The organism is Shewanella sp. SM32, from assembly GCF_025654235.1.
Classification (GTDB): domain Bacteria; phylum Pseudomonadota; class Gammaproteobacteria; order Enterobacterales; family Shewanellaceae; genus Shewanella; species Shewanella oncorhynchi.
Window position 1 is genome coordinate 115,343 of the sequence record NZ_JAKKRO010000002.1, and the last position, 57,671, is coordinate 173,013.

At 45.7% G+C, this 57,671-nt stretch carries 48 protein-coding genes; 25 read left to right on the forward strand and 23 right to left on the reverse strand.

What is annotated here, in order from left to right; all coding sequences use genetic code 11:
- Positions 1-104: 104 nt before the first annotated feature.
- Positions 105-2,147 carry an FAD-dependent 5-carboxymethylaminomethyl-2-thiouridine(34) oxidoreductase MnmC gene (gene mnmC / locus L5M10_RS01405; RefSeq protein ID WP_263254707.1) on the forward strand — a complete coding sequence of 681 codons (2,043 nt, stop codon included), beginning with the start codon at positions 105-107 and terminating at the stop codon, positions 2,145-2,147.
- A gap of 78 nt (positions 2,148-2,225) precedes the next feature.
- On the opposite strand, the gene L5M10_RS01410 is transcribed toward mnmC, so the two are convergent.
- The 6 genes from L5M10_RS01410 to prmB all read right to left on the reverse strand — a co-directional run bounded on the left by L5M10_RS01410 (position 2,226) and on the right by prmB (position 7,934).
- Entirely contained in the window at positions 2,226-2,999 is a 774-nt protein-coding gene (locus tag L5M10_RS01410; protein WP_263254708.1) for an RNA methyltransferase, read from the reverse strand.
- Entirely contained in the window at positions 2,989-3,273 is a 285-nt protein-coding gene (locus tag L5M10_RS01415; RefSeq protein WP_011788898.1) for a YfcL family protein, read from the reverse strand. Before L5M10_RS01415 ends, L5M10_RS01410 begins: the two co-directional genes overlap by 11 nt.
- A 4-nt stretch (positions 3,274-3,277) precedes the next feature.
- The gene (locus L5M10_RS01420) at positions 3,278-4,456 is read right to left on the reverse strand and encodes an ATP-NAD kinase family protein (protein WP_263254709.1); all 1,179 of its coding nucleotides are present in this window, start codon (positions 4,454-4,456) and stop codon (positions 3,278-3,280) included.
- A 60-nt stretch (positions 4,457-4,516) separates the two neighbouring features.
- Positions 4,517-5,692 (reverse strand): MFS transporter, encoded by a 1,176-nt coding sequence (locus tag L5M10_RS01425; RefSeq protein ID WP_263254710.1) that lies wholly within the window; start codon positions 5,690-5,692, stop codon positions 4,517-4,519.
- A gap of 78 nt (positions 5,693-5,770) precedes the next feature.
- Positions 5,771-6,865, reverse strand: coding sequence for a chorismate synthase (gene aroC, locus L5M10_RS01430; RefSeq protein WP_263254711.1), 1,095 nt, complete (start codon positions 6,863-6,865; stop codon positions 5,771-5,773).
- A 124-nt stretch (positions 6,866-6,989) separates the two neighbouring features.
- Positions 6,990-7,934, reverse strand: coding sequence for a 50S ribosomal protein L3 N(5)-glutamine methyltransferase (prmB, locus tag L5M10_RS01435; protein WP_168824248.1), 945 nt, complete (start codon positions 7,932-7,934; stop codon positions 6,990-6,992).
- Between the two features lie 80 nt (positions 7,935-8,014).
- On the opposite strand from prmB, the gene smrB reads away from it, so the two are divergent.
- Complete coding sequence (gene smrB, locus L5M10_RS01440) at positions 8,015-8,545, forward strand: endonuclease SmrB (RefSeq protein ID WP_263184859.1); 531 nt, start codon at positions 8,015-8,017, stop codon at positions 8,543-8,545.
- 114 nt (positions 8,546-8,659) lie between these two features.
- Here smrB and sixA read toward each other — a convergent pair whose 3' ends face one another.
- Complete coding sequence (sixA, locus tag L5M10_RS01445; protein WP_028761045.1) at positions 8,660-9,130, reverse strand: phosphohistidine phosphatase SixA; 471 nt, start codon at positions 9,128-9,130, stop codon at positions 8,660-8,662.
- A 169-nt stretch (positions 9,131-9,299) separates the two neighbouring features.
- Between sixA and L5M10_RS01450 the strand changes: the two genes are divergently transcribed.
- The 3 genes from L5M10_RS01450 (at position 9,300) to L5M10_RS01460 (ending at position 17,096) form a co-directional block, all read left to right on the forward strand.
- A complete protein-coding gene (locus tag L5M10_RS01450) occupies positions 9,300-12,089 on the forward strand; it encodes an insulinase family protein (protein WP_263254712.1) in 2,790 nt (929 codons plus the stop codon).
- A gap of 284 nt (positions 12,090-12,373) precedes the next feature.
- On the forward strand, positions 12,374-16,633 hold the full coding sequence (locus tag L5M10_RS01455) for an EAL domain-containing protein (protein ID WP_263254713.1): 4,260 nt from the start codon (positions 12,374-12,376) through the stop codon (positions 16,631-16,633).
- A 109-nt stretch (positions 16,634-16,742) separates the two neighbouring features.
- Positions 16,743-17,096: a hypothetical protein gene (locus L5M10_RS01460; protein ID WP_263192184.1), complete on the forward strand. Its 354-nt coding sequence runs from the start codon at positions 16,743-16,745 to the stop codon at positions 17,094-17,096.
- Between the two features lie 298 nt (positions 17,097-17,394).
- Here L5M10_RS01460 and L5M10_RS01465 read toward each other — a convergent pair whose 3' ends face one another.
- From L5M10_RS01465 to fadI, 3 genes are all read right to left on the reverse strand, one after another.
- A complete protein-coding gene (locus L5M10_RS01465) occupies positions 17,395-17,595 on the reverse strand; it encodes a hypothetical protein (protein WP_263254714.1) in 201 nt (66 codons plus the stop codon).
- Positions 17,596-17,975: 380 nt separating this feature from the next.
- Positions 17,976-20,096 (reverse strand): fatty acid oxidation complex subunit alpha FadJ, encoded by a 2,121-nt coding sequence (gene fadJ, locus L5M10_RS01470; RefSeq protein ID WP_263254715.1) that lies wholly within the window; start codon positions 20,094-20,096, stop codon positions 17,976-17,978.
- A gap of 5 nt (positions 20,097-20,101) precedes the next feature.
- Positions 20,102-21,412 (reverse strand): acetyl-CoA C-acyltransferase FadI, encoded by a 1,311-nt coding sequence (fadI, locus tag L5M10_RS01475; RefSeq protein ID WP_014610833.1) that lies wholly within the window; start codon positions 21,410-21,412, stop codon positions 20,102-20,104.
- Between the two features lie 262 nt (positions 21,413-21,674).
- Between fadI and L5M10_RS01480 the strand changes: the two genes are divergently transcribed.
- The 17 genes from L5M10_RS01480 (at position 21,675) to L5M10_RS01560 (ending at position 43,409) form a co-directional block, all read left to right on the forward strand.
- The gene (locus L5M10_RS01480) at positions 21,675-22,631 is read left to right on the forward strand and encodes an AAA family ATPase (RefSeq protein WP_263254716.1); all 957 of its coding nucleotides are present in this window, start codon (positions 21,675-21,677) and stop codon (positions 22,629-22,631) included.
- Positions 22,632-22,655: 24 nt separating this feature from the next.
- Positions 22,656-23,609 (forward strand): DUF58 domain-containing protein, encoded by a 954-nt coding sequence (locus L5M10_RS01485; protein WP_263254717.1) that lies wholly within the window; start codon positions 22,656-22,658, stop codon positions 23,607-23,609.
- 2 nt (positions 23,610-23,611) lie between these two features.
- A complete protein-coding gene (locus L5M10_RS01490) occupies positions 23,612-24,256 on the forward strand; it encodes a DUF4381 domain-containing protein (protein ID WP_263254718.1) in 645 nt (214 codons plus the stop codon).
- Positions 24,250-25,269: a vWA domain-containing protein gene (locus L5M10_RS01495; RefSeq protein ID WP_263254719.1), complete on the forward strand. Its 1,020-nt coding sequence runs from the start codon at positions 24,250-24,252 to the stop codon at positions 25,267-25,269. The genes L5M10_RS01490 and L5M10_RS01495 overlap by 7 nt, the downstream gene beginning before the upstream one ends.
- Complete coding sequence (locus L5M10_RS01500; RefSeq protein ID WP_263146186.1) at positions 25,269-27,305, forward strand: VWA domain-containing protein; 2,037 nt, start codon at positions 25,269-25,271, stop codon at positions 27,303-27,305. Before L5M10_RS01495 ends, L5M10_RS01500 begins: the two co-directional genes overlap by 1 nt.
- Complete coding sequence (locus L5M10_RS01505; protein ID WP_263254720.1) at positions 27,299-29,020, forward strand: BatD family protein; 1,722 nt, start codon at positions 27,299-27,301, stop codon at positions 29,018-29,020. The genes L5M10_RS01500 and L5M10_RS01505 overlap by 7 nt, the downstream gene beginning before the upstream one ends.
- A gap of 72 nt (positions 29,021-29,092) precedes the next feature.
- Positions 29,093-29,656 carry a sigma-70 family RNA polymerase sigma factor gene (locus L5M10_RS01510; RefSeq protein WP_263254721.1) on the forward strand — a complete coding sequence of 188 codons (564 nt, stop codon included), beginning with the start codon at positions 29,093-29,095 and terminating at the stop codon, positions 29,654-29,656.
- On the forward strand, positions 29,649-30,353 hold the full coding sequence (locus tag L5M10_RS01515; RefSeq protein ID WP_263254722.1) for a DUF3379 domain-containing protein: 705 nt from the start codon (positions 29,649-29,651) through the stop codon (positions 30,351-30,353). The genes L5M10_RS01510 and L5M10_RS01515 overlap by 8 nt, the downstream gene beginning before the upstream one ends.
- A gap of 157 nt (positions 30,354-30,510) precedes the next feature.
- Positions 30,511-31,962: a sodium/proline symporter PutP gene (gene putP, locus L5M10_RS01520; RefSeq protein ID WP_028761059.1), complete on the forward strand. Its 1,452-nt coding sequence runs from the start codon at positions 30,511-30,513 to the stop codon at positions 31,960-31,962.
- 353 nt (positions 31,963-32,315) lie between these two features.
- Entirely contained in the window at positions 32,316-33,632 is a 1,317-nt protein-coding gene (locus L5M10_RS01525; RefSeq protein ID WP_263146179.1) for an OmpP1/FadL family transporter, read from the forward strand.
- Positions 33,633-33,735: 103 nt separating this feature from the next.
- Positions 33,736-34,122, forward strand: coding sequence for a VOC family protein (locus L5M10_RS01530; RefSeq protein ID WP_028761061.1), 387 nt, complete (start codon positions 33,736-33,738; stop codon positions 34,120-34,122).
- A gap of 143 nt (positions 34,123-34,265) precedes the next feature.
- Positions 34,266-34,982, forward strand: coding sequence for an SIMPL domain-containing protein (locus L5M10_RS01535; protein WP_028761062.1), 717 nt, complete (start codon positions 34,266-34,268; stop codon positions 34,980-34,982).
- Positions 34,983-35,158: 176 nt separating this feature from the next.
- The gene (locus L5M10_RS01540) at positions 35,159-36,172 is read left to right on the forward strand and encodes an efflux RND transporter periplasmic adaptor subunit (protein WP_212601835.1); all 1,014 of its coding nucleotides are present in this window, start codon (positions 35,159-35,161) and stop codon (positions 36,170-36,172) included.
- A 36-nt stretch (positions 36,173-36,208) separates the two neighbouring features.
- Entirely contained in the window at positions 36,209-39,451 is a 3,243-nt protein-coding gene (locus L5M10_RS01545; RefSeq protein WP_263254723.1) for an efflux RND transporter permease subunit, read from the forward strand.
- Positions 39,452-39,494: 43 nt separating this feature from the next.
- Positions 39,495-39,707, forward strand: a complete 213-nt coding sequence (locus L5M10_RS01550) for a DUF2892 domain-containing protein (protein ID WP_011788872.1) — start codon at positions 39,495-39,497, stop codon at positions 39,705-39,707.
- A 108-nt stretch (positions 39,708-39,815) separates the two neighbouring features.
- Complete coding sequence (locus tag L5M10_RS01555; protein ID WP_263254724.1) at positions 39,816-40,232, forward strand: rhodanese-like domain-containing protein; 417 nt, start codon at positions 39,816-39,818, stop codon at positions 40,230-40,232.
- Between the two features lie 720 nt (positions 40,233-40,952).
- The gene (locus tag L5M10_RS01560) at positions 40,953-43,409 is read left to right on the forward strand and encodes a S8 family serine peptidase (RefSeq protein WP_263254725.1); all 2,457 of its coding nucleotides are present in this window, start codon (positions 40,953-40,955) and stop codon (positions 43,407-43,409) included.
- Positions 43,410-43,492: 83 nt separating this feature from the next.
- Here the strand turns inward: L5M10_RS01560 and L5M10_RS01565 are convergent, their stop codons facing one another.
- The 10 genes from L5M10_RS01565 to L5M10_RS01610 all read right to left on the reverse strand — a co-directional run bounded on the left by L5M10_RS01565 (position 43,493) and on the right by L5M10_RS01610 (position 51,970).
- Positions 43,493-44,038: a YaeQ family protein gene (locus L5M10_RS01565; protein ID WP_113941666.1), complete on the reverse strand. Its 546-nt coding sequence runs from the start codon at positions 44,036-44,038 to the stop codon at positions 43,493-43,495.
- 176 nt (positions 44,039-44,214) lie between these two features.
- Entirely contained in the window at positions 44,215-45,126 is a 912-nt protein-coding gene (locus L5M10_RS01570) for a bifunctional precorrin-2 dehydrogenase/sirohydrochlorin ferrochelatase (RefSeq protein WP_131523170.1), read from the reverse strand.
- Positions 45,127-45,145: 19 nt separating this feature from the next.
- Positions 45,146-45,505 (reverse strand): rhodanese-like domain-containing protein, encoded by a 360-nt coding sequence (locus L5M10_RS01575; protein WP_131523169.1) that lies wholly within the window; start codon positions 45,503-45,505, stop codon positions 45,146-45,148.
- 128 nt (positions 45,506-45,633) lie between these two features.
- Positions 45,634-45,951, reverse strand: coding sequence for a DUF2007 domain-containing protein (locus tag L5M10_RS01580; protein WP_028761071.1), 318 nt, complete (start codon positions 45,949-45,951; stop codon positions 45,634-45,636).
- A 235-nt stretch (positions 45,952-46,186) separates the two neighbouring features.
- Positions 46,187-47,134 carry a protein translocase subunit SecF gene (gene secF, locus L5M10_RS01585; RefSeq protein ID WP_028761072.1) on the reverse strand — a complete coding sequence of 316 codons (948 nt, stop codon included), beginning with the start codon at positions 47,132-47,134 and terminating at the stop codon, positions 46,187-46,189.
- A gap of 12 nt (positions 47,135-47,146) precedes the next feature.
- Positions 47,147-48,997, reverse strand: a complete 1,851-nt coding sequence (secD, locus tag L5M10_RS01590) for a protein translocase subunit SecD (RefSeq protein ID WP_263254726.1) — start codon at positions 48,995-48,997, stop codon at positions 47,147-47,149.
- Between the two features lie 17 nt (positions 48,998-49,014).
- A complete protein-coding gene (yajC, locus tag L5M10_RS01595) occupies positions 49,015-49,347 on the reverse strand; it encodes a preprotein translocase subunit YajC (RefSeq protein ID WP_007649452.1) in 333 nt (110 codons plus the stop codon).
- A 27-nt stretch (positions 49,348-49,374) separates the two neighbouring features.
- On the reverse strand, positions 49,375-50,499 hold the full coding sequence (gene tgt, locus L5M10_RS01600; RefSeq protein ID WP_006082277.1) for a tRNA guanosine(34) transglycosylase Tgt: 1,125 nt from the start codon (positions 50,497-50,499) through the stop codon (positions 49,375-49,377).
- Between the two features lie 161 nt (positions 50,500-50,660).
- Positions 50,661-51,698 carry a tRNA preQ1(34) S-adenosylmethionine ribosyltransferase-isomerase QueA gene (gene queA, locus L5M10_RS01605; protein ID WP_198572755.1) on the reverse strand — a complete coding sequence of 346 codons (1,038 nt, stop codon included), beginning with the start codon at positions 51,696-51,698 and terminating at the stop codon, positions 50,661-50,663.
- Between the two features lie 62 nt (positions 51,699-51,760).
- Positions 51,761-51,970, reverse strand: a complete 210-nt coding sequence (locus L5M10_RS01610; RefSeq protein ID WP_131523167.1) for a hypothetical protein — start codon at positions 51,968-51,970, stop codon at positions 51,761-51,763.
- Positions 51,971-52,177: 207 nt separating this feature from the next.
- Here L5M10_RS01610 and L5M10_RS01615 point away from each other — a divergent pair, with 207 nt between their 5' ends.
- Together L5M10_RS01615 and L5M10_RS01620 are read left to right on the forward strand one after the other, a co-directional pair.
- Positions 52,178-52,807 carry an acyl carrier protein phosphodiesterase gene (locus L5M10_RS01615; protein ID WP_263254727.1) on the forward strand — a complete coding sequence of 210 codons (630 nt, stop codon included), beginning with the start codon at positions 52,178-52,180 and terminating at the stop codon, positions 52,805-52,807.
- A gap of 69 nt (positions 52,808-52,876) precedes the next feature.
- Positions 52,877-53,548, forward strand: coding sequence for an RluA family pseudouridine synthase (locus tag L5M10_RS01620; RefSeq protein ID WP_113941674.1), 672 nt, complete (start codon positions 52,877-52,879; stop codon positions 53,546-53,548).
- A gap of 98 nt (positions 53,549-53,646) precedes the next feature.
- Here L5M10_RS01620 and L5M10_RS01625 read toward each other — a convergent pair whose 3' ends face one another.
- The 3 genes from L5M10_RS01625 to L5M10_RS01635 all read right to left on the reverse strand — a co-directional run bounded on the left by L5M10_RS01625 (position 53,647) and on the right by L5M10_RS01635 (position 55,499).
- The gene (locus L5M10_RS01625; RefSeq protein WP_263254728.1) at positions 53,647-54,087 is read right to left on the reverse strand and encodes a hypothetical protein; all 441 of its coding nucleotides are present in this window, start codon (positions 54,085-54,087) and stop codon (positions 53,647-53,649) included.
- 384 nt (positions 54,088-54,471) lie between these two features.
- Positions 54,472-54,939: a DUF3617 domain-containing protein gene (locus L5M10_RS01630; RefSeq protein ID WP_263254729.1), complete on the reverse strand. Its 468-nt coding sequence runs from the start codon at positions 54,937-54,939 to the stop codon at positions 54,472-54,474.
- Positions 54,940-55,082: 143 nt separating this feature from the next.
- Complete coding sequence (locus L5M10_RS01635; protein WP_263254730.1) at positions 55,083-55,499, reverse strand: DUF4279 domain-containing protein; 417 nt, start codon at positions 55,497-55,499, stop codon at positions 55,083-55,085.
- 669 nt (positions 55,500-56,168) lie between these two features.
- Between L5M10_RS01635 and L5M10_RS01640 the strand changes: the two genes are divergently transcribed.
- Positions 56,169-57,548: a Gfo/Idh/MocA family oxidoreductase gene (locus tag L5M10_RS01640; protein ID WP_263254731.1), complete on the forward strand. Its 1,380-nt coding sequence runs from the start codon at positions 56,169-56,171 to the stop codon at positions 57,546-57,548.
- Positions 57,549-57,671 lie beyond the last annotated feature (123 nt).

A 57,671-nucleotide genomic window follows, 5' to 3' on the forward strand; every position in this document is an offset into this window, starting at 1 on the left:
ACTTTTCGCTGAGCCAATAGTATCTGTTTTGACTCAATTAAGTGGTCAGCTTTCCATAAAGGCGAGTAAAATAATGCCAATTATGAGACCGAGAGTAAATTTCTTTGACTGCAGAGCCCAATAAACCTTGCCAAATTAAGCGTGATTACCAGCAATTAATCAACCTTTATCCCGCAACAGCTCACACTGATGCACACTATCTCAGCAAGTTGAGCATTTATCAGCAGCGGGTATTTGAGGCTCATTCACAGCAAAAACTCTTAGTATTAGGGCAAATAGGTTTAGGCAACGGGCTTGAACTCTTATCTTGGTGGCGCACTCAGACAAATCCTAACCAACGATTACTCCTTAACGTATTCGAACCCAATCCGATTAATGCGTACGAACTTAAATTACTTTGGGATCAATCCGCCAGTTTAACCAAAGTGCCTGAACTTGAGCCACTTGCCCAACGCTTACTTCATACAGAGCCGACGGCTATTATAGGTTGTCAGAGATTAATTTTTGATGACGGTCGTACCACAATCGACCTGCACTTTGGTGATATTCAATCCCAGCTCTGTTCACTCATCCATTCTCCGCTTCACCCCGTTCAGCACTGGCTGGTATTGCCCCATCTACAAAATGGGTTAAATCAGCAGATCCATTGGCAGATGGCAAAACTCAGTGACGATGGCGCCACTGTGACAACTATTGGATTAAACGAATCAAGCGGATTAAGCGAAACACCTGTGAGCCGTTTCCAAGCCTGTGGCTTTGAGGTGAGGGATTTTACCTGCGCTGCAATACAGACAAACCATCAGCCTGATGCCATTTTGTTACACGAGCGCCACGTCTTACGCCAGCAAGATGCTAAAGCCTATGCCTTTAATCCTATGGCTGCAATCTTACCCTCGAATGCGCCCAGCTCGATTGCCATCATAGGCGGCGGGTTAGCCTCGGCGCATTTGGCACTGTCTTTGGCGGAACGCGGCCAAAGTACGCAGCTCTTTTGTAAAGATGCCAAGCTCGGCCAAGGCGCCTCGGGCAATCGCCAAGGGGCGATTTATCCGCTGCTGACACCGGAAAATGATGAATTAAGCCGCTTCTTCCAGCAGGCATTTTTATTTAGTCGACGTAGAGTACAGGCGCTGACTTCTGTCCCTGCCCCAAATCAAACGCCGATTTCCCATGATTTTTGCGGGGTATTGCAAACTGCCCACGATAAACGCAGCCAATTACGACTCGATAAAATTATTCAAAGCCAGAACTGGCCAAGTGAAATTGCCTATCGAGTCGATGCGCAGCAGGCCAATTCTCTTGCGAACATTAATATCGACAAATCAGGCTTTTTCTATCCGCTGGCTGGCTGGGTTTGTCCCTACGAATATGCCGAAGCCGCACTACAAAAAGCGCAGCAGCTTTCTGAGGTCAAACTCCATTTGGAGACTGAGATCCTTGAAATTGAGTATCAAAGTGAAGGTTGGTATTTAATCACCGCGAAGCATCGCTTTGGCCCCTTTGCACAACTTGTGCTCGCCAATGGCGCAGCGCTCACGCAATTTGATGCCAGCAACAAATTACAAATTAGCCCTTTTCGCGGCCAAGTCAGCCATGTACCCGCTCAATTTCAATTGAGTCAACTCGCGACAGTGCTGTGCGCAAACGGTTATTTGACCCCGAGTCACGAAGGACTCCACTGCCTTGGCGCGAGTTACGTTAAAGAACCTAAGCATTTAGATTTTTGCCCGCTGGAGCAGCAAGAAAACCTCGCCAAAATGCACGAGAGTTATCCTAATCAGTCTTGGCTTGAAGATATCGACATGAGTGGCAACAATGCCCGTGTTGGCGTGCGTATGGTCACGCGGGATCATTTCCCTATGATGGGCTGCGCGCCCGATGTGCCAAAAATTATTAAGGATTATGCAGAGCATCAACTCACGAAAGAAAGTCGCCGCTACTGGCAAACCACGCCAGCACCCGTGCATCAAGGGCTGTATATTCTTGGCGGGTTAGGCTCACGGGGGTTAAGTTCTGGGCCACTGGCCGCCGAATGTCTCGCGGCGCAGCTTTGCGGCGAACCAATACCGCTCGATAAAGCGACTCTGTGTAAACTCAACCCTAATCGTATGTGGCTGCGAAAGTTACTCAAGGGAAAATCCCTCTAGCTTTGCCATCGCCTGTGCAAATAAAAAAGGGATTAAGCCTTAGCTTAATCCCTTTTTTAAATGTTTTTTGTAAATCACTTAAGCTGCAGTAACAACAATAGTGTTATCACTGCTGCTAGGTTCAAGACAGCTAGGCTCTACACAACTAGCCTCAATATGTCGGGGCTTTCTCGATTCTCTCGCCACTTTTACCCGAGTACGATTGTTGTTATCACGACTCTGACGGATCAGCGCATCGCCGCTTAAGTTCGAAGGTAGACCAGATGCTAGGCTCGATGTCAGGCTTGCAGCCTCACGGTGGGATTTAGCCAATCTGTCGTATAGCAACACATTGACCGAAGCCGCAAGATTCATACAACCAACCGTAGGCACATACACTACAGCATCAGCCTTATCGATAATCTCTTGGCCAATGGTGCCATCTTCAGGACCAAACACATAAAAGGCTTTTGCGGGATGGACAAAATCCGGCAGCGGCGTTGCGCCCACCACCAAATCGACACAGATAAGCTGAGTGCCCGCCGGAATCGCGGCTAACAATGAAGTGACGCCCGTGAGCGGAATGCGCTCGCCAGCATCTTTAGTATCGACATGGTATTGCACAGCACCCGAACGCGCGGCTAACTCGTAGCGCCTGCCAGTGTAAAATACGCCATCGACGCCATAACAACCCGATGCGCGCATAATGCCACCGACGTTAACGGGCGTTTTAGGATTCACTAAACCGATAAATACCGCGCTAGCATCGAGCGTTTGCTCACAGGCTAATTCAGCACTCGGCATTTCTACACTCGTTACTTCGGTATTAGTCACGTGCTCGTTGTCAGTCATCGGCTGGGAGCTAGGCAACATCCAATTCGCCTATAATCTTTGCCTGCAGCTGTGCCCATGCCTGTTCAACCAAGGCATAATCGGCATCGTTTAATTCTTGGCGCGCGAGTGCTAGACAGTCGGTCATTTTTAGCATTAAAGCATCAAGATCCGTTTCACCCTGCGCTTCCAATTGGGATAACACTACGGCCACATGGCCCTGTAAGTAGCCACAGGCAAACAAAGCATCGTCATCACCATGACTAACAACGCTGGCGATCCACTGTTCTAATGCGTCTTCGTAATGCTCTAACATGGGTCTAACTCTCCATTAATACTGGATTGGCCGACACATCTGCTGCGACCAATAAATCTGGATTGGCCACCTGATACATGACGTAATCATGGTAGCCCGTCGTCACTTTATAATAGCCGCCAAGCTCGCTATCTAATTTAGGGTCGCCACTATCCACAATTAGTGGTCGTCCATCAAGTGCTTTTAGCTTAGTTTTTGTGGCAAGGATAATAATATTGTCTTTTCCGATGCGCCGAATGAGCTCGGGTGACAACTGTTGATTACCGCGCCCTAAGATATGGCCTTGGCCGCCAATCAGAGTGATCACCAACTTAGTCGGCTTATCTTGAGTCAGTTCAAGTAATTCATTCGCGGTTAAGTCACTGCCAACAAGGTTTTTATCTTGAATGAGATCAACACCGAGCAGGGTATTATCGAGGCCTAACTCTTCCATCACAAAGGCAACCGTACTGCCAGAGCCCATGATGTACAGTTCATCTTCCATTTGATTGATCACATCGGCGGCGATATCGGCCAGCACGAGTTCATCGACTTCCTTGCCGCCCATCTTCACCGCTTGCACATAACGCGGCTCGGCGGGCACTAAGAGCTCACCAAAGCGTTTAGCGCGCACTGTGCCTTGGCGAAAAGCCACTTCATCAATATCCATCACATCGGCGGACATCAAACTGACAAGTTCGCCATCGAGTAACATCTTGACCACCATGCCAGACGCATGGGGCGTAATACCGTAAACGCCGGAATGAATTTTAACCCCAGCAGGCACGCCGAGTACGGGGAGTTTATCGTCGATAGTGCCTCGTTCAAATACGGAGTAAACATCGCGGGCCGTGCCATCACCACCAGCAAAAAGGAGTAAATCCAGTGGTTCATCCAGCAGCGCACGCACAACGGCCTGCGTATCCAGCGCCTGAGTTTTATCCGGAGTTTGATATACCACTCGCATGGTAAAACCGAGTGTTTTAGCGGCGTCTTCACCCATGATGCCTGAAGCGGTAATTACTTCAATGTCATCACTATAATCACGAATTACCTCGAGGGCCTGCATCATACGCAAGGCGGCTTTGGGTTCTGCGCCTAAAGCGATCGCCTCTTCGGCAACGCCATCGCTGCCCTTGAGACCAACACTGCCACCTAAGCCTGCTAATGGATTGATAACTAACCCTAAACGAAACCGAATCACCCTTTACCTCACTTAACGCAATCTTTTGATTTTTTTATATTTTTATCTTAATGGATATGACTAGGCCGCATGGGCTGCAACACTCGGTTTATCCTTAGGAATAAAGAATACCGCCAGCATAGCGGCAAAAGCGCATACTGCGGCAAATACCCAAGACCAAACCGCCCCGCTACCATCGCCCCAAATATAGCCACAAATCCAAGTACCGAGCGCGCCGCCAACCCCAAAACTTAAACTGGCGTATAGGGCTTGACCTTGGCTTCTGTGACTCGCATCGAAATGTTTATGCACAAATTGAATCGATGCAGCATGGGTTAAGCCAAAGGTAAAGGCATGTAATAATTGGCTAAAGCCAAGCCACAACACGCTATCTACCCCAAAGGCAACCAATAACCAACGCAAGCAAGTCATGCCGATACTGACAATCAATAGGGTGTTAACACCATAGCGGCCGAGTAAACGCGGTGCGAACATAAACATCACGATCTCGGCCATAGCGCCAAGGGCGACAAATATGCCCGCCGAGGATTCGGAGTAACCCGCTTGCTTTAAATATAAAACGAAGAAGCCGTAGAAAGGTCCCGCGCTCATTTGCAGCAACATCGCCGAGACTAAGAACCAAATAATCGCCCGATTCCATTGCAATGGCGGCCGCACTTGGCTGGTGTCGCGCACTAAACGATTTGCTGGTAGTGGCAACGCACAGGCTAACATGCCGATAAATAATGACAAACCGATATAAGGCAACACCTCAGTGCCCCACTGACCAATGGCAAAGCCCGCACCGACAACAAGACAGATATAACCGACACTGCCCCAACTGCGAATTTGACCGTAGCGGCTGGCATTCTCGCCTAAGGTTTCTAAGGTGATCACTTCAAGCTGGGCGAGGATCGCATTCCAAAAGAAAGTATAGAGGGCCAAACTCAGCGCCATATACACAAAACCACCATGGTAGAAGAAACTCAAATACGCCAGCGCGGCGGCTCCCGCGCCCATTTTGATCAGCTCGGCGCGCATCCCCGTTCGGTCAGCCACTTTAGCCCACACATTCGGCGCAACGATGCGCGTCGCCATCAGGATGGCGAGTAAAAAGCCAATTTCTTGAGGATTAAAACCGCGATTTTCGAAGAAGACCCCAAGATAAGGGACCATAGTGCCGAGAATAGAAAAGAAGAAAAAATAGCAGGCACAAAGCCAGCGCAATTGCCGGCTTGTGCTAGAAGAAGTTGACATTAACGCATTCCATTTATCTCATGCTACTCATTGTATCGTTATCGCATACCAGCTATTTCATGCGCCTATCTCATACCCCTATCTCATTCCGAGAACGGGCGTGTGACTGCGTACATCCTGATTTTGCGCTCTGTGTCTTAATAAGTGATCCATCAACACAATGGCAAGCATAGCTTCGGCAATCGGTACCGCGCGGATCCCAACACAAGGATCGTGACGACCTTTAGTGACAACTTCGGCCATTTCACCCTGCGCCGTCATACTTTGACCTGGCACGCTGATGCTGGAGGTGGGTTTTAACGCAATATGGGCAATAATCGGCTGACCCGACGAAATCCCACCGAGTACACCGCCCGCATGGTTAGATTCAAAGCCTTGCGGCGACATTAAGTCACGCCCTTCGGAGCCCTTTTGCGTCACGACACCAAAACCATCACCAATCTCAACACCTTTGACGGCATTAATACCCAGCAGCGCGTGGGCGATATCGGCATCGAGTCTATCAAATACTGGCTCACCTAAACCCACTGGCACACCTGTCGCGATAACGGAGATTTTAGCGCCAATTGAGTCACCGGATTTTTTCAGCTCACGCATGTATTCATCGAGCGCTTCCAGCTTGCTAGCATCGGGGAAGAAAAAGGCATTTTGCTCGATTTGGTCAAGATCAATAGTCTGCGCACAAATAGGACCCAGCTGCGACATATAGCCGTAGATCTCGATACCGTGAACTTGCTTTAAATACTTTTTAGCCACAGCACCCGCCGCAACCCGCATCGCAGTTTCACGGGCTGAAGAGCGGCCACCACCGCGGTAGTCACGCATACCGTACTTTTGCTGGTAGGTATAATCGGCGTGCCCAGGGCGAAATAAATCTTTGATATTAGAGTAATCTTGACTGCGTTGATCGGTATTTTCAATCAAGAGTCCAATCGAGGTGCCCGTGGTTTTACCTTCGAAGACGCCGGATAAAATCCGCACTTCATCGGGCTCACGGCGTGCCGTGGTATATCGGGATGTCCCTGGGCGACGGCGGTCAAGATCGTGCTGCATATCGGCTTCGGTTAATTCAAGCCCAGGAGGGCAACCATCAATAATGCAACCCAGTGCAACACCGTGACTCTCACCAAACGTCGTCACTACAAAATTTTGACCAATACTGTTTCCAGACATCCGCTTTGTACACCTTAGGTTATTTGTTCATCGCTCCGCGCCCAGCGAGTACTGGACAATTTATTTTCCCGCTGCAAGCCTAACTGGCAGCGGGAAAAGTCTCAACCTAATTTGCTATCTTAGGCTATTGTGCGTCGCGATAAATACCAAATACCGACTGATTTTCAACCAGTTGATCGCGGGTCAATACGAATACGCCATCGCCACCATTTTCAAAGTTAATCCAAGTGAATGGCACTTCTGGGAACTGCTCAATCAAATGCACCATAGAATTACCGACTTCGACAACGAGCAAACCCGTTGGCGTGAGGTATTGCGCGGCATTGGCGAGTATACGTTTGGTTAAATCTAACCCGTCGCGACCTGAGGCTAAACCAATGGCAGGCTCATGGTGATATTCATCAGGCATGTCGCCAATGTCTTCAGCATCCACATAAGGTGGGTTTGAAACAATCAAATCATACTGAGGCCCTTCTGGGATGGCCGAAAACAGATCCGATTGCATCGGGAAAACTCTGTCCATCACACCTAAGGTTTCGATATTGATTTGCGCCACATCTAAGGCATCATCGCTGATATCCAGCGCATCGACTTCGGCGTCTTCAAATTCATAGGCACAGGCAATCGCGATACAAGCGCTGCCAGTACATAAATCTAAAATACGTGTGACTGGCTTGTTATATAACCAGGGGCTAAAACGGTTAGCGATCATTTCGGCAATCGGTGAACGTGGCACTAACACGCGCTCATCGACGTAAAATTCAAGCCCAGCAAAACGCGCTTTGTTGGTCAAGTAAGGCACAGGTAAGCGTTCTCTCACCCGACGAATGATCAACTCGACAATTTTATGCTTTTCACTGCTGGTCAAGTTACTTAAAATCACTTGCTGACCGATTTCTTCGGGTAAGTGTAAGGCATGGAAAACTAAGGCGATGGCTTCATCCCACGCATTATCAGTACCATGACCATAATACACATTGGCATCGTTAAAACGGCTCACGGCCCAACGTAACATATCGCCAATAGTACGTAATTCTGTCACAGCTTCATCTACAAAGATCTTATCCAAAACGTGCTCCCGCTAGTTTGTTCGCAAACATTGTAACTGAACTCTATTCAGAAACCATAGGATTCAATAGAATACCCGCCATGAATAAAGACGACGACAAAGAAGGCTTGGCGATGTTCTCAGCGCTTATTGATGGAATTAAACCCATCACGCAAAATAAGCGACACTTTCGCATGCCCTTAAAAAGCAAACAGGAAATAGAACTGAAAGAGCAGCAACTGCATGCTAACAGTTATTTCTCAGATACTTATCAGCCACTACTGCCTGTACAAGGGCCGATGCGTTGGTTAGAAGAAGGTGTTGACAGTTTAGAACTCAAACGCCTCAGACGTGGGGATTACCAGCCAGATTTACTGCTGGATTTACACGGCTATCGCCAATCAGAAGCCAAACTTGAGTTAGCGGCACTGATCCAAGCCTGCGTTAAACAGCAAAGCCTGTGCTGCTGCATTATGCATGGTTACGGCAGTGGCATATTGAAACAACAAGTTCCCATGTGGTTAGTGCAGCATCCTATGGTGAAAGCTTTCCATCAGGCCCCTAAAGAATGGGGCGGCGATGCGGCGTTATTAGTGCTGATTGATATTGGTGAGCAGCCGCATAGACGTTAACTCGCTATCGGCTTCAGAGATTAACGTTTCAGATTTAGAGATTTAGAGATTTAGCAAAACAAACGGCCCACATTAAGTGGGCCGTTTGTTTTGTAAATGGGATATAAATCTAGGCTAGCTAATGCTGTGAGGCGCATGTTGCCACACAATCGACGCTTGCTCGGCATGTTTATCAATGAGCGTAATGCCTGACGTCGCGAATAATGGCGGCTCAACGCCAGCCACTAACTCACTGACTAAGTAGCCCAGTAACGGCATGTGAGCAATCACGAGTACTTTATCCGCTTTGTATAACTCAGCATAAGCCACAACCAAGGCGGCTACATTGGCGGGATCGCCAGAAGGCACAAGATCATCGGCGACTAACCACTTACGCGGCTCAGGAAAATGCTGACTCAGTTCCTGCCACGTTTGCTGTGCTCGTAAGTAAGGACTAACTAAAACAAGATCGAAATCAGCCACACTGCGAGCTAGCCAGTTGCTCATCAACACAGTATGGTGCCTTCCAACATCGGTCAGTGTTCTGTCTCTATCAGACTGAGCATTAAATCCGGCGTCACCATGTCTCATCAAAAATAGCTGCATACTTCTCTCGCGACTCAAACTTGTTTTTGTTTTATCCCAATTGTAGCCCTAAAATCCGTTTCAACAAACCTCACAAGACTTAATCTTTAGTCGATAAACACAAGAGATATTTGCTAAAAACCATTAAGACTATCAATATATAACAAGCTATCGTTATCGGAGTGTCTCTTTGCAAGCCTCTCAGTCCATATATAAAAGTCCAAATGATCACCGCCAGTATCGTTATCTTGTATTAGATAATGCGCTCAGGGTGTTATTGGTTGAAGATCAAGATGCCAGCCAAGCTGCCGCATCTATGGCTGTAGGCGTGGGTCATTTTGATGATCCCGCAGATAGACCCGGCATGGCGCACTTTTTAGAGCATATGCTCTTTCTAGGTACTGAGAAATTCCCAGACTCAGGCGAGTATCACGCCTTTATTAATCAGCATGGCGGCAGCAATAACGCTTGGACGGGCACAGAGCACACTAACTTCTTTTTCACCATCAATGAAGAAGTGTTTGCCGACTCCTTAGACAGATTCAGCCAATTTTTTATCGCCCCAAAATTTGATTTAGATTTAGTCGATAGAGAACGCCAAGCTATTGAATCTGAATTTAGTTTAAAGCTAAAAGATGATATCCGTCGGACCTATCAAGTACTCAAAGAGACAGTCAACCCACGGCATCCATTTTCGAAATTTTCCGTGGGTAACTTAGTCACCTTAGGCGGAGAACAGGCACAGGTACGTAGTGAATTACTCGATTTCTATCAAAGCCATTACAGCGCCAACTTAATGACCTTGTGCTTAGTCGCTCCGCTTTCCCTTGATGAATTACAAGATTTAGCCTGCCACTATTTTAGTGGGATCCGAAACTTGAACTTAGTGAAAAACTATCCTCAAGTACCACTATTTTCAGAAAAAGAACTGTTGAGGCAAATCGATATTGTGCCGCTTAAGGAGCAAAAACGCTTAAGCATCAGTTTTAATTTCCCAGGAATTGATCACTACTACAAACGTAAGCCTTTGACTTATATCAGCCATATTTTAGGCAATGAGAGTCATGGCAGTCTGTTGTCGTATCTGAAAGAACAAGGATTAGTGAACAACTTGTCTGCGGGCGGCGGTGTAAATGGTTATAACTTCAAGGATTACAGTATCGGTTTACAGTTAACCGATAAAGGGCTAGGCAATCTCGATGAAATTATCAGCTGCTGTTTTGAGTATATTGAACTTATCAAAACCCAAGGCTTAGATGAATGGCGTTATTTGGAGCGTGCAAACCTGCTCAAAATGGCGTTTCGTTATCAAGAGCAAGTTAAATCACTCGATTTAGCCAGCCATCTCAGCATCAATATGCATCACTATGAGGTCGAAGACTTGGTCTTTGGCGATTATCGGATGGATGGGCTGGATATCCCTGAAACCATTGAGCTACTTGAGCTCATGGTGCCACAGAATATGCGCCTGCAGCTTATCGCCCAATCGGTTAAAACCGATCGTAAAGCTAACTGGTATCACACACCGTACAAAGTCCGCCCAATTGCGCCACAGTCCCTCGCTCGTTGGCAAGTGAACAATATTCGCCCTGAATTACAGCTACCGGCTGCAAATCCTTTTATTGTCGCCGACTCGATTGCCCGTCCGGATAAGAGCGATGTTGACGTGCCAGTGATAGTTGCAGAATCAACTGGATACCGCATTTGGCATAAGAAAGATGATGAGTTTAATGTGCCAAAAGGTCACATGTATTTATCGCTAGATTCAGAGCAGGCAAGTAAAACGCCAAGGCATGCCGCCCTCACCCGCTTATATGTTGAAATGCTACTCGATTATCTAACCGAGCCAACCTATCAGGCCGAAGTTGCTGGATTAAGCTATAACATTTATCCGCATCAAGGCGGAATTACACTGCATTTATCGGGCTTTACCGGCAATCAAGAAACGTTATTAGCGCTATTAATCCATAAAGCCAGAGAGCGCAATTTTACCGAAGAGCGCTTTGCCCTCATAAAATCTCAGCTTCTGCGCAGTTGGCAGAATCAAACACAGGCTAAACCGATTTCACAATTATTTACTAGCCTGACTGTTACGCTGCAAAAAAGCAGTTATGAACCAGCACGTATGGCTCAAATGTTGGAAGATATTAGCCTAGAAGATTTACATAACCATGTACGCGCCTTCTACGAAAAGATCTATCTTGAAGGGTTAGTCTACGGGGATTGGTTAGTCTCTGAAGCACAAGCTCTCGGCAAACGTTTAGAGCACATTTTATCCTTAGTTTCGACGCCGAGCGCCGAGTCCACCAGAGAATTAGTGAATTTAACAGGCCAAGGCACGTTACTGAGAGAACTCGCAATAGATCATCAAGATAGCGCAATTATTGTGTATTACCAATCTGCCGTGGCAACACCCGAAAAAATGGCGCTATTTAGCTTACTGAATCACACTATGTCGTCCACCTTCTTCCATGAGCTGCGTACTGAAAAACAGTTGGGCTATATGGTAGGCACAGGTTACCTGCCGCTCAATCGTCATCCTGGACTTATTTTCTATATTCAGTCACCCACAACTGGGCCCCTGCATTTATTAGAAGCCATCGACGAGTTTATTGCCGACTTTAATTATGCAGTGATGCAAATCACCAACGAAGAATGGGAAAGCACAAAGGTAGGTCTGATTAATCAAATCATGGAGCACGACGCGAACCTCAAAACTCGCAGTCAACGTTATTGGGTCAGTGTCGGCAATAGAGATTATCAATTTAACCAAAGAGAACTCGTCGTAGACGAAATCACTAAGCTCACCCGCACTGATTTACTCAAATTCATGATGCGTAAAATGCGTACTAAGCACAGCGATCGCTTAGTGTTATTTAGCACAGGTGAACAACACAGAACCCAAGCAGCGCTGATGTCAGACAAAATGATCACGGATCTTAAAGTTTTTAAGCAAACGGCAGAAAAGTTTAATTTCTAAACAAAAAACACTTTTGCTCACACATTTGTGAGCAAAGTTAGGTAAACAAACAGAACCGCTACAAATCAGTCCAACTATAGTCGTATCTTTCAGTGTTGGACGTAATCCTGATGTAAAACATGGCTAGCCCATGTTCTACCACTCCATCACTGAACAATTTTACTGCATCTACATGCTGTTAAAAGGATTTTCTGCGGACTCTACTTTGACAAACCGCTCACTTTCTGGAAAAGTGATGTAACACAATTGTTTCATGGCATCCTCGGATAATAAGAACAAACACTATGCCTAAAGCACTCTTTAAAATCGTCTTGCTCGCTTTTTTTAGCTTGCATGCATTCGAAGACGTAAACGCATCTCCCTTTTCTGATAAATCTCCAATTATTCTCCAATCACAATCTTTTGGTGTCCCAGAAGGACTTTCCCAAAGCACTGTTACGTCTATCGTTCAAGACAATGATGGTTATATATGGATAGGAACATTTAATGGATTAAATCGATTTGATGGGAAAAACTTTAAGCATTTTTATGCTAATGATACCAGAACAGGCCTTCCCAGCTCTTTTATTAGAAGTTTACTTATTGATGATAAAGGCATTTTATATGTTGGAACAGATAGTGGCTTAGTCGTATATGATAAACTTCAAGAATCCTTTTCTCATTATGGACTATCGGTAAAAAATTCTCCTGCTTGGAGCCTCAACTCAAGTGATAAGAGTTTAATTGTTGGAACTAACAAAGCAATTATAGATATAAATAGCAAAGAAAAAACATACGAACTTTCAAATAAAGGCCTAAGTGAAATCAAAAAAACGATAAAAGTAGGCGACGATTATTACATAAGAGATTATGCAGGTACGTTATTTAAGCTCACCCAGAATGAATTAAAAGAGATAGCTAAAAAAACAATTGATTTCGAGCAAGAAGATCACTCAACACTACTCATATCATTAAGTGATGGACTATATAATTATAAGGACAATAAAATATTAAAAATTGATCCACGAGTATTTTCTCAACTCACGAAACACAAAAACACTATTTATGGTATCACTAATAAAAATATAGTTAATATTTCTAAAAATAGCATTGTAGGACTTCTAGCCACAGATAGCACAGATAAAACATCTTCATTTTTTGCAACCGAAGATATGTTTATACTAGGAAGTATTGATCAAGGCATCACTATTGTAAAAAAAGTAAATAATTTAGTGCAGAAAACCAACTTAACCACCGATAGCACATGGCATCTTACAAAAAACACTAAAGGCTTTCTGGTTTCATCTGACTCTGAAAAAATAAATCTTTTTGATGAAAATTTAAACCTAATCAAAAGTTTCAGCACTCATACTCAAGGATACAAATACGCAGTTCTAAGTGATGATGGACTTTATTTTGGTACTAATGCAGGGTTATTTTTACTGAAAGATGATTCATCCAGGTTGATTAGCAAAAATATAATATCATCACTCTCTATTAATGAAAATAGTTTAACAATTGCTGCTGGTACACCTGATGGGAAAGTTTTAATCATCAAAAATGGTGAAATTACTAACAGCATTGATACAAAAAAGAATGAGCCAATTTTTGACGTAGAGTTAACATCTGACAACCTAATATATATAGCCGGACAAGATGGACTGAAAAAATATGAAAATGGGTTGTTAGAAAACTTAAACAATGAAATAACTTACAGCATCGAAAAAAGTGATAATGGCATTTACTTCGGAACATCAACATCACTGATGCTTTATAATGATACCAGTAAAAAAATTTCGAGAATACTTTCTAACAATAAAGAGATCTACGCTATTGTAGATAATGATGGTTTTATAACAGCCTCATCACTAAGTGAAGTCATTATTTTTGAAAAAAACAGTAAAGTATCTTATACCTTAAAAACATCAAATGGGAGTCAATATGAGTACAATGCTCCAAATGGTATTAATATAAACGGTAACACTCTACTTGCGGGGATCAGTGGAATTAGTCTAGTATCACCTAAAGATGTTGTAAGCTATGTAAAAAAAAGCAAGGTAAATAAAACAGAAATATCAGATTTCTTAGTATTTAATATAGTTCAAAATCAAGAAAGTAACTATCTAATACAATCAATCGCAGCATCTAATAAAATATCATTGAAATACTCTGACTATCCATTTTCGTTCAACTTTATATCTCCCATGTCAGACGACTCATCAACTAACTACTACTATAGGATGTTTGGCCTTTCTGATATATGGATACCTGCAAATGGAACAAACTCAGCAACATATACAAACTTATCTCCAGGAAATTATACTTTTCAAGTTTATGCGGTTAACTCACTTTCCGGTGAAAAAGCAGCAACAAAAGAGCTTGCTGTCATTATAACACCTCCTTGGTGGTCATCATTTCAAGCAAAATCTATTTATGCTGCAATTGTATTATGTATCTCATATCTAGTAATAAAAACGGTGCTACGTCGTAGAGAAACACAAAGACAGATTGTACTCAGCGAAGAAAGATTAAAACTTTCCCTTTGGGGAAGTGGTGATGAAATGTGGGACTGGGATATAGAAACTGGCAACATTTTTCGCTCCAATATTTGGGGAGCACTTGAATTTCCCCGTGATGGACATCGTTCAGGTAAATCGGATGAAGAGAGTAATATACATCCTATGGATCAAGAACGTGTTCGTGAAGCACTCAATAAGCATTTTTATGGTGAAACAGATCATTTTGAAGCCGCATATAGGGTAAAAGGCAAAGACGACAATTGGGTATGGATTTTAGACCGCGCCAAGATTGTAGAGCGGGATGACAAAGATAATGCCCTGCGAATGACTGGAACGATTAAAAATATTAGTCAATTTAAACAAAAAGAAGAGCAGCTGAAACTCTTTGAAAAAGCGATTGAAAATATTTCAGAAGGCATGTTTATCCTCGACAATGAATACCGTTTTGTCGAAGTCAACGAAGCTTGCTGTAAAATTTCATTACGTAACCGAAATGACTTTATTGGCAACTTACTCACATTTGATTTATATCCAGAAACCTTCTCCACCCAAATCAGAACCATGTTAAAACAGCAAGGTCGCTGGGCAAATGAAGTCGAAGCCGCCAGAGGAGATAACAGTCACTTCCATATGGAGCTCACTATCGATGCTATCTATGATGAGTTAGGCGAATTATCACACTACGTTGGTGTTTTTTCTGATATATCAAGACGTAAGCAGCAAGAAGAAGAGCTTAGAAAATTAACTAATAACGATCTCTTAACTGGACTGCCAAATCGCTCCAACTTACAAGTGACCTTAAGTAACCTAGTGAATCGAGAAATAGCTCATGCGCTTATGGTGCTTGATCTTGATAATTTTAAACGTATTAATGACTCCTTAGGCCATCAAATTGGGGATGCATTATTAAAGCTCGTTGCTACCCGCATTAAGTCCTTACTTCCTAAAAATACCAGTATTTATCGTCTAGGCGGAGATGAATTCGCCATTGTATTAGACAAGGGTTCAGATATAAGCGCCAGCGCTGCGATTGCTAACCGTATTATTGAGGGATTAAAACCTGCATTTGACGTTAGCAATGAACAGCTAGTCCTAGGATTAAGTATTGGCATAGTGCTATTCCCAGAAGATGAGCAAAGCGAGCAAGCATTACTGAGAAAGGCTGACATTGCTATGTACCATGCTAAGTCAGCAGGAGGTAATTGCTACCAGTTTTATTCTGAGTCTTTAAACCAACATGCAATTAGGCAATTAGAAATAGAAAATCTTATCCGTGAAGGCTTAAAAGATGATCTATTTGAAGTTTATTATCAACCTAAGGTTGATCTTAAAAGCGGTAAAATTGCAGGTATGGAGGCTTTAGTCAGATTAAATCATCCAGTACATGGCTTGATACCCCCAAATGATTTTATTCCGCTTGCTGAAGAAAACGGCTTAATTGTTGAAATTGGTGAAATAGTCTTACGCAAAGCCTGTTTCGCAGCACAGAAATGGCGTGAACAAGGCATATTCAGCGGCAGAGTCGCCGTCAATTTATCGTCACGTCAATTTGCACTGCCCGATATTCAACAGCGAATAGAGTCAATATTAAGACTCACTAAACTACCTGCATGTCATCTTGAATTAGAAATAACTGAAGGTACCGTCATTAAACAGCCGGAAACGGCGATTATCGTCATGCAGCAACTGGCTAAAATGGGCGTTAGTTTAGCACTCGATGATTTCGGCACTGGATACTCGTCCCTTTCATACTTAAAACGTTTCCCGATTCATACTTTAAAAATTGATAAAGCTTTTGTTGACGATATTGATAAGTCTGATCGCGATCTCAAAATGGTCGATTCTATTATCACTATCGCCCATAACATGGGGCTTTCTGTTGTAGGAGAAGGGGTAGAACAAGCTGCACAATTGAACATTTTACGGGCACTCAACTGTGAAGAAATTCAAGGCTATATTTTTAGTAAGGCCATAAAGGAGACCGAATTTACCTTGCTACTCCAAGAAGACATGATAAAGCTAAACACAAAAAGCAACATTATATAATCAATTTACTCTCAACTTGATTGCGACTTACAACATTGGCACAACAAGTGCAGTAGCACTATCAGTGTCAATAATAAATCAATATCAACTACCCTGAGAGAGAATTAGAATGATGAAAGGAATCCTTGCCGCCGTTACTTTATTATCTTCAATTAGTTTTGCAGTAAATACTTATGCACTTGAAGATAGCACTAAATTAGAACCAGCAGCTAAGTCAATTACTTCAGAAGAACCTGCAGTTAAACTTGCTCCAGTAGAAGTAACTGGGCATCCATATGTGAAGTTTAAACCTTTTGAAATCGCTGGGCATCCTTATGTGAAGTTCAAACCTTTTGAAATCGCTGGGCATCCTTACGTGAAGTTCAAACCTTTTGAAATCGCTGGGCATCCTTACGTGAAGTTCAAACCGCTCGAAGTCGCAGGACATCCTTACGTTAAATTTATTAACTCTGAAGTTGCATAACATTAATCAGGTTAAGGAGAGTGACTATGTTAAATTCAATCAAAAAAGCACTCGGTTTATCCAAACCAGCGCGTAAAAAAGTTAAGTTGCCTGAAGGCTTGAATCACCTTGAAGTGATTTCTGCAAAAGGTTGGTGGAACTAATTTAAGTTCTGTAGCCATGAGTCTAACTCATGTACAGTGATAGTTAATTAAGCTAGCGCGGCTTAGAAACAATAAAGGGAGCATTGGCTCCCTTTAGTTTTAAGTGAATATAAAAGTACTAAATAGTCATGTAAATTACATAACAGATTGATAAATTAGCTATTTAATATTCCTTCCTCACTACAACGGATTTTCCTCAAGGCTAAATGGCGGTGTGTCGTAAAGAGTGGATAAGCCAGAGGCCCGAGCACAAAACCCAGCAGCACCCAATGCTTAACAGTAAGACCTGCGGTAAATGCAGCTAAGCCGAAGTACCAAGCCGAGATTAATGCGATAAAGATAACCAGCAAAACCACAAACCACCTCTTTAAAAACAACTAAATAAATCATAAAGGTAGAGAAATTAATTCCTCATCAAAATGCGAATGCTACTCGCGTAGTCTTGGTGATTGATGCACATGTTAAATACGTCATTTTAACGGCAGGATAAAAAGTTTTCCGCACTATGCATAAACGAGCAACACTCATTCATCGCTACGCTCTCAGTACAGAACAGGTAACACCGAACTCTCGATAAAGGGCTCGGATTATACAAGATCCACATCCCCAATGTGAACATTTTTTAGGCAAAAGCATGCCTTGTGGCAATAAAAAAAGCGGCAACAAACTGCCGCTTTTTTTGTTCAATTTTGATTAACTAAGACCTAGATTAACTATGACTTAGATTCACTGAAACTTAGAAAAAGTGCGCGTTTTCTTGAGCCATGGTTTTTAAGCGCTCACAAGGTTCGAATCTGTTACCGAATTGACTTTGATAACCTTCAAGAATCTTCACTAAGTTCGCGGCGCCTAAAGTGTCAATATAATGGAATGGGCCACCGAGGAATGGCGGGAAGCCAATACCAAAAATGGCGCCAATATCACCGTCTCTTGGCGATGCAATAATACCATCATCTAAACAACGCACCGCTTCATTGAGCATTTGTACGACACAACGCTCGGCAACCGCTTTTGCGTCTTTATTGGTGCCAGGCTTAATGCCTAACACGCCATAAACACTCTCATCGACAGCTTTAGCTTTCTTGCTCGATGCGCCGTATTGATAGAAACCTTTGCCATTTTTACGGCCTTTACGATCGTCACCTAAAAGCTTGTCAAATGCCGCTGGCGCTTTAAAACGTTCACCCAATTCTTTCTCAAGGATCGGTGAAATTTTTGCGCCCACGTCGATACCCACTTCGTCGAGCAAAGTAATCGGTCCCACTGGGAAGCCAAATTTCACTAAAGCTTTATCCAAATGCTCAACACTTTGGCCTTCGAGTAGTAATTGCGCCGCCTCGTTCATGTAGAGCGCCAGAATACGGTTTACATAGAAACCCGCGCCATCTTGCACCACTATCGGTGTTTTACCTTGCTTACGGGCAAATGCGACAGTTGTCGCAATGGTTTCTGGCGAGGTTTTAGCGTGGGCAATCACTTCCACCAGCGGCATTTTTTCCACTGGCGAGAAATAATGCAGACCAATCACATTTTCAGGACGCGTCGCCGCCTCGGCGATTTGGCTAATCGGCAAAGATGAGGTGTTTGACGCAAAAATAGTGTGCTCACCACACTCACGCTCAATGTCTTTCACCATTTGATGCTTAAGCGCTAAGTCTTCAAATACCGCTTCCACAACGATGTCGGCATCTTTAACGCCTTTATACTCAGTGGTTGTAGTCATCAGTGCCATTAAGTTGTCACGGGCAGCAGGCGTCATATGACGGCGCTTTACCCCTTTATCCAACAACTTATAAGCGTAGGCTAATGCATTGCTTAAACCTTTTTCGTTGATGTCTTTGACGCGAACAGGGATTTTAGCCTTAGTGGTAGTCACAGAGGCGATGCCTCCGCCCATTAAACCACCACCTAAGATCACCGCTTTCTTCACTTTACGCGGCGTAGCACCCTCAGCGCCGGTTTCTTTCTTCATTTCTGTGGTAGCGAAGAAAATACTGCGCAGCGCTTCAGATTCTTTTGATACCACTAATTCGGCAAAGTGACTCGCTTCGACTTCTAGCCCTTTTTGCATCCCCTTCGCAATCCCTTGACGCACGCAGTCAATAATTTTGGCTGGTGCTGGATAATTACCTTGGGTTTTCTTTTCGACTTGTTTAGTCGCTTGATCGAAAATAATGTTACGGCCAAAGCTCGTGCCTTCAAGCACTTGATTAACGAGTGACTTTTTAACAGGTTTCGGTGCACGTTTACCAGCAAGCGCCATCTCAACTGCGGTTTGCAGCAAAATGGTCTGCGGTACAACATCATTCACTAAGCCCATTTTCAAGGCTTGTTTAGGACGGATTTGTTTACCGGTTAGCATCATATCTAAGGCGGTGGTAATACCGACTAAACGAGGCAAACGTTGAGTCCCACCGCCGCCAGGTAATAAGCCAAGTTGAACTTCCGGTACGCCGAGCATGGTTTTACCATCGTCGCTACATACCCTTTGATGGCAGGCTAAGGCTAACTCTAAACCACCACCTAAACAGGCACCATGGATTGCCGCAACTACAGGAATTTTTAAGGCTTCTAACTCATTAAAAACCACATGCCCTTGCTGGGATAAGGCTTTGGCATCGCCCGCCGTTTTACAGGCATCGAGCATAGAAATGTCCGCGCCCGCGACGAAAGAATCTTTCTTGCCCGAGATCAGCACGAGCCCACGAATATGAGGATCGCTTTTAATCTCAGCCAGAATCTCACTGATTTCAGGGCCAAACTGTGCTTTTAGGGTGTTCATGGTTTCGCCAGGAACATCCATAGTCAAAATGGCAATGCCGTCGTCGCGGCGGGTTAAATTAAAGGTCTTTTCCATGCCGATTACTCCACTTCCACTATCATAGCCACACCCAAACCACCGGCCGCACAAGCCGTCGTTAAGCCAGTTCCACCACCACGGCGCTTAAGCTCACGACACACTTGGGTGATTAAACGGGTTCCCGTTGCCGCAAAAGGATGACCATAAGCGAGCGAGCCACCGAGCACGTTAAACTTGCTCATGTCGATTTCGCCAATCGCGCGGTTGCGGCCGAGTTTTTCTTCGGCAAATTTTTTCGAAGCAAACATCTGCATATTCGCTAATGTCTGCGCCGCAAAGGCTTCGTGCATTTCAATCAGGGTAAGATCTTCTAATTCCATTCCGGCACGTTTTAACGCCAGTGGCGTCGCGTAGGATGGCCCCATCAGCATATCTTGCCACACATCAATGGCGCTAAAGGCGTAACTCTTAATGTAACCAATAGGTTGATAACCTAAGGCTTTGGCTCGACCTTCACTCATCAAGATAATCGCTGAGGCACCATCCGTCAGTGGCGTACTATTGGCCGCCGTCACAGTACCGTGTTGTTTGTCGAATGCAGGGCGCAACTTAGCATATGACTCCAATACTGAATTTTCGCGGATATTGTTATCACGATCGATAAACTGCTTATACGGCGGTATATGCGCGACCATAACTTCGTCACGCAAATGGCCAGAAGCCCAAGTTTCACTCGCTAAGGTGTGTGAGCGGTGCGCTAAGGCATCTTGATCGGCACGGCTAATATTGTAGGTTTTTGCCATCTGCTCGGCGGTTTGTCCCATAGACAAGCCCGTTGAGTACTCTGCCACCGCAGGCGGCACAGGTAATAAATCCTTTAAACCTAAACGACGGAAAATTTGTAATTTTTGCCCAAAACTACGGGCTTTATTCAGATCGACTAACGCATGGGCTAATTTTTTCGATACACCGATAGGCAATACAGAGGAAGAGTCGGCGCCGCCCGCAATACCGATTTCGATATTACCCGTCATGATAGATTCAGCCACGTTTACGGCAGATTGAAAGCTAGTTGCACAGGCGCGAGTGACACTATAGGCATCGGTCGACACATTCATGCCAGTACCGAGTACGATTTCACGGGCAATGTTAGGTGCAGCCGGCATTTGCACGACTTGTCCATACACTAATTGCTCAATCAGCTTAGGATCGAGTTCAGAGCGCGCCAATAATTCATTGACCACCATTTTGCCCATATCGAGCGCCGATACACCGTGGAATGCCGTGGCTTGCTTTGCAAAGGGCGTTCTTAAACCCGCTACAATGGCGATACGTTCACCCTTGGCGTTCGTAACCTGTTGTCTATCACTCATTTGTCACCCTCTTTATGTGCGCAATCGCTGAGAGATTTCAGGCGGCGCTAGCTATTTCCGTGTTTGACCCATTGTTTTACGGCGAAAAACGCCCAATAACAGGTCTGACCATTAAAGTGTGATCTGATTCTAACTTCTTGTCAGCAAGTTTTAAACACCTGTTTGTTTTTTTAACACTAGCCAAACCCTAAGGGAATTCTTTACCATAGCTGTTGTCTATAGCCCACACACGTATTTTCAACATAATAAAACGAGTAGCATCATGCCTTTGAGTCGCTTCCACGCATTACGCACTTACCTAAATAAGGTTGTTTTAGGGCAGCCAGTATTGACCGAAAATCTGCTCATTGCCTTAATTGCCAATGGCCACTTATTAGTTGAAGGACCTCCGGGACTGGCAAAGACCCGTGCAGTGAAAGCCTTATGTGACGGGGTTGAGGGCGATTTTCACCGCATTCAATTTACCCCAGATCTGCTGCCCGCCGACTTAACTGGCACAGATATCTATCGCTCGCAAACTGGCACCTTCGAATTTGAAGCCGGACCGATTTTCCACAATTTAATCCTGGCGGACGAAATTAACCGCGCCCCAGCCAAAGTTCAGTCAGCCTTATTAGAAGCCATGGCCGAAGGTCAAGTCACAGTTGGTAAGCACAGCTATAAGCTACCGCCGCTGTTTTTAGTGATGGCCACCCAAAATCCATTAGAGAACGAAGGCACTTACCCGCAGCCCGAAGCACAGCTTGACCGTTTTCTGATGCACTTAAACCTTGATTACCCGAGCGGCGAGACTGAAATCGAAATTCTGCGTCAATCCCGCAAAGAAGCGCTGACCCACGAATTGCCAACCACTGAGCCGATTGCACAAGCAGATGTGTTTGCCGCCCGTGACGAAGCCATGGAAATCTATCTTGCCGAGCCGCTCGAAAAGTACATAGTCGAAATCGTGATGGCGACCCGTGAGCCTTTACGTTACAGCGAAGACTTAGCTAAGTGGCTTGAGTACGGCGTCAGCCCGCGCGCAACTATTTCATTAGAACGCTGTGCCCGCGCCCGCGCTTGGCTGCACGAGCGGGACTTTGTTTCACCGGAAGACATTCAAGCTGTTGCGCCAAATGTATTACGCCATAGACTCCTACTTAGCTACCAAGCACAGGCCGAAGGTGTCAGCCGCGATCACGTGATCAACCACATCTTAAGTCAAGTTGCAGTACCTTAACGGTGAAGATAAAGGTGAAATAAGATGAGTGACACAGCGCGACTCTCAGCCTCAGTCGATGGCTTGCCGCTTTTTGCCGATGGCTTGCATTTAACCGAGCAAGAGCTGCTGGCGTGCCAAAATATCGCCCGTGCTATGCCTGAGCGTTATAGCCGTGCCCGCGCTAATTTAGCGGGCCATCGCAGCAGCTTAATCAAAGGCCGCGGTATGGAGTTTGCCGAGGTGCGCCACTACCAACAGGGCGACGATGTGCGCACCATTGATTGGCGCGTTACCGCTCGTACAGGCACAACTCACACTAAGTTATTTGTCGAAGAACGTGAGCGCCCTATTTTATTGTTAATCGACTTGAGCCAAAGCCTCTATTTTGGTTCGAGTTTATTGCTGCAATCGGTGCAAGCAGGACACCTTGCGACCACCTTAGGTTGGAATGCGATTAACCATGGCGATCGGCTCGGCGCCTTGATCGCATGCGAGTCTGAGCATTTAGAGCTCAAACCCCGCAGCCGTCGTCAGGGCATATTGCAATTGATCTCAGGCCTGCGCCGTGTGCACGAAAATCAGCTCAATCATGTTGGCACTGGCCAGCGCGATCCTGACCATATCCTGCGTGCCTGTCAGCGATTACAACGTATCGCCAAACCCGGCTCCTTAGTTTGGATAGTGACAGATGGCAGCCATTTTAGTCCCCAATGTATCGCGCCTCTCACCGAGCTTAAGCGTCATTGCGATGTGGGTGCCTATCTTATTACCGATCCTCTGCGTCAAGGCACACTGCCGTTACCGCACAACTTTAATTTGCCGGTACGGGATGGGGATGAGGACTTAGTGCTTACCCGCCACAGTTATCAGGCTTGGCTCGACATTCAGTTGCGTCAGCAAAGCGATTTTATCGCCATGATGCAGCAACTGCGCGTTCGCACCCAGCTCATAGATGCGGGTGCTCCCCTAGCCCATCAATTGGAATTATTGCGTTAACTATGGATCCAGCAACAGTGAATTCAGAAATAGCAAATCCACAGGCAACAGTACCTATGCCTTCTACGGCGCCAAATCCAGCACTTGCTCAACTGCAGGATATTATTCATCCCGAACCGATCGGCGCTTGGCCTTGGGCAATCGGTTATTGGCTGGTTTTAGCACTTGTGATTGCCCTCATCACACTCTTAGTTATCTGGCTAAGAAAACGCGCCCGTGACTTCGCACCGAAAAAAGCCGCTAAACAGTTACTCAATCAGCTCGATAGACAAGCGACTTCCTATGCCTCTGACGTCAACACCCTATTAAAGCGCACCGCCATGAGTTACCTCAGCAGAGAAGCAATAGCCTCCTTAAATGGCGAAGCTTGGGCGGCTTGGTTAGACAGCTATTTACCCGCGCCTAAACGCCAACGTATCGGCCACTTGTTGGCCAAACGTCACCAGCCAACGCCGTTGACCTTAGCTGAAGCCAATGAGTTACATGAACTCGCAAAAGCTTGGTTGGCATCGAAAGTAAAACTGAGTGCGCCTGAGCCGAATCTTGTTCAAGCTAAGGGCTACATTCAAGCTAGTGGCGACGCTCAAGCTAAAAGCCAAGCGCCAACCCAGCAAACTGACACTGAAAAAGCGGAGGCACAATGTTAACAATTGCATGGCCTTGGCTATTGATATTATTACCTTTACCTTTGATTTTTTGGCGCCAACAAACCGTGCAAGTGGATGGCGGCCGGCTGCAATTACCCGGAATAAGCCAAACGGGTAAACAAAGCTTAGCGGCCAACACGCGCCAAAGTCGCAAACGCTACTGGCTGATGTGGTGCCTGTTAGTGCTCGCTATTGCTCGTCCTCAATGGCTTGGTGAACCTATCGAACTGCCAAGCCAAGGCCGCGATTTGATGATGGCGGTGGATTTATCCGGCAGTATGCAGATTGAAGACATGGTGGTGAATGGCAAAACCGTCGATCGTTTCACTTTAATTCAGCACGTCGTCAGTGACTTTATCGAGCGCCGCAAGGGTGACCGTATCGGCTTGATCCTCTTTGCCGATCACGCCTATTTACAGGCGCCGCTCACCCAAGATAGACGTTCAGTGGCGCAATTTTTAAAAGAAGCACAAATTGGCTTAGTCGGTAAGCAAACCGCCATAGGTGAAGCTATCGCTCTAGCGGTAAAACGCTTCGATAAAATGGACGAGAGTAATAGAGTATTGATTTTATTGACCGACGGCTCTAACAATGCGGGCAATATCGAACCAGAGCAAGCAGCGCAAATTGCCGCTAATCGTAAAGTGACTATTTATACGGTTGGTGTGGGCGCAGATGTAATGGAGCGCCGTACACTCTTTGGCCGCGAGCGGGTTAATCCTTCGATGGATCTGGATGAAAACCAACTTAAACATATCGCCGACGTCACCCACGGCCGTTATTTTCGCGCCCGTAACAGCCAAGAGCTCGACCAGATTTACCAAGAAATCGATAAACTCGAACCTGTGAGTCGCGACCAGTTAAGCTATCGTCCGCAGGCAGATCTGTTCTATTGGCCGCTGGCACTGGCATTACTGACGAGTCTGTGGATTGCCTTAGGTCAATTACCACTCTTTGCAGCGCGCCGCGTTAAACCCTCTGTCGCAACCACTTCACAGGGGAACATCAAATAATGAGCCTACATTTTATTCGTCCCGAATGGCTACTCGCCCTAGTGCCGCTAGCCTTAGCCTTGTTGAGTTTATGGCGGCAACACGAGAGCCACAGCGCTTGGAATCGTTATATTGCGCCGCACTTAGCCAAGATATTGGTCACCCAAGGCAATAAGAAATCCCGCCGTCCGTTGCATTTATTAGCCTTAACTTGGTTGATTGCGACCTTGGCACTCGCCGGACCTGCCGTTAATAAACAATCCTTACCTGTGTTTGCCGCCGAGCAAGGCCGCGTACTGGTGATGGACATGTCCGTATCTATGTTCGCCACCGATCTTGCGCCGAATCGGTTAACCCAAGCCAAATTTAGGGCAACGGATCTCCTGCGTAATCTTAAAGAAGGTGAAACAGGTTTAGTCGCCTTTGCCGGCGATGCCTTTACTATCAGCCCATTAACCCGTGATACCGGCACATTACTCAATTTACTGCCGACCTTAAGTCCTGAGATCATGCCCGTTCGTGGCTCAAACTTAGCGGCAGGCTTGACCCAAGCCAAAACGCTACTGGCTCAAGGTGGGCATATTCGCGGTGATATTATCCTGATGACAGATGGCATAACTGCTGCCCAGTTTGATGAGGCTAACTCGGCATTAAGTGGCACCCAATATCGCCTCGCTGTCGTCGCTTTTGGCACCAGCCAAGGCGCGCCAATCCGTCTACCCGATGGACAATTACAACGCGACAGCAGCAACGAAGTCGTTGTGGCCAGCACTGATTTCGCTCTGCTACAAAAACTGGCCGTGAATAACAAAGGCGTTCTGATCCAGAATCGCACCGACGGTAATGATCTCGCCCAATTACAGCAATGGTTAAGCGATGCTGGCGATGCGAAAGCCACAGATCTTGATGGTGAAACTTGGCAGGATCTCGGTCCTTACCTCGCCTTATTATTACTGCTACCCGCCCTTTTCAGCTTTAGACAAGGAATCGTGGCCAGTGTTGGATTTGTCACTCTTGCTGGCAGCTTACTGCTCGCGGCTGTGCCTCAGCCAGCCCATGCCAGTGTGTGGGACAATGCCTGGGACAATGTCTGGAAAACCACAGATCAACAAGCGATGCAGGCCTATCAATCCCAAGATTACGCAAACGCCGCTAAGCAGTTTGAGTCGCCCCAATGGCGTGGCAGCGCCCAATACAAAGCCGGTGATTTTGCGCAAGCACTAAAAACCTTCGAGCAAGATAGCTCAGCCCAAGGCCTCTACAATCAAGGCAATGCGTTGATGCAACTCGGTAAACCCGATAAGGCCAAGGAGCGCTATCAAGCCGCGCTTGAGAAACAAGCTGATTTCCCTGCGGCGAAGGCCAACCTTGAACTTGCTGAAAAGTTATTGCAGGAACAGCAACAACAGCAAGGTAAAAACGAGCAACAGGATAAGAACCAAGATCAACAAGGCGATCAGCAGTCCGGTGATCCCAAATCAGGTGTTCAACAGTCTGGCGACCAACAATCCGGTGACCAAAAATCGCAGGATAAACAGCAATCTGACCAAGATAGCGCTCAGAAAGATAAGCAAGATCAAGCGGGACAAAAGTCTCAGGATCAACAGGACGATGCCGACGCGGATCAAAGCCCTGAACAGCAAAAAACGGATGAGCAACAGTCTGAGCAAGATAAGCAAAATGGCAATGCTCAGGACAAGCAGAATGAAGCTCAGCAGGAAAATGAGCCGGTAGACAATTCACCTGTAGAAAATGAAGCTAAGATGCAAGCGCAGGCTAAAGCCGATGCTGAAGAGCAAAAGTCAGCAGAACAGGAAAAGCAAAGCGTTGCCGCCAAAGAAGCTCCAGAGCAAAATACGCGAGATAAACAAGAGGCTGCTATGAGTGAATCGGTCGAGGCACCGCCAACCAATAGCGAGCCACTGCCCGCAGAAATGCAGCGAGCACTGAGGGGCGTGAGTGAAGACCCGCAAGTGTTACTGCGCAACAAGATGCAGTTGGAATATCAAAAACGCCGTCAAAATGGCCAAATATCAAAGGATAACGAACAGTGGTGACGAGACAATTTTTTATCCTGCTACTCCTTGCCATCGGAGTGGCTCATCCCGCCTTTGCACTTAGCAAAATTGAGGCCTCGGTCGATCGCAACCCTGTGATGGAGGGCGAATACTTTGTGCTCAACATCAGTGTCGATGACGAAGTCGATACCGGTAAGCTAGACACGTCCGCCCTACTGAAAGATTTTATTGTCGGCCGTACTAGCGTGAGTCGCAGCACGCAAATCATGAACTTCGATGCAGTCAAAGAAACCCGCTGGCAAGTACTGCTCGCGCCAAAACAACAAGGCCAGTTAACCATTCCAGCCTTTAGTATTGACGGCGTCAGCTCATCGCCTATTCCACTCAAAGTGGTCGAAACCGGTAGCCAGCCCGCGCAAATGAACAATCTGTTCATTGACGCCAAAGTCTCGACCGACGAAGCCTATGTTGGGCAGCTCATTACCTACAAGGTGAAACTCTATCTGGCGGTAGAATTACAAAGGGGCGTATTGAGTGCACCGGTGATCGAAGGCGCACAGATCAAACAAATCGGTGAAGATAGGGATGGTTCAGAGATAGTCGATGGCCGCCGTTACCGCGTGATTGAACGCACCTATGGCATCATTCCCGATTTGCCCGGCCAAGTGAATATCAAAGGTGCAACCTTTGCTGGCGATGTACTGGTAGAATCCCAACGCCGCGGCGGCATGTTTGGTTTTAATGAAAGCAGCCCAATGCAAGCAGGCGCGCCCTCACTGACTGTTCAAGTGAATCCCGCACCAACAAGTTTCCAAGGCCAATGGCTGGTTGCCGATTTAGTGGCGCTAAAAGAAAACTTCCCTGAGGATATTAAAAAGTTTACCGTCGGTAGCCCTATCACCCGCACTATTACGCTGTTGGCTTCCAATGCCGATGAAAATAGTCTGCCTGATATAGTGCAAACTCTGCCCGATGAACTCAAGTCATACCCAGAAAAACCCCAGCGGCAGACCTTTGTGCGCGATGCACAAATTGTTTCGCAGTACAGTATTACTTCGGCAATCGTTCCCAGCAAAGCAGGCACCTTTACCTTGCCCGAAATCAAAGTGCCTTGGTGGAATCCGCGCCTTAAACGTCAAGAAACTGCAACGCTGCCCGCACGTACCATAATCGTTGAAGGTGGTGCTGTCAGTGATACGCCAGCTCAACCAACATGGGAAACCAACTCCGCGGCCGATAAGGGCTGGTCTTGGCTAACCACTGTTTTTGCTGCGCTATGGCTGGTCACTCTAGTCGCTTGGATTATCACCTTAGTCGCTTGGCGCCGCGCCTTAAAAAATCAAACGGCCGCCCCAATTGCAGTAAACTCTTCAATCAGTTCAGCACAATCAGTGACTGCCTCCGGCTTGAAAGGATTAGAGCAAGCCTGCGCCAGTGGCGATGTAAGCAGAATTATGTTGCAATTGCAGCGATATTTCAGTGAGTTACAGCAAACGCCTATGACATTAGATAAGATTGCTGAGCAGTCACCACAACTGGCAGCAGCGATACAGCAACTGCAAATCAAAGCCTACAGTGCGAAGGCCGATAAGAGCCAGCATACTGACAGTGCTAATACGAGCAGTGCGAATTCTAACAATACAAATAGCCACTTAAGCGCCGAATGTACCGCCTTACTTAACGCGGTTAAGGCCTGTGAGCATAAACATTCAAACCCAAAATCAGCGCCATTAAGCCCACTAAATCCTAAATAAATGATGGGGTTAATGACAAAGAAGCGAGTGCTACCATGCTAAATATTCCGCCAAAAAGCCCAAAGATAAAAAATGTTTGCTAACTGGCGCAAGAAATCCGTCGAGCCCGCGGTCTCTTCTGACATGCTAAGCAAACAACGACGATACAACAGCCTAGTCAAGGCGCTACATGCAGACATTTTCCGCTACGCCTATTGGTTATGTGGCGATAAGCACGTGGCTGAAGACATTACCCAAGAAACCTTCTTGCGGGCGTGGCGCTCTTTGGATTCCCTCAAGGATGATAAAGCGGCGAAAGCTTGGCTGATCACGATTCTTAGGCGTGAAAATGCGCGGCGTTTCGAGCGTAAACAGTTCGATTATTCCGACGTTGAGCAAGATACCTTAGAGGACAATATCTCCAATAGCAGTGAAGAGCAGGCCGAGCAATATCTGATCCGTCGACAAATTGGCAAGCTGGATATCGAATACCGCGAACCACTCTTACTCCAGCTCATTGGTGGCTTTAGCGGCGATGAAATCGCCGAACTGATGGAGCTCAATCGCAACACCGTAATGACGCGTTTATTTCGGGCGAGGAGCCAATTGAAAGAATTACTTGAGAAGAATGATGTGAGAGGTCAATCCAATGGATGAGCTTAAATTTAGACGTCAAGCTTATGAAGATCCTCATAATCAAGATGCTGACTTTCTGGCACAAATCAATGCCAAGTCAGAAAACCAAGCCCTAATCAATGAGCTTAAAAACCTTGATACCAAACTGAGCAACGCATTGAAAGTGGATGTGGCTGAGGATCTCGCCGACAAACTCATTTTACGTCAGCAGTTACAACAGCACCATAAACAGCGCCGGCAAACGTTTTTTTTAGTGGCCATGGCAGCCTCGGTCGCGTTTGTGGTAGGCATCAGCTTCAGCCTATTACGCTTAGGGCCTATTGATTTGGCTGAACATGCCTTGGCCCATGTCTACCATGAAGATATTGCCTTGCATGTCGATCAAAATGTCAATTTTAGTCAAGTCAATGCCCAGCTTGCGTCGATAAAAGGCTTTGGCAACGCCAAATTTACCCAACAACCGGGCAAAGTGTATTACACCTCTTATTGCGATTTTCAAGGGGTAAAAAGCCTGCACTTAGTACTTCAGGGCGAACAAAGTAAGGTGACGCTTTTTATCGTGCCACTCGAGAAACGTATGGTGTTGGATAAAACCTTCGCCGACGGTAAATATCAAGGAATGGGCTTTGAAACGCCCGATGCATTTATTTTGCTCATAGGTGAGGATCAAGCTGACCTTCGCTATATAAAAGACGAAATCAATAATATATTTATTTAAGCTATTGTTATAAATTGCATTTAAAAATCAATCTCCGATATTTTCATGTTATCGGAGGTTAGATTTCAATCACACTTACATCTGCTAATGGGCGCACGTTCAAACATCTGGTAGCATGCTTGCCACTTTTAATAATAAAAAGATGGGAAAAGGCAAGATGACGATTGAAACCCCGATTTTAATCACATTTGTTGGTTACTTAGTATTGATGATGGGCATAGGTTTTTGGGCTTACCGTGCTACCGATACTGTTGATGATTATATTTTAGGTGGCCGCAAAATGGGCCCCGCAGTGACCGCACTCAGCGTGGGTGCATCTGACATGTCAGGTTGGCTGTTACTGGGATTACCCGGCGCAGTTTACTTAAGCGGCTTAGGTGCAGCCTGGATTGGCGTAGGATTAATTATTGGTGCTTGGCTAAACTGGTTATTTGTTGCCAAACGACTGCGCATTTATACCCAACTCGCCGATAACGCCCTCACTTTACCGGATTTTTTCGAGAAACGTTTCCACGATACCCAAGGCTATCTCAAGCTCGTTTCCGCAATCACTATTCTGGTGTTTTTTACTTTCTATGCCTCCTCAGGCATGGTCGGTGGCGCGATTTTGTTTGAGAAAGTCTTTGGGCTTGATTACACCGCAGCCCTAGTGATTGGCTCGGCCATCATAGTCGGTTACACCTTTATTGGCGGTTTCTTTGCCGTGTGTTGGACTGACTTTTTCCAAGGCAGTTTAATGCTCATCGCCCTATTGATTGTCCCTTTCGCCGTTTTCGCTCACCCCGAAAGCCATGCAGGTATTGAAACGATTGATCCCGCAATGTTGGCATTGGTCAATGACAAAACCACTGCCATCGGCATGTTATCTTTGCTCGCATGGGGCCTAGGTTATTTTGGTCAGCCACATATTTTGTCGCGTTTTATGGCGATAGGCAGTGCCGATGCCCTGCCCTTGTCACGCCGTATAGCCATGAGCTGGATGGTGTTATCTCTCATTGGCGCGTTAGCCACAGGTATCGCAGGCTCGCTCTATTTCGCCAAAGAGCCATTAGCCAATTCTGAAACGGTATTTATCCATTTAGCTCAAGCGGCGTTTAACCCATGGATTGGTGGGCTATTAATCGCCGCTATTTTATCGGCAATCATGAGTACTATCGACTCACAACTCTTAGTCTGCTCAAGTGTCATCACCGAAGATTTCTACCGTAAATGGTTGCGCCCAAAGGCCGATGATCGCGAGCTAATGATGGTAGGTCGTTTAGGCGTGCTCGCTATCGCTGTGATTGCAGGTGTGATAGCACTCAATCCTGAAAGTAGCGTACTTAGCCTAGTGAGTTATGCTTGGGCAGGCTTTGGTGCGGCCTTTGGTCCCGTAGTCTTGTTATCCCTGTTTTGGAAGCAATATAGCCGTAATGGCGCTATCGCCACTATTATTGTCGGTGCATTAACCGTGGTGATTTGGAAGCAACTCACTGGTGGCATTTTTGAAGTATATGAAATCCTTCCTGGGTTTATATTCGCGACTATTGCGGGTATTTTAGTCAGTAAATTCTCTGCTCCAAGTGAAAAAGTAACGATAGAGTTCGAACAATTTAAGTCTGCACTCTAATCTAGATATGCTTCCATATGTTAAAAAGCGCACAAGTGTGCGCTTTTTACATTTTGTATCCTTTTAAATACCCTACACACCATTACAAACCGTTAACTTCAATTGAAACCCATAGCAGCACCCAAAGCCCTTCATATCAAGCATCTGGCCAGACCATTCAAGCATACTAAAGTATCACTCTTGTTTTAAAGACTTTCAATTAACTGAAAATTAACATTTTTCACTTCTGGTCGGACTTGTTGAGGGTACATTGAATCCATAAGATGCCGGAGACTAATAAATGGATTTAAATACTTTCGGCGGACTAGGACCGAATAAAAATCCAATACTTATAAAAAATAGAGAGAATAATAATGAAAACATTCAACAAGACACTCATTGCCGTTTCTGTCGCATTAGCAAGCACACAAACCTTAGCTTCAGGTTTTCAACTAAACAGCCAATCAGCAACTGGTATGGGCCGTGCATTTGCGGGTGATGCGGTTATTGCCGATAACGCTTCTGTGTTATCACGTAACCCTGCTGCTATGGCATTATTCGATAAAGATGCGATCTCCTTCGGCTTAACTTATGCCGATATTACTGTTGATGTTAAAGATGTTAACTTTGCCGGTGGTGCCGTTGACTTAGGCAGCATCGATGACGCGGGTAGCTCTAAAATTATCCCTAATATTTTCTACATCCACCCCATCGACGATAAGTTCGCCGTAGGTTTTGCCGCTTTCTCTAACTTTGGTACCGGTACCGATGCCAGCTCACTTTCAAAGAGTTTGCCAGCAGGCTCACCAGCACCTTATGATCTGCTTGGCGAAACAGAAGTAACAACGGTTAACTTTAACACCAGCCTTTCATACCGTATTAATGACATGTTCAGTATCGGTGCTGGTATTGATGCCATTTACGGTGAAGGTCGTTTAACCCGTAACATGGGTACTACGCCTTTAGTTGACGTCGACGCTGATGGCTGGGCCTTCGGTGGTATCCTTGGTGCCACGATTGAATTAGATAAAGATAACCGTTTCGGTATCAGTTACCGCTTCAGCCCAACAGTGAATGTTAAAGGTGATATCAACACGATCAGCACTAAAGATCTATCTGCCGTTGGTTTAGGTCCAAAAACAGCACTAGCGACAAGCTTTGACAGCTTAGACGTACCCCTTGCGGATATTTTCCAAGTTGCTGGTTTCCATCAGCTCACACCTAAGTTTGCAGTGCACTACACTGCGCAGTACACCCAGTGGAGCAACTTTGAACAAATCACGGCTAAAGATGGCGTAGCCACTATTATTCCAGGTCAAGCGGGTGCAGGTACTCAACTGCAAGCTGGCGACGTTGCTCTGAAAGAATACCAATGGAAAGATTCATGGTTATTCAGCCTAGGTGGTACTTATACTATCAATGAGCAATTTACTGTACGTGCAGGTTATATGCATGACCAAGGCGTTGTGGACGAAATCAGCTCTATTTCATTCCCAGACTCTGACCGTAACTGGTACACAGCGGGTATGAGCTACCACATCAACCCACAAAACACTGTTGACTTTGGTATCGCTTATATTAAAGGTGAAGAAGTTCACCTGATCGAAAACAGCGCAATCGCAGGCCCTGTTAATGCTATTACTGAATCAAGTGGTATGTACTACTCAGTTCAATACAGCTACCAGTTCTAAGATAAATTCCTAACACCAAAAGCCGCATTTTTTGCGGCTTTTTTGTATCTTAAGCATTTATTGCCTAAAGTTAATTCATACTCCTGTAAACGCAGCTACGGCTATGGCTAAAGTCATTGGACTCGGTGGAATTTTCTTTAAAAGTGTCGATCCCGTTGCCTTGGCAACTTGGTACAAAACCCATCTTCAAGTCCCCATTGAAAACTGGGGCGGCGCCGCGTTTTATCACACAGATAAATCAACTCTTGGCTACCATGTTTGGACTCCTTTCGCCCATAGCACGGACTATTTCGCCCCCTCAGATAAAGGGTTTATGTTCAACTTTGTCGTTGACGATCTAGAGCAAGCCCTCGTACAAGTAGAGCAAGGTGGCGGTCAACCGATTGGTGGTATTGAAGATTCAGAATTTGGCCGCTTTGGCTGGTTTATTGACCCTGATGGCAATAAAGTCGAATTATGGCAGCCAAGCGCGATTCCTCCTGAAAAATAAATGCTTTAAACAGATATTTCAAAACTCATCTCTCAACATAATCCCCCCTGCCTTAAGCGGCATCTATTCCGAATAAACCCAGTGCATGACTGAGGTTTATTCGGTATCGTAGACTGAGTTCATCTAATCAAGAGATTCTTTTTATGGAAAAAAGTAACATCCTTCCTGCCCTACTGTTAGGTGGTTTCCTTTGCGCTGGACTTGTTTATGTAGGCCAGACAGCAAGCTCAGCACTATTGCAAATGAAAGCCATGGAACGCACTGTCACGGTAAAGGGCTTAGCGGAAAAAGAAGTTAAAGCCAATGTGGCAATTTGGCCAATCAATTTCACTGAGGTCGATAACAATCTGCCTAAACTCTACGAGACGGTTCAGCAAAAAACCGATCGTGTTGTGGCGTTTTTAAAGGAACAAGGCTTTAGCGACAGCGAAATTACTGTCTCTTTGCCTTCAATTGAAGATCGCCAAGCCCAAGGTTATGTCGATCCCAACGTCAGATACCGTTACTCGGCAAAAGTGAACCTATCGGTTTATACCCCACAAATTGATCTCATGCTGAACACCCGTAAGCAAATGATTAACTTAGTAAAAGAAGGTATAGCGATCGCCAGCCAAGATTATGATAATCGCACTGAGTTTCTGTTTACCGATCTCAACTCAGTCAAACCTATCATGGTGCAAGAAGCGACTCAAAATGCCCGCGAAGTGGCTGAAAAATTTGCTAAGGATTCGGATTCTCGCCTCGGAAAAATTAAAAGTGCGAGTCAAGGCCAGTTCACTATTTCAGACCGCGACAGCAGCACGCCTTACATTAAACAAATTCGCATCGTTTCCACACTAACCTATTATTTAAATGACTAAACTTTAGGTTTAATTTGAAACTCTGAAGCACGAGGAATAAGGCGCTATAGGCCTTATTCCTTATTCCTAAATTAGGTAAAAACACTACATTAAATTTTTCTAATAAATATTGATTGCCTATTGAAAACAACTCCATTAGAATTTTCTCATAAATTACATCTGGGGTGATATAAGTTATGACATCAATTTCTCGTGCTTTTTTCTTACTGCTGGCACTTTCCAGTACTCAAGCTCAGGCTGCCTCAGTCGAAACCATCGAAGTCTTAAATAAACCCTATCCGAATTGGGTCACCTTAGACGCCACTATTGAAGCAGTAAAAGCGGCGACGGTATCGGCGCAAACCTCTGGTCGAATTGTCAAACTCAACTACGATGTTAACGATGTCGTCCCCGAAGGAGCCGCCCTACTGGAAATTACCAGTAAAGAGCAAGGCGCTGAACTGGCAAGCTTTGAGGCTGATCTAGCCAAAGCGAAGGCTTTAAATGTCGAAGCTCAGGCACAATACAAACGTTATAAAGAGCTATTTCCCCAAGGCGCGATTTCTAAGGGCGCGATGGATGAAGCCACCGCCAATGCTAAAGCAACAGAACAAGCCGTCAGTGCAGCACAAGCCCGTGTCATCAAAGCCAACGAATCCTTAAAATACACTGTCGTTTCAGCGCCTTTTAGTGGCATAGTCACTGAGCGTTTTGTCGAACTTGGCGAAACCGTAAGCCCAGGACAAGCACTACTTTCAGGGTTTTCCGCGAGTCAAATGCGCGCCATTACCCAAGTGCCACAGCGTTACATTAACCAACTTAAAAATTCCCCCGAATTTCTCGTCCGTTTAAGTGATGGCCGCGAGTTCACCTCAACTGACCTCACGATTTTTAGTTTCGCCGATCCCGTCAGCCACAGTTATCAAGTGCGAATTAATCTGCCAGAAAATGAAGCCAATCTTCAACCCGGTACTTGGGCAAAAGCTTCCTTTAAAAATGGCGATCGGGAAAAAATCCAACTGCCCGCTTCTGCACTGCTCACAATGAACGAACTGAGCAGTGTTTACCTTAAACAAGGCGAAGCCTTTGTGCTGACCCAAGTCCGTGTCACTGAGCCCTTAGATGGCGAGGTAGAAGTGCTTGCGGGCCTTAAGTCGGGTGACAAGGTGGCCGTTGATGCCTACCAAGTGTTGCTCAGCAAGAAGCAATAAATTCCCTAGCGACTTAAGCTTTGTCGAGGTTGTTTTATGAAACATGCTCCAGTACCACAAACCACACTTGGGATTTCCGGACGAATTGCCGCTGCCTTTCAAAATAGCGCCATCACGCCGCTATTAGCACTTCTCGGGCTCTTACTTGGCTTATTTGCCATTTTGGTGACACCAAAAGAAGAAGAGCCACAAATTGATGTCACCTTTGCCGATGTGTTTATCCCTTTTCCCGGCGCGACACCCACGGAAGTTGAAAACTTAGTCACCCTGCCAGCGGAACAAGTGATCTCCGAAATCAAAGGCATAGATACTCTGTACTCGTTCTCCCAACCCGATGGCGCGCTGATCATCGTCATCTTTAAGGTCGGTGTTGCGCGCAATGATGCCATCGTCAGCCTATACAACCAGATTTATTCCAACATGGATAAATTACCAAGGGGTGCTGGCGTGGGTGAACCGCTAATTAAACCCCGCGGCATCGATGACGTGCCCATTGTCAGTTTGACCTTGTGGTCTAAGGACAGGCAAGTGTCTGCTGAGCAGCTAACCCATGTCGCCCTTGGATTAGAAACCGAAATTAAGCGTATTCCCGGCACTCGCGAAATCGATACCGTTGGCCAGCACGATATGGTGGCCAACATACGTATCGATCCCGCCAAGATGAACAGCTTTAATCTGACCTACGACAAGTTAAGACAAAGCCTAAATGACAATAATATGGTCTCTATGCCTGCATCCTTAGTGCAAGGCAATCAAGAGATAAAAGTTCAGGCTGGACAGTTTTTACAATCCATCGACGATCTCAAGCAATTAGTCGTCAGTGTCTATCAAGATAAACAAGGCAAGAATATTCCGATTTATTTGGCGGATATTGCCGAAATCAGCTTAAAAAGTGATATCCCGAAACAGAGCGTTTGGCACGCAGATAAAACCGACATTTATCCCGCCGTTACAATCGCAATTGGTAAACAAGCAGGCCAAAATGCCGTCGATATCGCCGACAGTGTGATTGAGCGGATAGCTAAAGTCGACAATGTGTTGATCCCGGCAAATGTCGAAGTCACAGTGTCACGTAACTATGGCGAAACAGCGGCGGATAAATCTAACACCCTTATTTTAAAACTGATTTTTGCCACCAGCGCCGTAGTCGTGCTGGTATTTTTAACCATGGGCGCACGCGAATCCTTAGTCGTGGGCGTGGCCATTATTATCACGCTAGCGATCACCCTTTTCGCCTCTTGGGCGTGGGGATTTACCTTAAACCGCGTGTCCTTGTTCGCCTTGATTTTCTCCATCGGTATCTTGGTCGACGATGCCATAGTCGTAGTAGAAAACATCCACCGGCATATGGCGCTCGGCAAAAAGTCCTTCAGCGAGCTTATCCCAGTGGCGGTCGATGAAGTCGGTGGCCCGACGATTCTGGCGACATTTACTGTTATCGCAGCCTTGCTGCCGATGGCTTTTGTATCAGGCTTAATGGGGCCTTACATGAGCCCGATCCCCATCAACGCCAGTATGGGCATGTTAATTTCCCTCGTAGTGGCATTTGTGGTCACTCCTTGGCTCAGTCGTAAACTGCTGAAACATAATGACCAACACGATACTGCCCAAGCCTCGCACGAGGATGAAACCGAAACTAAGATGGTGCGCCTCTTTACTCACTTAATTGGTCCTTTCCTGCTGGGTAAAAATGCCCGTAAGGCAAGAATGGGACTGGCTGCCGGCGTATTTGTGTTAATCGGCATCGCCGTCGCGCTCCCTGTCGGTCAGCTCGTGGTGCTTAAAATGCTGCCCTTCGATAATAAGTCCGAGTTTCAAGTGATGGTGGACATGCCAGAAGGCACTCCCGTAGAGCAAACACAAAGAGTATTGCAGGATTTGAGTCGCTACCTAACAACCGTCCCTGAGGTCGAGCATCTGCAATTGTATGCGGGCACTAACGCGCCAATGAACTTTAACGGCTTAGTGCGCCACTATTTCCTGCGTCACAGCCAAGAACTTGGCGACATCCAAGTGAACCTAGTGGATAAGAAACACCGCAAGCGCGACAGCCACAGCATAGCGGTATCGGTGCGAGACGAACTGCAGCAAATTGGCGAGCAATATCAAGCCAATATCAAAGTGGTTGAAGTGCCACCTGGGCCGCCAGTGTGGTCGCCGCTAGTTGCAGAAGTGTATGGCCCAAGTCCCGCTATTCGCGAGCAAGCCGCATATGAGATGCAGGCGCTGTTCCATGAAACCAAAGATGTTGTCGATATCGATATTTTCTTGCCCGCAGCCCAGCAAAAATGGCAAGTGATGATCGACCGCAGTAAAGCCAGCCTGATGGCAGTACCCTACAGCAATATTGTCGACTTGATTGCCACCTCAGTAGGCGGAAAAGATGTAAGCTATTTACATCAAGCCCAGCAAAAACAACCGATACCGATCCGCCTGCAATTAAACGAAGGCGCGAAAGTCGATTTAGAGCAAGTACTGAAGATGAAGTTACTGAGCCAAACTGGGCAATCTGTGCCTGTCTCTGAGCTGGTAACCATCAAACGTGGCAAAATCGATGCACCGATTATCCATAAGAATATGATCCCTATGATCATGGTCGTCGCCGATATGTCGGGACCACTGGACAGCCCGCTCTACGGCATGTTCGATATGGCGGGCAAAATCGATGGCGCCGATGGCTTAGGGTTTGATCAGCATTATATTCACCAACCCACAGGGTTAGACTCAGTCGCCGTGCTCTGGGATGGCGAATGGAAGATCACCTACGAAACCTTTAGAGACATGGGTATCGCCTATGCGGTCGGTATGATTGCGATTTATTTATTGGTGGTCGCGCAGTTTAGATCATATCTGGTGCCGCTTATCATCATGGCGCCAATTCCACTGACTGTGATTGGCGTAATGCCTGGACATGCCCTGCTCGGAGCGCAATTCACCGCGACGTCCATGATAGGCATGATAGCGCTGGCGGGGATTATTGTGCGTAACTCGATATTATTGGTCGATTTTATTAATCAAGAAACCGCATCCGGTGTGCCCTTTGAGCGGGCAGTGATCCACTCTGGCGCCGTGCGAGCTAAACCTATCATGCTGACTGCATTTGCAGCCATGATAGGGGCATTGTTTATTCTTGATGATCCGATTTTCAATGGCTTAGCGATCAGTCTGATCTTTGGTATTTTTATCTCGACCATACTGACCTTAGTTGTCATCCCTGTGCTGTACTACACGGCCATGAAAAACCGTATGAATACTGTTCAGATACAAACACAAAACTAACCACAACAAAGGCCATCACCAAGATGGCTTCAAGGAGTAAGGTATGTCATTAGAACGCAGTATTATGGCTTTTGCTGGATTGATGGTGTTACTGTCACTGGTGTTAACCGCCTATGTGCACCACAACTTTCTGTGGTTAACCGCATTTGTTGGCGCTAACCTATTCCAAAGTGCTTTTACCGGTTTTTGTCCTGCCGCCATAGTTTTACGCAAATTGGGTGTAAAATCAGAGGCTGAAATTGCTAAACAAAGCTAAGCCACATACAGTCACTACTTAAGAGTTAAGATAAGAGTTAAGAGTTAGGTGAGCAAGTACACGCTTGGCTAATACAAGCGTGCCGAAAAGCCGTCAAGGAGAGATAAAGTGACACACAACCTCGTAACCAGTGGCCAAAGTCTAATGCGCTTAGCCCTATTAAGCTTGCAATCACTGGTACTCATGCCACTGCTGCTAATGCCCATGATAGCCAGCGCCGCCGACCAAGCTCCTGCAATCGCATGGGATAAAATTGCCGCAGGCGCTATGGTGCTCGATGTTAGAACGCCTGAAGAATTTGCCGAAGGTCATTTAGCGAATGCGGTCAATATTCCCTTTGAGCAAGTGACAGAGGAGTTTGCTAAGCGTGGCATCGCCAAAGATGCTCCCGTCGTCTTGTATTGCCGCAGCGGTCGTCGTAGCAGTATTGCGACCGAAGCCTTAGTCGCTGCCGGATACACCCAAACCTATAATGGTGGCGGCTATTCCACCTTAGTTGAAGCGCAAAAAACGCCCGCTAAGTAATTAACAACCATCAAATTGGCTCTAGTGTGGGGAAGTAAGGATAAATCACTTTAGTACTCTCACCTCGCTCTAGCCATTCAAGGCTTAACGGCTAAAAGCGCCCTAGGGCGCTTTTTTATTGTCTAAATAAAATATCGAAATTAAGCAGGGGGTGGATTAATAGGTTCTTACCAGATTCATTGTGGACGAAAGAACACAGGATTTTTTAGTAGTTCTATAAAATAAGTAACACCCGTATTCCCAAAAGCCTAAGTAAAGTCAATCAATTGGCAACTGCCACCCTATTGACAGTCTTTTGCAACAATTTCGCATAATCAATCACTTGAGAAAATCTTCTCATTATGATGAAAACTTAAAGTTTGTTTTTGTTATTTTTAATCACAAAAAAATATATATATAAATTTCAATGCATTGCTAACAGCAAAATCAATCAAAAACCCGTATATGGAGTCGTAAATTCGTATTCACTTATTCACGTTTATCACATAAAAAACAAATATTTTAATAAAATTTGGTTACAAATCGTTACAACTTGAATTTATATGCACTACAAATGACTATTAAATCTAAATACTTACCAACCGCCATACCGTTAACAATTGATTTACAAATGACGTGGTCGCAGATAAATTCACTAACCGAGTAGCATCTGAGTCGTAGTTATTCTTATGAAACATAAAATAATAATGATTAACACTAAATTGACCATGGAAGAAGAACATGACAATCAACAGAACCACTAAAATAGCGTTAAGCCTTTCAAGCTTAGCTATTGCGATCTCAGCCGGTGTACAAGCAGCACCACAAGCCCCAGGTTTTGCCGCAGCATTACAAGCACAAACCTCCCCACTGCCAAAGCGTTACATTGTGAAGTTTAAAAACACTGATGCCGCGGCCATCATGTCAGCCAATAGTGTGCAATCAACGAGTGATCTGCAGTCACTCAATGACGCGACAACAGATACGCTACCAACCACAATGAATTATCAGCCACAAATGGCTGAAATCAGTGCCCAACATACCGCATTAAATAAAGTACAAGCGAAGGAAATGAAGCGTATCGGCCGCAGTAACAGCTACTCGGTGAAACTCGATGCCAAAGGGATCAATGCATTAAAAACCCGTGCTGATGTGGAATATGTCGAAGAAGATATGCCACGCCGCTTTCTAAGTGAAAGTACGCCTTGGGGCCAAACTTTTGTAGGAGCAACCCAGCTAAGCGACAGCCAAGCGGGCAACCGCACTATTTGTATTATCGACTCAGGCTACGACCGTAGTCACAGCGACTTAGGTGGCAACAATGTCACAGGGACCAATAACTCAGGCACGGGTAACTGGTTTGAGCCGGGCAATAATAACGCCCACGGTACCCACGTTGCGGGGACGATTGCGGCGATTGCTAACAATGATGGCGTGATCGGCGTTATGCCAAATCAAAATGCCAATATTCATGTGATCAAAGTGTTTAATGAATCTGGCTGGGGCTACTCTTCATCCTTAGTCGCTGCCGTAGATACTTGCGTCACCAACGGCGCCAATGTTGTCACTATGAGTTTAGGTGGTTCAGGTTCTAGTACCACTGAGCGTAACGCTCTGGCCGCCCACTATAATAATGGTGTTCTCCTGATTGCTGCTGCGGGTAACGATGGGAATAGCACTCACAGCTATCCAGCATCCTACGATGGCGTCATGTCTGTCGCCTCGGTGGATAACCATAAAGACCACTCAGCATTCTCCCAATACACTAACCAAGTGGAAATATCAGGCCCTGGTGAAGCCGTTCTATCGACTGTTACCCGTGGCGAAGGCCGTTTAGCCGATATCACTATCGGCAGTCAGTCTTACTTTGACTCAGGTGTCGTGCCGCACAATCGCCTGATATCCTCTGGTGGCAGCTATGTCCCCGCACCATTTAACGGTACCAGCACTGCAACTTTGGCAGAATGTACCGTTAGCGGCACAAGCTTCAACTGCGGCAACATGACCAATAAGATTTGTTTAGTGGAACGTGTTGGTAATCAAGGCACTAGCTACCCTGAAATTAACGCAGCTAAAGCCTGTAAGAATGCAGGTGCCAGTGCGACGATTGTTTACAGTAACGCGGTATTACCCGGCTTACAAAACCCCTTCCTTGTCGATGCTAACAACGAAATCAATATGGTTTCTGTATCTGTTGATCGTGCAACAGGCTTAGCATTGCGCAATCAACTGGGCGCGACAGTCACAGTCAGCAACCAAGGCAATAAAGATTACGAGTACTACAATGGTACATCTATGGCGACACCGCATGTGTCAGGTGTTGCGACCTTAGTGTGGAGCTACCACCCAGAATGTAGTGCGGCGCAAGTCCGTAACGCATTGAAAATGACCGCAGAAGATCTCGGAACTGCAGGTCGTGACAATTACTATGGTTACGGTTTAGTTAATGCAGTTGCAGCAAAAGCCTTCCTAGACGCATCTTGTACTGGTCCAACGGGTCCTGTCGATCCAACTGAACCGGGCGATAGTGTTCTGGTGAACGGTGTGGCGAAAACAGGTTTAGCAGGCGCAACAGGTGAAGAATTACATTTTTCATTTGAAGTTCCAGCAGGTGCAACTAACCTAGGCTTTGTGATGAACGGTGGCACAGGTGATGCGGACTTGTATGTGCAATATGGCGCAGCGCCAACCACCACTAATTACGATTGCCGTCCGTATAAAAGTGGCAATAGTGAGTCTTGTCCAATCACCAACGTACAATCAGGCACTTACTATGCCATGGTGAAAGGCGATTCGGCTTTCACTGGTGTGTCGTTAACGGCGAGCTACACAGCGTCTAATGGCGGCGGTACGCCAACGAGCTATACCAATGCTGATAACTATAATATTCCTGATAACAAAGCGGCGGGGATCACTAGCCCAATCACGGTTACTCGCACAGGTGATTCAGGTACTGTGACTGCAGTCGTGAACATAGTCCACCCTTACATTGGTGACTTAAAAGTGCAGCTGATCAGCCCTTCAGGAAAAACGGTTACCCTGCATAACAACACAGGTCTTGGTGCAGACAATATCAACAAGAGCTATACCGCAGATATGACAGGTGCGAATTCGAACGGCGTATGGAAGTTAAAAGCCGTAGACAGTGGCCGTGGTGATGCTGGCTATATCGATAGCTGGGAACTGAGCTTCAAATAAATCAAAATCGATACTCTTACTGATACTTAAAAGTGATAAACGGAAAGAGCCTGCAATTGCAGGCTCTTTTTTTACAAAACATGTTATTCAATATCTTTGAGAATTTCAGGCTCAATCAACACGCTGGTTTCATTATCCGATAACCAAATTTGGCCTTCACTAATCGAAACTTGCAATGCCATATTACGCCCAACAAAGGCTTCCATCGCCGTGACGGACTCTTCGGCAATATTCCACACTTTTAAATTCTGATAACGCTCTAACGCTTGCTGATTCTGTTTCCACCAAATCGGTACACTGCGACCACCATAGGTAAAGAGCTGCACGACTTTGGCACGGCCGCTGGCCTTTCGCAGCCATTTTTCATCGGCCTGACCAAACTCAACCCACAGATCAATTTCACCGGATAGGGTTTTGTCCCATAGCTCTGGCTCGTCATCGACGCACAGACCTTTACTAAAACTTAAGGTTTCGCTGGCATTCACAATAAACGCGAGTAAACGCACCATCATGCGGCCATCGGTTTCGGAAGGATGCTGGGCAAGCGTCAATTGATGGTCTTGGTAATAATTCCGATCCATATCGGCTATCTGTAAATTGACTTTAAACACGGTCGCCTTGAGGGCCATAGTCATCCTAAATGCAGAGTGAAATCCTGAAACAGCGAAATCCTAAAATAAGGCTGCCGAGTCTACCTGAGACTCGGCATTAGCTCAAACGAACAATAGAATACGCCCATGAAATCGAACATAAAGTGCAATCGAACAAAAGGTTAAATCGAACCCAAGGCTGAATCGGTAAGAAATTAAATCGCACCGGGTCGCAGATGTTTAGCCATGGGGAAATGGGCTTTCAACAAGCTGATTTTTTGCGTATCCGCTACCAGTAACATGCGCGTACCCAACTCATACTGTTGACTCAATTCACTGAAAGCGGGTAAAAAACCACGATCTGCGTCGCGGCGAACAAGTTCAGCGAGTTCGACGCTCAAATCCCCTTGGCTGTATATCCAATCGAGGCGCTGTAATAATGGCATGGCGGCGAGCGGCAGTAAGTCCACAGATGTTGCATCATCCAACAAAAGGATTTCGCCGCGGCTGACTAAGTTATTAAACGCATTATGGTAATGCTCGGTGGTACGACTATCGAAACGGTCGCCATTAGTATCGAAAAAACGCTCCCAAAATAAGCGGCGTTTCGAGGTTGAATCGAGCTTATCTTGTACTTCGACGCGTCTATCGGCGACAAAATCGAATAACGGTTTGAGTGACTGCGGTAGGCTAGATTCTAAACGCGAGCGAATCGTGCGTGCAAATACCGGTGCTGTGCCCGCAGTGCTGATCGCGACCACTAAACGACCTCGATCCACAATAGAAGGAGTGATAAAGCGGCAAAAGGCGGGATTATCGACGGCATTAACCCAGATACCACGTGCAGTAGCTAAGGTCGCTAACTCGGCATTAAGACTGTCGTTTGCCGTAGCTAAATACACCAAATCATAATTTTGAATGTCAGCATGGACAACTTCACGCTGGGATAACAAAATGCGGCCAGCATCTGCATAACGTTGCACTTCAGGGTTCACCTCTGGCGCTACAACGTGGATATTGGCTTCAGTACGTGTCAGCAGTGCTAACTTACGGCTCGCCACATCGCCCGCGCCCACCAGTAGAACATTCAAATTAACCGTATCGACAAACAAGGGAAAATATTGCATTAGATGAGATCCTGAACGCTTAGTCCTGCACCACTGGCAGTTGACGCTGTACCCAGCCCTTATAGCCACCAATCATAGAGGCAACGTGGGTGTAACCCATAAGTTGCAGATTATGGGCAGCCAAGGCGGAGCGCGCACCACCCGCGCAGTAGAGTAATATGGGTGTATTTTTATCGGGGAAACGCGCTTCGATATCACGCTCTAAAATACCCCGGCTTAAATGTTTCGCTTGGGGTAAATGATCTTGCAGCCACTCACGATCCTCACGCACATCAACAAGGTGCCAGCGGTCATCGGCCTGATAAGCTTCGATTGTCACTTCGGTGATATTAGGCAGAATAGCGTCAACAAGGGCGGAAAATGCATTGGGATGCTGCATCACTAACTCCTAGATAAGATATTGAATGACATAATGAATGTCAGCTTATCAGCAAAGTGTAATCTTCTCATCCTGCAGACGCAATCTTTCAGCCTCACCGCAAAGCTGAGAAAGTTGCCAGTGAAAGACTAGTTGTGGCTCTCGCTGCGCTCTGAGCTACATTGCCAGCAAAGCTCAAAACTGCCTTCATTAGTCTCATGGCATTGCACACACTGCCATTGCGGACTTTCAACATCCAACGCATTCAATTGAACTTGTGCCGACGCGTATTGGGACTCACCTACCCATAACTCGACGTTTTGCATCCCAGTAGGGAGTTCACCAATGCCGCCTAATAACGCTTCACCTCTGAGTTCAACATGAATGCCACAGGCCTCCAATAAACCTTTCCATGTGTGGGCCTGCAATAAATTACCACCAGCAACTAACACTTTACGTTCTTCCATGCGACATCCTACGGCTACAACTCTCTAGAATATGGGTTGCCGACATCCTACTGCTAAATAGCCGAGGCTGTCGAGCGCTGATTTTTACATCAGTTGTTAAATAAATTAACATTCACTTTTTACAGCATAACTGACTATAACTTTGTGAGTTTGCTAGCAGAATGTCAGATACGCCTCAAAAAATTGATGCAAAAAAAGCCACCTCGTCGGTGGCTTTTTAACTCCAAATTAACCTTTAAGGCATCATAGGAGGTTGATCTGCGCCTTCTTTCTCAATCTCAACTGGCATCATGTGTTCACGATTGATACCCAGTTTAACGGCCAAGAAGCTCGCCACATAGATAGAGGAATAAGTACCCACAAAAATCCCCAACAGCAATGCAGTCGCAAAGCCATGGATCATAGTGCCGCCCTTAAGGAACAAGGCCACAACAGTCACCAAAGTCGTGCCCGTTGTAATAATGGTACGGCTCATAGTTTGACTGATTGAAATGTTAACTATTTCTTCAGGATCGCTCTTACGCAGCTTAAGGAAGTTCTCACGGATACGGTCAAATACCACGATAGTATCGTTAAGTGAGTAACCCACCACAGTCAACAAGCCCGCCAATACGGTCAAGTCAAATTCCAATTGAAATAACGAAAACACCCCTAAGGTCACGATGACATCGTGCGCCAGTGCCGCTACAGAACCAAACGCTAAGCGCCATTCGAAACGAAACGACACATAGATCATGATACAAATCAGCGCAACTAATACCGCCAATGCACCTTGCTCTGCCAGTTCTTTACCCACTTGTGGGCCAACAAACTCAACACGCTTCTGCTGCACTTGTGGGTCAACTTTCTGCGCGGCTTCCATGATAGACTTAACCTGCACATCACTCTTAACGCCTTCTTTCACCTGTAAACGTACAAGTACGTCACGGCTAGAACCGAAGTTTTGCACGATCGCACCTTCGGAATCTGGCGTCGTCAGTTGCACACGCAGCGCATTCAAATCAACCGGCTGAGTAAACTCCATTTCAACAACAGTACCGCCAGTGAAATCAAGACCCCAGTTAACGCCATTAGTTGCGAGCGATACCAGCGAGCCCAGCACTAACACTGCCGACATAATGCTAATAGGCAGTGCATGGCGGAGGAAGTTTACTGTATGTTTTAAGGATAAAACTTCAATCATTGTCACTTCCCCTTAGATAGACAGAGTCTTCACGCGCTTACCACCCCAAATCGCGTTAACGATTGAGCGAGTACCCACGATGGCGGTAAACATAGAAGTCGCAATACCTATCATTAAGGTCACAGCGAAGCCTTTAATCGCACCAGTACCTACGGCAAACAAAATGAGCGCAGTGATGAAGGTGGTGATGTTCGCATCGGCGATAGTTGAGAAAGCATTACCATAACCTTCATGGATTGCCTGCTGTACGCTACGTCCTGCACGAAGCTCTTCACGAATACGCTCATAAATCAGCACGTTGCCGTCAACCGCCATACCGACCGTCAACACCATACCGGCAATACCGGGTAGGGTTAACACAGCGCCAGGGATCATAGACATAACGCCCACGACCATGACTAAGTTTGCGGTTAAAGCCAGGTTAGCAATAAGCCCAAAGCTACGGTAGTAAACCAACATAAAGAGTAAGACAACTGCCATACCCCATACCATAGCTTGCACACCGCTTTGAATGTTTTCAGCACCTAAGCTTGGACCAATGGTACGTTCTTCAACAATTGATACAGGAGCAATCAAGGCACCCGCACGCAGTAATAGCGCAAGGTTTTGTGCTTCACCATGACTTAAGCCAGTGATCACAAAGTTACGGCCTAAACGGGCTTGAATAGTAGCAACCGAAATTACTTCTTCAATTTTCAGCATCTTAACGCTGCCATCGGCATTGCGTTCACCACTGTCTTTATACTCGATGAACAAAGTCGCCATAGGCTTGCCTATGTTGTCTTTGGTCACGTCAGAGAAAATGGTACCGCCTTTAGCGTCGAGGTTGATACTGACCTGAGGACGACTGTACTGGTCAAAGCTAGGTTGTGCGCCAGTGATATGATCACCCGTCAACATCACTTCTTTCTTCAATATCACAGAGCCACCTTCGCGGCGCTGATACACTTCAGAACCCGCAGGTACACGGCCTGATTGCGCAGCATTCGGATCGGCTTTTTCATCCACCATGTGGAATTCAATTGATGCGGTTGCACCTAAGATTTCCTTAGCACGAGCCGTATCTTGCACACCTGGCAGCTCAACGATAATGCGCTCGGCGCCTTGACGTTGTACTACAGGCTCAGCCACACCTAACTCGTTAACACGGTTACGAATGGTAGTAATGTTTTGTTGCAGTGCTTCTTCTTTAATCTGCTTTAGATAAGCTTCACTCATCACAGCTTGCAGCGCGAAATCTTCGCCACGGCTAGCATCGGTGAACACCATATCTTGATTGCGAGTCTTAAGAAAACGCTCGGCAGTCGCTAAGTTTTCAGCATCACGGAACTTGATTTCAATTCCAGTGGCATTAACACGAATACCAGCATAACGAATGGTTTCTTCACGTAATTGTGAACGGAAATCAGCGACTTTAGCTTCTTCCATCTTACGAATCGCTTCGCCCATGTCCACTTCCATGAGGAAATGCACACCACCGCGAAGGTCAAGACCAAGCTTCATTGGGCTACCGCCCATGGACTCGAGCCACTTAGGCGTCGCAGGCGCTAAGTTAAGTGCCACAGTAAACTTATCACCTAAGCTGTCAGCAATCAGTTCTTTAGCCAGTAGCTGTTGATCCGCATTTTGCAAACGGACCAACAACTGACCTTTTTCAAGCTCAGAGCGCTTTACCGCAATGCTCTTACTGGCTAACAGCTCGTTCACACTGGCTTGGGTAGATGCTGTTACTTCAGCACCTCGAGTCGCCACCACTTGCACCGCGTGATCTTCACCAAAAAGGTTAGGTACGGCATAGAAACAACCTATGGCGATGACGAGCATCACCATAATGTTTTTCCACATTGGGTATTTATTTAACACGCCTGAGCCCTCTTGGCTTACAACGACTGGATAGAGCCCTTAGGCAATACAGCTGCAATATAGTCTTTTTTGATCGTGATTTGTGTTGTGTCGTTCAAGCTCAGTAACACGTAATCGCTTTCGTCGCTGATTTTTGCAATCTTGCCTAAAATCCCACCACTGGTTAACACTTCATCGCCTTTGCCTAATGAAGACATTAGATTTTTGTGCTCTTTAACGCGTTTTGATTGCGGACGGAAAATCATGAAATAGAAAATCAGGCCGAAAATCGCCAGCATGAAAATCAGTTCCATCGTGCCGCCACCTTGTGGTGCGCCGGCAGCGCTTGCATATGCATTTGAAATAAACATAGTTTTTCTCTTCTTATTAGCAAAAAATCAATCGACTAACTCTGGTACTTCGCGACCTTGACTGGTATAGAAGTCCGCCACAAAGGCGTCTAATGTACCCGTCTCAATCGCACCGCGCAAACCTTCCATTAACATTTGATAGTATCTCAAGTTGTGAATGGTGTTTAAACGCGCACCCAGAATCTCATTACAACGATCTAAGTGGTAAAGATACGCCCGTGAATAATTTTTACAGGTATAACAATCACACTTAGTATCAAGTGGTGACGTGTCATCTCTATGACGCGCATTGCGTATTTTGATCACACCTTCACTCGTAAACAGATGACCGTTGCGGGCATTACGGGTTGGCATCACACAGTCAAACATGTCAACACCACGACGTACACCTTCAACTAAATCTTCTGGTTTACCGACCCCCATCAGATAGCGAGGTTTGTCTGCAGGAATTTGCGGGCAAATATGCTCAAGAATGCGATGCATATCTGCTTTAGGCTCACCGACGGCCAAACCACCGACGGCATAACCGTCGAAACCAATATCGACTAAGCCTTTTAAGCTTTCGTCGCGTAAATCTTCATACACACCGCCCTGAATAATACCGAAGAGTGAGTTAGGGTTCTCTAAACGGTCAAATTCATCACGCGAACGTCTCGCCCAACGCAAAGACATCTGCATTGACTTGCGCGCTTCATCTTCAGTTGCGGGATATGGCGTACATTCGTCAAAAATCATCACCACATCACTGCCCAATGCATCTTGAATTTGCATTGATTTTTCAGGATCTAAGAAGATTTTTTCACCATTAATGGGCGAACGGAAATGCACACCTTCTTCGGTGATCTTACGTATATCGCCAAGACTAAACACTTGGAAACCGCCCGAGTCCGTTAAAATAGGACGCTGCCAGTTCATAAAGTCATGCAAGTCACCGTGCTTACGCATGATCTCTTCGCCTGGGCGCAACCATAAATGGAAAGTGTTACCGAGCAAAATATCCGCGCCAGTGGCACGTACTTCTTCTGGTGTCATGCCTTTCACTGTGCCGTAGGTTCCTACCGGCATAAAAGCGGGGGTTTCTACTGTGCCACGATCAAAAATTAACCGACCACGGCGCGCACGCCCGTCGGTAGTGTCTAATTCAAATTTCATAATTCACCTCGCCAGATAAACAGTCTGACTACATTTTTAATGGCTAATGCCATTTTGATTAACAATAGAGATGGGGACAGCGTTAAAAGGTTCAATCTTTTAACGAAAAAAATTGCCGCACCATCTCACTTTGGGCGGCTATTTTAAAACAAAATCTTGGTCTAGTGGGCTTTTTTCGTCACAAACATCGCATCGCCATAGCTAAAGAAGCGATATTTTTGCGTGATAGCATGTTGATACGCCGCCATAACATGATCAAAACCGGCAAAAGCACTCACTAGCATGATCAAAGTTGATTCAGGTAGATGAAAATTTGTCACCATAGCATCGACCACTTGGAATTCATAACCTGGGTAAATAAAGATATCGGTATCGCCGCTAAAAGCTTTGAGCTCGCCAAGGCTTGCGCGTGCCGCACTTTCTAAAGAGCGCACTGACGTCGTCCCTACGGCCACCACACGTTTACCCGCAGCTTTGGTTTGCGCGATTAAATCAACCACATCCTGCGGCACATTCGCCCACTCGGAATGCATCTTGTGTTCAAGAATAGTATCGACACGCACTGGCTGAAATGTTCCCGCGCCCACATGCAAGGTCACAAACGCGACATTCACGCCCTTGGCTTTTAATGCATCAAGCATGGCATCGTCAAAATGCAAACCCGCCGTTGGCGCGGCAACTGCACCAGGGTTTTGGTTATACACAGTTTGATAGCGCTCTTTGTCGGCATCTTCATCGGGTCTATCGATATAAGGAGGCAAAGGCATGTGCCCTACTGCTTCAAGCACTTCTAAGATGGTTAACTCTGATAACAACTCAAGTTCAAACAAGGTATCGTGGCGGGCGACCATCTTCATTTGATAGCCACCGTCGAGATGGATTAACGAATCCACTTTAGGGGATTTAGAGCTACGAACGTGGGCGAGGATGCGCTTATCATCGAGCATACGCTCAACTAAAATTTCTAACTTACCGCCACTGGCCTTTTGACCAAACATGCGCGCGGGGATCACTCGGGTATTGTTGAACACCATTAAATCACCGGGATTAATCATCCCCAGCAAATCGGTAAACTGTTTGTCGCCTAACGCGCCAGAGTTGCCGTCTAAGGTTAACAGACGGGATGCGTTACGCTGCGCCATAGGATAACGAGCGATCAGCTCATCGGGAAGATCGAAAGAAAAGTCTGCAACGCGCATATTGGCCTCTAGATAGCTTAGAACGGCGGCTAGTCTATGGTTAGAGGCCAATAAGATCAAGATTACTTATTGCCAGTGTCCACTTCTTGCTCGGGTTCCACTGGATTGATGCCATCTTGGGGCAGATTGCCATCGGCATCGAATTTTAGCCGCGAGCGACTAAAGTCATCCATGCTGAAACGGTGTTGTTCAAAGGGGATTTCTATTAGCACTTTTTTGCGCTTCTGCTGCTCGTCTTTACCAAGCATTTTGGTGAACCAGTTCCACATCATCCATGATCCTAAAAAAGGTTATTGATTTTATTTCACTTTCCCTTATCGAATACTATGTCAACGTTTAAGTCAGCCATAATTATTCACGGCGGATCAAATGTTATTATCAATAAAAAGTGAAAAAATACTGCATTTTTAGCTTCGGCGCTTTCCTAAGCGCGCTTGTGCATGATACCGTGAACCGACGTGGTTAACCAAGCACAAATAATGAACTTTCTTACACACTTACATCTCGCCGACATCAGTAAAACCCACCTTGCTACCAACGTAGCAGGTAACTATATTCAAGCGCCAATTGCACAAGCTCCAATTGAGTTACGCCAAGCTTTATGGCTAAACCAAGAGATTAATACCCTTTGCGCCAGCCATGAATTGACCATTGAATTAATGGAAGCTTTCCCTGCGCCCTTAAGAAGCATAGCAGCAGAACTCATGGCGGTGAGTTTCGATCACTATTTAGCTTACTATTGGGAAGAATATCACCACCAACCCTTGGATGAATTCAGCAGCAAGGCCTATGACGCGCTAGATGCTTTCGCCACGCAAGGTGTTGATCCATACCATCCAGAGGCATTATTTACACTCTTGCCCACAATGCGCAGCGCCGATTGGCTAGGCAGCTACACCACCGAAAAAGGATTACAACAAGCCTTAGCACAAGTGGCCAAACAGCATCCGCAAGCCGCACTGTTCAAAGATGCCCATAAAGTCGTCAATAAAATGCAGATAGAAATCGAAACCGCGTTCCGCACTTTTTACCCGCAGCTGATGGCTTATACCCGTATTTGGAGCCGTAAGACGCCTACAGAATATTTGCCCTCACCCCTCTCGCAATAATCGAGCATGAGATTATGCTGTGTGCCTGCGTAAATTTTGCTAGTATGGCCGCGCAAAAATGAGGACAAGATGCAGATATTTGATTACCAGCCCCCAGCAGTTCCTTGGCTAGACATACGCTATAAAGATAGAGATCTGATTATCATCAATAAACCTTCGGGATTATTGTCTAATCCGGGTCGAGCGGCTCACACCTTCGATTGCGCGTTAACCCGCTTACAAAGCCTTTATCCAGAAACGATTTTAGTGCATAGGCTCGACTGCGCGACCTCGGGCATTATGGTGTTTGCCCGTAATAAAAAAGCGGAGTCGCATTTAAAAACACAGTTTCAAGATAGACAGAGTAAGAAAGTCTATATTGCCGAAGTGATGGGACATGTGCTGCAAGATCAGGGGATTATTGACCTCGCGATAGTGCCAGACACTGAACATCCGCCCTATCAAAAAACGCTACAGGCGGGAGAGACTGGCGGCAAAAGCGCCCTCACTCACTACCGTGTATTAGAGCGCCGAGAAAACAGCACCTTAGTCGAGCTTTCGCCAGAAACAGGCCGCACCCATCAATTGCGTGTGCATATGCTTGCCCTAGGCCATGCGATTTTGGGTGATGAGTTTTATGGTGATGCCAAGGTTATCAAGGCCAAACCGCGTTTATGTTTACATGCGCAAAGCTTGAGTTTGACTCATCCCTATTCGGGTAAACCGCTGTTTTTTAGCAGCAAACATCCATTTACTGAATAACTTAAGCCACTCGCTACAATTCCATAAAAGCAAAAGGTCGCGACTTAGCTCTTAGCTATCGTGCGACCTTAGTTATTTACGGATTCGACTGTCGTCGTTTAAGCGACGCGTATACCTTGACCAAAATCGACATCAGTCGCTAATTTTTCCGCTTGGAAATAACAGCCCTGCTCATTACAAAATTGTAATTGCTGCGACGATGTCACGATAAAAAATTCACCAAAGAAATTGCCGCCAACATCCTCTAGCTTATGGCCCTCAGGAGTTTGCGTCATAAAGACTTCATCTAAACTATGGCAGCCATCACTAAACCAAGTTTCTAAAAAATATTTATCGTCTTCTTTATAGAGGGTAATTTTGTCACCCAATAAAGGACGCCCATCTAACCAACGACCTATAATTTCACGATTTTGCATATCTGTCTCCCGCCAATGAAGGCGACGGCGTTTTTCGATCCCAGACATCCTGATATCCTTATGCAATACCCAATCACCTAAAGTGAATGTCAGTTGTGGTAGTACATTAAGCATAGAACCCATTTAACTCTTTACTCCCCACAGCAGCAAATTACTTCAAATCGCCCGTCAAATGTAACTTTTTGGTTAATTTAAATTTGCTAAATATTTAAAATATAAAAGATAAATACCTTTGACTAATTAATCGGCAGTGTAGCTCAATCTAAAAATAAAAACGCGATCTTTATCACTATTTACTTATCGCTAAAGTAAAGGCAGCTAAAAGACTTATCTAGCGAGCTGAATAAAAACACCGCGCTGTATAGACGTCGATAAAATGAGAACGGCAGCCAAACAGACCAACTGGCAATGTCAGCAAAAGTCCAATAAATCCCCTCTATATTACTAACTGCCCTCATAACATCCTTGCTAACCGTTATGCGTCAAGTTGAAGAGTTTGTATGGCACTTAGTCACAAGCGCCAATATATTTTCCATTGCCAACGAGTTTCGACTTGATTTTCATTGACTCTTCAGAGGTTGTCACTTCAAGCTTAGAAGTGAACGTTTTCCCATTGAAACGCATTTCACCCACTGTTTTAGATGCACCATCAGGGCTAGTGCATGATGTTTCAAACACCATCTTGTTAGCACTGATCCAATTGCTGTTGGTTTGGCATTCTTCGCCTTCATTTTCTTCAGGCTCTAAATCAAATGCAGAGGCGATGTCATTTATGCATTCAGTTTCCGTGTAATCAGGCCTTTTGGCCATGCTCCGCATCATTTTCTCCATTTCAGGAGGTGCGTCTATTTCTACTATTTCGGATTTCCAAGTGGTTTCCCATAAACCCGGTTTGAAGTCATAGTTTTCAGCGTGAAGATGAGTTGATGCCACTATGAGTCCAGTTAACATCACTTTAGTAATTAGGTGGGTCATTTATTATTCCTTTAATTAATGAAAAACAAGTAAGGTTTTAGTGTCTAGCGCCCAAATTTAGCACGCAAAGTCGTGCTGCGGGTTGAGGTCGCAGCCAGCAATTTTGCTGGCTTTAACATTTGTTTTTAGGGGCGACAACCATCTTAATCGTCCGACCCACTATAAACATCTAAACTTAAAACAATTCTACGTTGACCAAGTGCCAGCATGATTTCAGGTGACAAGCTCAAACCATCATTCCAGTTGCCCATAAACAAGCCGCAGAACATGTCAACTTTGTAGCTTTGGTAAAGCTTTTCCCATATCGCTAAGTCACTTGTTAGCTGGGATAAAATTGCTCCAATCTGCGCGTTTAGGTCTTCTGGCTCTCTCTTTTTAGCCTGAAAATGCCAGCTACCCGTTTTGGCAATCCGCACTTTTCCACTGGTTTTGCTGACATCTTCATCACCTTTCTTTTTACTTTTAGTTGCTGTACCACCAAGTAAATTTGATACGTTTTCAGGTATCAAATCATCCCCGAAGATCCGAAGAGTGGCTTGTGAATATTCAAATGCACCCATAAAAGGCCCTAATGCTGAGCTAAAAAGCGCCAATGCAGCGTAGCGTTGGCGTCCATAGAAAAATAAAAACGCACACACTTAACTATCTGTATTAACTAGAAGTTATCAGCTTTCTACCGCTTTTCATATACAAGAATCCATCAGAAAGACACGCATGCGCGTTTTCCTGACCAATTATCCTAAAACGGTAACCTGTAAGTGTTTAATTTTAAATATTTTTAGATTTAGATGTTTGAGATAACACGCACGTGTATTGACAGAAAGCACTCACAAACAAGCAATTTAGATACAATTGTATCTCTTCCAGTTTCTACGACTCTTGTTGAAGAGTTAAGCACAAGGGGGCTGTAGCGTTATTTCTACAAATCTAGAACTCAATCCTTTGGTATGAATATGCTCCATATATTGCCCACTTTCGTTTTTTAGTTTGGTTTGATCATATTGATGAACTCGCAACAAAAATAACTCAAGAAATTGTTTTTTTAAAATTTTTACATAACCCCGTAACGTACGCATTTCATATATCAAATGGACTTATAGGAGCTTGTTACATCTTTTATTGCCAATTTTAATAGGGTTTCTGATATAACCCATAAGTGAATTACCGCACAAATAAGACCAAGTGATATTTCAATATCCCTACAAAACAAAAATAAAGCAGGAAGCGCTATGCATAACATTCATCGTCGTCATTTTCTTAAGGCAGCGGGTGCCGCTACCGCCGGACTCGTCACAGCCAATATTGCCCTCAACGCCTACGCCAGTAGTGTCGCCCCTAAACCGCAAACGGGTAAATCCGTTATCGGACTCATAGCACCCAAGATGGACGTGGTTCGAGTTGGCTTTATCGGTGTTGGCGAGCGTGGCTTTAGCCATGTCGAGCAATTCTGTCATTTAGAAGGCGTTGAACTTAAAGCTATTTGTGATACTCACCCAGCGGTGCTGGACAGAGCCGTGGATCATATCGTTAAACAGAATCGGCCAAAACCGACTGTCTATACTGGTAATGACCTGAGCTATCGCGATCTCTTAAGCCGCGATGATATTGATATTGTGATCATTTCTACTCCATGGGAATGGCACGCACCTATGGCGATAGAGACGATGGAAAGCGGTAAACATGCCTTTGTCGAAGTACCGTTAGCACTCACAGTAGAGGAATGCTGGCAAATTGTGGATACCGCCGAACGCACTCAGAAAAACTGCATGATGATGGAAAACGTCAACTACGGCCGTGAAGAACTTATGGTACTCAACATGGTGCGCCAAGGCGTGTTTGGTGAGTTGCTCCACGGTGAAGCCGCTTATATCCACGAGCTACGTTGGCAGATGAAGGAAATAGACCATAAGACGGGCTCATGGCGGACTTATTGGCATACCAAGCGCAACGGTAACTTGTACCCGACCCACGGTTTAGGACCAGTTTCCCAGTATATGAACATCAACCGCGGTGATAGATTTGATTATCTAACCTCGATGAGTTCGCCCGCTCTTGGCCGTGCGCTCTATGCTAAACGTGAATTCCCCGCCGATCATGAGCGTAATCAGCTCAAGTACATCAATGGGGATATCAATACCAGTCTGATTAAGACCGTTAAGGGCCGGACCATCATGGTGCAGCATGACACGACGAGCCCAAGACCTTACAGTCGCCACAATTTAATCCAAGGGACAAATGGCGTGTTTGCGGGTTTCCCGAATCGTATCGCCGTCGAAAATGGTGGCTTTGGTCAGAGTTACCACGAGTGGGATATGGACATGCAAAAGTGGTATGACAAATATGATCACCCTCTATGGCAACGTATAGGCAAAGAAGCTGAGATTAACGGCGGCCACGGCGGCATGGATTTTGTGATGTTATGGCGCATGATTTATTGCCTGCGCAATGGCGAGGCCTTAGATCAGGATGTGTACGATGGCGCGTCTTGGTCGGTGGTGAATATCTTAAGTGAACATTCACTCAATGACCGCAGTAACTCAGTCACCTTCCCAGATTTTACCCGCGGCGCATGGCAAACGGCCAAACCCTTAGGGATTGTCGGCGCTTAAGCAGCGGCTTTCGCCAAACTCATCATTTTGATGGGTTCACCATAAGGATAAGTGCCTCGGCCTTATCCTTTTTCTTTTCTTAAATGAAGCTTAGAGATGCCCACACCATCAATAGCAATAAGG

Coding starts and splice junctions, on each gene's coding strand:
- queA (WP_198572755.1), bottom strand. CDS start 51,698: ATGCGCGTTGCAGACTTTTCTTTCGATCTTCCCGATGAGCTGATCGCT.
- L5M10_RS01500 (WP_263146186.1), top strand. CDS start 25,269: ATGAGCCTACATTTTATTCGTCCCGAATGGCTACTCGCCCTAGTGCCG.
- fadI (WP_014610833.1), bottom strand. CDS start 21,412: ATGAGTGATAGACAACAGGTTACGAACGCCAAGGGTGAACGTATCGCC.
- smrB (WP_263184859.1), top strand. CDS start 8,015: ATGAATAAAGACGACGACAAAGAAGGCTTGGCGATGTTCTCAGCGCTT.
- L5M10_RS01410 (WP_263254708.1), bottom strand. CDS start 2,999: ATGTTGCCTAGCTCCCAGCCGATGACTGACAACGAGCACGTGACTAAT.
- L5M10_RS01625 (WP_263254728.1), bottom strand. CDS start 54,087: ATGGGTTCTATGCTTAATGTACTACCACAACTGACATTCACTTTAGGT.
- L5M10_RS01610 (WP_131523167.1), bottom strand. CDS start 51,970: ATGATGTGGAACTGGTTCACCAAAATGCTTGGTAAAGACGAGCAGCAG.
- L5M10_RS01565 (WP_113941666.1), bottom strand. CDS start 44,038: ATGGCCCTCAAGGCGACCGTGTTTAAAGTCAATTTACAGATAGCCGAT.
- L5M10_RS01530 (WP_028761061.1), top strand. CDS start 33,736: ATGGCTAAAGTCATTGGACTCGGTGGAATTTTCTTTAAAAGTGTCGAT.
- fadJ (WP_263254715.1), bottom strand. CDS start 20,096: ATGGAAAAGACCTTTAATTTAACCCGCCGCGACGACGGCATTGCCATT.
- aroC (WP_263254711.1), bottom strand. CDS start 6,865: ATGTCTGGAAACAGTATTGGTCAAAATTTTGTAGTGACGACGTTTGGT.
- L5M10_RS01460 (WP_263192184.1), top strand. CDS start 16,743: ATGATGAAAGGAATCCTTGCCGCCGTTACTTTATTATCTTCAATTAGT.
- L5M10_RS01425 (WP_263254710.1), bottom strand. CDS start 5,692: ATGTCAACTTCTTCTAGCACAAGCCGGCAATTGCGCTGGCTTTGTGCC.
- L5M10_RS01570 (WP_131523170.1), bottom strand. CDS start 45,126: ATGCAATATTTTCCCTTGTTTGTCGATACGGTTAATTTGAATGTTCTA.
- tgt (WP_006082277.1), bottom strand. CDS start 50,499: ATGAAATTTGAATTAGACACTACCGACGGGCGTGCGCGCCGTGGTCGG.
- L5M10_RS01485 (WP_263254717.1), top strand. CDS start 22,656: ATGAGTGACACAGCGCGACTCTCAGCCTCAGTCGATGGCTTGCCGCTT.
- L5M10_RS01545 (WP_263254723.1), top strand. CDS start 36,209: ATGAAACATGCTCCAGTACCACAAACCACACTTGGGATTTCCGGACGA.
- L5M10_RS01560 (WP_263254725.1), top strand. CDS start 40,953: ATGACAATCAACAGAACCACTAAAATAGCGTTAAGCCTTTCAAGCTTA.
- L5M10_RS01615 (WP_263254727.1), top strand. CDS start 52,178: ATGAACTTTCTTACACACTTACATCTCGCCGACATCAGTAAAACCCAC.
- yajC (WP_007649452.1), bottom strand. CDS start 49,347: ATGTTTATTTCAAATGCATATGCAAGCGCTGCCGGCGCACCACAAGGT.
- L5M10_RS01640 (WP_263254731.1), top strand. CDS start 56,169: ATGCATAACATTCATCGTCGTCATTTTCTTAAGGCAGCGGGTGCCGCT.
- L5M10_RS01620 (WP_113941674.1), top strand. CDS start 52,877: ATGCAGATATTTGATTACCAGCCCCCAGCAGTTCCTTGGCTAGACATA.
- L5M10_RS01540 (WP_212601835.1), top strand. CDS start 35,159: ATGACATCAATTTCTCGTGCTTTTTTCTTACTGCTGGCACTTTCCAGT.
- secF (WP_028761072.1), bottom strand. CDS start 47,134: ATGATTGAAGTTTTATCCTTAAAACATACAGTAAACTTCCTCCGCCAT.
- putP (WP_028761059.1), top strand. CDS start 30,511: ATGACGATTGAAACCCCGATTTTAATCACATTTGTTGGTTACTTAGTA.
- L5M10_RS01550 (WP_011788872.1), top strand. CDS start 39,495: ATGTCATTAGAACGCAGTATTATGGCTTTTGCTGGATTGATGGTGTTA.
- L5M10_RS01635 (WP_263254730.1), bottom strand. CDS start 55,499: ATGGGTGCATTTGAATATTCACAAGCCACTCTTCGGATCTTCGGGGAT.
- L5M10_RS01510 (WP_263254721.1), top strand. CDS start 29,093: ATGTTTGCTAACTGGCGCAAGAAATCCGTCGAGCCCGCGGTCTCTTCT.
- L5M10_RS01535 (WP_028761062.1), top strand. CDS start 34,266: ATGGAAAAAAGTAACATCCTTCCTGCCCTACTGTTAGGTGGTTTCCTT.
- L5M10_RS01455 (WP_263254713.1), top strand. CDS start 12,374: ATGCCTAAAGCACTCTTTAAAATCGTCTTGCTCGCTTTTTTTAGCTTG.
- L5M10_RS01630 (WP_263254729.1), bottom strand. CDS start 54,939: ATGACCCACCTAATTACTAAAGTGATGTTAACTGGACTCATAGTGGCA.
- L5M10_RS01580 (WP_028761071.1), bottom strand. CDS start 45,951: ATGGAAGAACGTAAAGTGTTAGTTGCTGGTGGTAATTTATTGCAGGCC.
- L5M10_RS01490 (WP_263254718.1), top strand. CDS start 23,612: ATGGATCCAGCAACAGTGAATTCAGAAATAGCAAATCCACAGGCAACA.
- L5M10_RS01415 (WP_011788898.1), bottom strand. CDS start 3,273: ATGTTAGAGCATTACGAAGACGCATTAGAACAGTGGATCGCCAGCGTT.
- L5M10_RS01515 (WP_263254722.1), top strand. CDS start 29,649: ATGGATGAGCTTAAATTTAGACGTCAAGCTTATGAAGATCCTCATAAT.
- L5M10_RS01495 (WP_263254719.1), top strand. CDS start 24,250: ATGTTAACAATTGCATGGCCTTGGCTATTGATATTATTACCTTTACCT.
- L5M10_RS01525 (WP_263146179.1), top strand. CDS start 32,316: ATGAAAACATTCAACAAGACACTCATTGCCGTTTCTGTCGCATTAGCA.
- L5M10_RS01480 (WP_263254716.1), top strand. CDS start 21,675: ATGCCTTTGAGTCGCTTCCACGCATTACGCACTTACCTAAATAAGGTT.
- sixA (WP_028761045.1), bottom strand. CDS start 9,130: ATGCAGCTATTTTTGATGAGACATGGTGACGCCGGATTTAATGCTCAG.
- L5M10_RS01575 (WP_131523169.1), bottom strand. CDS start 45,505: ATGCAGCATCCCAATGCATTTTCCGCCCTTGTTGACGCTATTCTGCCT.